This is a genomic window from Microbacterium faecale (assembly GCF_014640975.1).
GTDB lineage: Bacteria > Actinomycetota > Actinomycetes > Actinomycetales > Microbacteriaceae > Microbacterium > Microbacterium faecale.
Genome location: NZ_BMHO01000001.1, coordinates 196166 through 253836, shown reverse-complemented (window position 1 = coordinate 253836; position 57671 = coordinate 196166). Strand labels below are relative to the sequence as shown.

50 protein-coding genes and 1 pseudogene (1 of these 51 cut by a window edge) are annotated in these 57671 nt (G+C 68.5%); 38 read left to right on the top strand and 13 right to left on the bottom strand.

Features of this window, described 5'->3' with window-relative positions; translation table 11 throughout:
* From IEW87_RS01135 to IEW87_RS01105, 7 genes are all read left to right on the top strand, one after another.
* Positions 1–61: the end of a hypothetical protein gene (locus IEW87_RS01135; protein ID WP_188710489.1), read on the top strand. The gene continues 491 nt to the left of window position 1, outside the view; 61 of the gene's 552 nt are visible here — the last part of the coding sequence; its start codon lies off the left edge, out of view; the stop codon is at positions 59–61.
* Between the two features lie 51 nt (positions 62–112).
* Entirely contained in the window at positions 113–1369 is a 1257-nt protein-coding gene (locus IEW87_RS01130) for a PoNe immunity protein domain-containing protein (protein WP_188710488.1), read from the top strand.
* 63 nt (positions 1370–1432) lie between these two features.
* The gene (locus tag IEW87_RS01125) at positions 1433–2353 is read left to right on the top strand and encodes a hypothetical protein (protein WP_188710487.1); all 921 of its coding nucleotides are present in this window, start codon (positions 1433–1435) and stop codon (positions 2351–2353) included.
* Between the two features lie 40 nt (positions 2354–2393).
* Positions 2394–3086, top strand: a complete 693-nt coding sequence (locus tag IEW87_RS01120) for a hypothetical protein (RefSeq protein ID WP_188710486.1) — start codon at positions 2394–2396, stop codon at positions 3084–3086.
* Between the two features lie 3 nt (positions 3087–3089).
* The gene (locus tag IEW87_RS01115) at positions 3090–4016 is read left to right on the top strand and encodes a hypothetical protein (protein WP_188710485.1); all 927 of its coding nucleotides are present in this window, start codon (positions 3090–3092) and stop codon (positions 4014–4016) included.
* 76 nt (positions 4017–4092) lie between these two features.
* Entirely contained in the window at positions 4093–4962 is an 870-nt protein-coding gene (locus IEW87_RS01110; RefSeq protein ID WP_188710484.1) for a hypothetical protein, read from the top strand.
* A 2-nt stretch (positions 4963–4964) separates the two neighbouring features.
* A complete protein-coding gene (locus tag IEW87_RS01105) occupies positions 4965–6719 on the top strand; it encodes an ABC transporter substrate-binding protein (RefSeq protein ID WP_188710483.1) in 1755 nt (584 codons plus the stop codon).
* Between the two features lie 19 nt (positions 6720–6738).
* Here the strand turns inward: IEW87_RS01105 and IEW87_RS01100 are convergent, their stop codons facing one another.
* From IEW87_RS01100 to IEW87_RS01075, 6 genes are all read right to left on the bottom strand, one after another.
* On the bottom strand, positions 6739–6963 hold the full coding sequence (locus IEW87_RS01100) for an SPOR domain-containing protein (protein ID WP_188710482.1): 225 nt from the start codon (positions 6961–6963) through the stop codon (positions 6739–6741).
* A gap of 98 nt (positions 6964–7061) precedes the next feature.
* Positions 7062–8744: a nuclear transport factor 2 family protein gene (locus IEW87_RS01095; RefSeq protein WP_188710481.1), complete on the bottom strand. Its 1683-nt coding sequence runs from the start codon at positions 8742–8744 to the stop codon at positions 7062–7064.
* Positions 8737–9162, bottom strand: a complete 426-nt coding sequence (locus tag IEW87_RS01090) for a nuclear transport factor 2 family protein (protein WP_188710480.1) — start codon at positions 9160–9162, stop codon at positions 8737–8739. The genes IEW87_RS01095 and IEW87_RS01090 overlap by 8 nt, the downstream gene beginning before the upstream one ends.
* A gap of 28 nt (positions 9163–9190) precedes the next feature.
* Entirely contained in the window at positions 9191–10300 is a 1110-nt protein-coding gene (locus IEW87_RS01085) for an ABC transporter ATP-binding protein (protein WP_188710479.1), read from the bottom strand.
* Positions 10297–12084, bottom strand: a complete 1788-nt coding sequence (locus tag IEW87_RS01080) for an ABC transporter permease (protein WP_188710478.1) — start codon at positions 12082–12084, stop codon at positions 10297–10299. The genes IEW87_RS01085 and IEW87_RS01080 overlap by 4 nt, the downstream gene beginning before the upstream one ends.
* A 45-nt stretch (positions 12085–12129) precedes the next feature.
* On the bottom strand, positions 12130–13287 hold the full coding sequence (locus tag IEW87_RS01075) for an ABC transporter substrate-binding protein (protein ID WP_188710477.1): 1158 nt from the start codon (positions 13285–13287) through the stop codon (positions 12130–12132).
* 178 nt (positions 13288–13465) lie between these two features.
* On the opposite strand from IEW87_RS01075, the gene IEW87_RS01070 reads away from it, so the two are divergent.
* Positions 13466–14221 (top strand): IclR family transcriptional regulator, encoded by a 756-nt coding sequence (locus tag IEW87_RS01070; protein ID WP_188710476.1) that lies wholly within the window; start codon positions 13466–13468, stop codon positions 14219–14221.
* Here the strand turns inward: IEW87_RS01070 and purB are convergent.
* Positions 14218–15618: an adenylosuccinate lyase gene (gene purB, locus IEW87_RS01065; RefSeq protein ID WP_229730811.1), complete on the bottom strand. Its 1401-nt coding sequence runs from the start codon at positions 15616–15618 to the stop codon at positions 14218–14220. The genes IEW87_RS01070 and purB overlap by 4 nt on opposite strands.
* A gap of 168 nt (positions 15619–15786) precedes the next feature.
* On the opposite strand from purB, the gene IEW87_RS01060 reads away from it, so the two are divergent.
* Both IEW87_RS01060 and IEW87_RS01055 read left to right on the top strand, forming a co-directional pair.
* Positions 15787–16044, top strand: coding sequence for a hypothetical protein (locus IEW87_RS01060; RefSeq protein WP_188710474.1), 258 nt, complete (start codon positions 15787–15789; stop codon positions 16042–16044).
* A complete protein-coding gene (locus tag IEW87_RS01055) occupies positions 16041–17414 on the top strand; it encodes a lipase family protein (RefSeq protein WP_188710473.1) in 1374 nt (457 codons plus the stop codon). Before IEW87_RS01060 ends, IEW87_RS01055 begins: the two co-directional genes overlap by 4 nt.
* Here IEW87_RS01055 and IEW87_RS01050 read toward each other — a convergent pair.
* Positions 17411–17812 (bottom strand): phage holin family protein, encoded by a 402-nt coding sequence (locus tag IEW87_RS01050; protein WP_188710472.1) that lies wholly within the window; start codon positions 17810–17812, stop codon positions 17411–17413. The two genes, IEW87_RS01055 and IEW87_RS01050, sit on opposite strands and share 4 nt — an antisense overlap.
* Before the next feature lie 102 nt (positions 17813–17914).
* Positions 17915–18721, bottom strand: a complete 807-nt coding sequence (locus IEW87_RS01045; RefSeq protein ID WP_188710471.1) for an SDR family oxidoreductase — start codon at positions 18719–18721, stop codon at positions 17915–17917.
* Positions 18722–18952: 231 nt separating this feature from the next.
* Between IEW87_RS01045 and IEW87_RS01040 the strand changes: the two genes are divergently transcribed.
* Positions 18953–20044 (top strand): LLM class flavin-dependent oxidoreductase, encoded by a 1092-nt coding sequence (locus tag IEW87_RS01040; protein ID WP_188710470.1) that lies wholly within the window; start codon positions 18953–18955, stop codon positions 20042–20044.
* Between the two features lie 111 nt (positions 20045–20155).
* On the opposite strand, the gene IEW87_RS01035 is transcribed toward IEW87_RS01040, so the two are convergent.
* Positions 20156–21085, bottom strand: a complete 930-nt coding sequence (locus IEW87_RS01035; protein ID WP_188710469.1) for a quinone oxidoreductase family protein — start codon at positions 21083–21085, stop codon at positions 20156–20158.
* Between the two features lie 155 nt (positions 21086–21240).
* Here IEW87_RS01035 and IEW87_RS01030 point away from each other — a divergent pair, with 155 nt between their 5' ends.
* From IEW87_RS01030 to IEW87_RS00990, 9 genes are all read left to right on the top strand, one after another.
* Entirely contained in the window at positions 21241–22338 is a 1098-nt protein-coding gene (locus tag IEW87_RS01030; protein ID WP_188710468.1) for an LLM class flavin-dependent oxidoreductase, read from the top strand.
* 21 nt (positions 22339–22359) lie between these two features.
* Positions 22360–24156, top strand: coding sequence for a CocE/NonD family hydrolase (locus IEW87_RS01025; RefSeq protein WP_188710467.1), 1797 nt, complete (start codon positions 22360–22362; stop codon positions 24154–24156).
* Positions 24153–25451: an ABC transporter substrate-binding protein gene (locus IEW87_RS01020; protein WP_188710466.1), complete on the top strand. Its 1299-nt coding sequence runs from the start codon at positions 24153–24155 to the stop codon at positions 25449–25451. Before IEW87_RS01025 ends, IEW87_RS01020 begins: the two co-directional genes overlap by 4 nt.
* 99 nt (positions 25452–25550) lie before the next feature.
* Positions 25551–26375, top strand: coding sequence for an ABC transporter ATP-binding protein (locus tag IEW87_RS01015; protein WP_229730809.1), 825 nt, complete (start codon positions 25551–25553; stop codon positions 26373–26375).
* A complete protein-coding gene (locus tag IEW87_RS01010) occupies positions 26372–27175 on the top strand; it encodes an ABC transporter ATP-binding protein (protein ID WP_188710465.1) in 804 nt (267 codons plus the stop codon). Before IEW87_RS01015 ends, IEW87_RS01010 begins: the two co-directional genes overlap by 4 nt.
* On the top strand, positions 27175–28080 hold the full coding sequence (locus tag IEW87_RS01005) for a branched-chain amino acid ABC transporter permease (protein ID WP_188710464.1): 906 nt from the start codon (positions 27175–27177) through the stop codon (positions 28078–28080). The genes IEW87_RS01010 and IEW87_RS01005 overlap by 1 nt, the downstream gene beginning before the upstream one ends.
* Position 28081: 1 nt before the next feature.
* Positions 28082–29245, top strand: coding sequence for a branched-chain amino acid ABC transporter permease (locus tag IEW87_RS01000; RefSeq protein ID WP_188710463.1), 1164 nt, complete (start codon positions 28082–28084; stop codon positions 29243–29245).
* Positions 29242–30156 carry an SDR family NAD(P)-dependent oxidoreductase gene (locus tag IEW87_RS00995; protein WP_188710462.1) on the top strand — a complete coding sequence of 305 codons (915 nt, stop codon included), beginning with the start codon at positions 29242–29244 and terminating at the stop codon, positions 30154–30156. Before IEW87_RS01000 ends, IEW87_RS00995 begins: the two co-directional genes overlap by 4 nt.
* A 58-nt stretch (positions 30157–30214) precedes the next feature.
* Positions 30215–31933 carry a sigma-54-dependent Fis family transcriptional regulator gene (locus IEW87_RS00990; protein WP_188710461.1) on the top strand — a complete coding sequence of 573 codons (1719 nt, stop codon included), beginning with the start codon at positions 30215–30217 and terminating at the stop codon, positions 31931–31933.
* A gap of 23 nt (positions 31934–31956) precedes the next feature.
* Here IEW87_RS00990 and IEW87_RS00985 read toward each other — a convergent pair whose 3' ends face one another.
* Positions 31957–33126 carry a flavin reductase gene (locus IEW87_RS00985; protein WP_188710460.1) on the bottom strand — a complete coding sequence of 390 codons (1170 nt, stop codon included), beginning with the start codon at positions 33124–33126 and terminating at the stop codon, positions 31957–31959.
* Positions 33127–33355: 229 nt separating this feature from the next.
* Here IEW87_RS00985 and IEW87_RS00980 point away from each other — a divergent pair, with 229 nt between their 5' ends.
* The 5 genes from IEW87_RS00980 (at position 33356) to IEW87_RS00960 (ending at position 38864) form a co-directional block, all read left to right on the top strand.
* Positions 33356–34279 (top strand): SDR family NAD(P)-dependent oxidoreductase, encoded by a 924-nt coding sequence (locus IEW87_RS00980; protein WP_188710459.1) that lies wholly within the window; start codon positions 33356–33358, stop codon positions 34277–34279.
* 9 nt (positions 34280–34288) lie between these two features.
* On the top strand, positions 34289–35356 hold the full coding sequence (locus IEW87_RS00975) for a histidinol-phosphate transaminase (protein ID WP_188710458.1): 1068 nt from the start codon (positions 34289–34291) through the stop codon (positions 35354–35356).
* 79 nt (positions 35357–35435) lie between these two features.
* Positions 35436–36563 carry a thiamine pyrophosphate-dependent dehydrogenase E1 component subunit alpha gene (locus IEW87_RS00970; RefSeq protein WP_229730808.1) on the top strand — a complete coding sequence of 376 codons (1128 nt, stop codon included), beginning with the start codon at positions 35436–35438 and terminating at the stop codon, positions 36561–36563.
* Entirely contained in the window at positions 36560–37540 is a 981-nt protein-coding gene (locus tag IEW87_RS00965) for an alpha-ketoacid dehydrogenase subunit beta (RefSeq protein WP_188710457.1), read from the top strand. The genes IEW87_RS00970 and IEW87_RS00965 overlap by 4 nt, the downstream gene beginning before the upstream one ends.
* A 16-nt stretch (positions 37541–37556) precedes the next feature.
* Complete coding sequence (locus IEW87_RS00960) at positions 37557–38864, top strand: dihydrolipoamide acetyltransferase family protein (protein ID WP_188710456.1); 1308 nt, start codon at positions 37557–37559, stop codon at positions 38862–38864.
* On the opposite strand, the gene IEW87_RS00955 is transcribed toward IEW87_RS00960, so the two are convergent.
* Both IEW87_RS00955 and IEW87_RS00950 read right to left on the bottom strand, forming a co-directional pair.
* Positions 38865–42083, bottom strand: a complete 3219-nt coding sequence (locus IEW87_RS00955; protein WP_188710455.1) for a DEAD/DEAH box helicase — start codon at positions 42081–42083, stop codon at positions 38865–38867.
* A gap of 168 nt (positions 42084–42251) precedes the next feature.
* On the bottom strand, positions 42252–44486 hold the full coding sequence (locus IEW87_RS00950; protein WP_188710454.1) for an MMPL family transporter: 2235 nt from the start codon (positions 44484–44486) through the stop codon (positions 42252–42254).
* 141 nt (positions 44487–44627) lie between these two features.
* On the opposite strand from IEW87_RS00950, the gene IEW87_RS00945 reads away from it, so the two are divergent.
* From IEW87_RS00945 to IEW87_RS15125, 13 genes and pseudogenes are all read left to right on the top strand, one after another.
* Entirely contained in the window at positions 44628–45647 is a 1020-nt protein-coding gene (locus tag IEW87_RS00945; protein WP_188710453.1) for a metal ABC transporter solute-binding protein, Zn/Mn family, read from the top strand.
* 59 nt (positions 45648–45706) lie between these two features.
* On the top strand, positions 45707–46534 hold the full coding sequence (locus tag IEW87_RS00940; RefSeq protein WP_188710452.1) for a metal ABC transporter ATP-binding protein: 828 nt from the start codon (positions 45707–45709) through the stop codon (positions 46532–46534).
* Between the two features lie 3 nt (positions 46535–46537).
* Positions 46538–47413: a metal ABC transporter permease gene (locus tag IEW87_RS00935; protein ID WP_188710451.1), complete on the top strand. Its 876-nt coding sequence runs from the start codon at positions 46538–46540 to the stop codon at positions 47411–47413.
* 10 nt (positions 47414–47423) lie between these two features.
* Complete coding sequence (locus IEW87_RS00930) at positions 47424–47816, top strand: Fur family transcriptional regulator (protein WP_188710450.1); 393 nt, start codon at positions 47424–47426, stop codon at positions 47814–47816.
* Positions 47817–47823: 7 nt separating this feature from the next.
* Positions 47824–48885, top strand: coding sequence for a permease (locus tag IEW87_RS00925; protein WP_188710449.1), 1062 nt, complete (start codon positions 47824–47826; stop codon positions 48883–48885).
* Positions 48875–49591, top strand: a complete 717-nt coding sequence (locus tag IEW87_RS00920) for a TIGR03943 family putative permease subunit (RefSeq protein WP_188710448.1) — start codon at positions 48875–48877, stop codon at positions 49589–49591. Before IEW87_RS00925 ends, IEW87_RS00920 begins: the two co-directional genes overlap by 11 nt.
* On the top strand, positions 49581–50984 hold the full coding sequence (locus IEW87_RS00915) for a hypothetical protein (RefSeq protein WP_188710447.1): 1404 nt from the start codon (positions 49581–49583) through the stop codon (positions 50982–50984). Before IEW87_RS00920 ends, IEW87_RS00915 begins: the two co-directional genes overlap by 11 nt.
* 176 nt (positions 50985–51160) lie before the next feature.
* A complete protein-coding gene (rpmB, locus tag IEW87_RS00910) occupies positions 51161–51397 on the top strand; it encodes a 50S ribosomal protein L28 (protein WP_188710446.1) in 237 nt (78 codons plus the stop codon).
* Complete coding sequence (gene rpmG, locus IEW87_RS00905) at positions 51397–51567, top strand: 50S ribosomal protein L33 (protein WP_188710445.1); 171 nt, start codon at positions 51397–51399, stop codon at positions 51565–51567. The genes rpmB and rpmG overlap by 1 nt, the downstream gene beginning before the upstream one ends.
* Positions 51568–51569: 2 nt before the next feature.
* Complete coding sequence (gene rpsN, locus IEW87_RS00900; protein ID WP_188710444.1) at positions 51570–51875, top strand: 30S ribosomal protein S14; 306 nt, start codon at positions 51570–51572, stop codon at positions 51873–51875.
* A 245-nt stretch (positions 51876–52120) separates the two neighbouring features.
* On the top strand, positions 52121–52408 hold the full coding sequence (locus IEW87_RS00895) for an HU family DNA-binding protein (RefSeq protein ID WP_188710443.1): 288 nt from the start codon (positions 52121–52123) through the stop codon (positions 52406–52408).
* A gap of 313 nt (positions 52409–52721) precedes the next feature.
* Positions 52722–54695: a bifunctional copper resistance protein CopD/cytochrome c oxidase assembly protein gene (locus tag IEW87_RS00890; RefSeq protein ID WP_229730806.1), complete on the top strand. Its 1974-nt coding sequence runs from the start codon at positions 52722–52724 to the stop codon at positions 54693–54695.
* Between the two features lie 252 nt (positions 54696–54947).
* Positions 54948–57671, top strand: a pseudogene (locus tag IEW87_RS15125) (hypothetical protein); the annotation flags it as partial.

The following is a 57671-nucleotide window of genomic DNA, read 5'->3' as shown; positions in this document are numbered from 1 at the left end:
GACCGTCCCGCGATTCAACCCAGACGGCTCGATCGCAGACGCTCCTGTGTTTGACTTCTAACTCGAGAACGCTGCTCGCGCCCGGCCGGTGACGCGATCTTAAGGTGGGAACATGGCGCACACGATTCGCGACGACCGTATCGATTCGGAAGAGCTGGAGGGCTATCTCGACGACGTCAGGGCGTCGATCGATCAGACTCGCCCGCGTGTGCGTGATCGGGAACTCGAACTCGAAGCCGAGACGCTGTGCCGCGACAACACCACGCTCTTCACACTCCGGTATGCGGCGGGCGAAGCAGTTCAGGAGCTCGCCGACACCCTCGACGAGTGGGGCGGAGACCTCCTCGCCTCCCTGCAGGTGCGGCAGAAGGCGGCAGGGGGTGCCGCAGGCTTCCTCGCGCGGTCCGAGGAACGGTCCGTGCTGCTCTCGACAATCAACCTCGTGTTCGTCGCGACGAGTCTCGGCCGGGCCGACATAGCCACGGCGGTGCTGTCCCACCCTGCTGTTGCCGCTGTGCCGAGTCGCCTGTTCGACGCTCTCGCGACGGCCCACGGGCTCGCTCGTCCAGTGAGCGAGTCAGAAGTTCTCGTGGGGGCGTACGACCCCTGGCTGGCGGTGGCGAGTGCACCGGCCGAGCGTCGACAGGAGACATTCGACGCATACGTGCGCGGATGGCGCGCCCACAACGAGAACGAACGTTTCATCGATCCGGTCAGCGAGTACTTCACGGGTGCATGGGCGTTTGAAGCGGTCATTCTCGTGCAGCTGTGGGGTCTCGACGACGGTCTGGCGCGCGACGTGCCGGAGTATCCGGTGGATCTCGCCGATTTCGCGCAGGATGCGGGGGTGCCGCGTCTCAGCGCGGACACCACGTTGCCCGGCCCGTGGGACGAGCCGGCGCCGCCGAAGGTGATCGAGCCGCAGACCGCCCGTGAGCCGGCGGCGGGAGAGCCGACGCTGGTGACTCTTTCGGCGCTGTTGGCGCCCGTCGGCGGCGAGCGGTTGGAAGCGACGGATGTCGATGCTCTGTTGGACGCGGCCGTCGTGGTCGGCACGGTGGTCACGGTGGACGCGCGTGCGCTGGATCCCGCCGACACGGCTGCGCTCCTGCAGCTCGCGTGCCGCGATCTGGGGCTACCAGCGCCGGGGCGCGGTCCGTCGCGGTTGCCGAAGGATCCGGCGAAGGCTCTGCCGAAGTTCGACGCGTGGCTGGCGAAGGTCGGCGTGCGCCTGCTGAGCCCGGCGATGGACGCGGACGATCTCGCTTTCTTCCCCGTTCTCGCGGAGGACTACGAGACGTTCGGCGGTCACACAGTTGCCGGGCTGCGGCTCCGTACGATGGAACAGGTCGCCGACGACGAATCGTGACAGTGGCGTCGAGCTCGCCACTGTCACAGAAAGTCCCGTCGACCGGACTCACCTGGAGGAATGATGACCGATCCGCAACTGCCTGAGACGCTCGCGGAGGCCGCGCCGCGCCTTGGACTGCGCGTGTACGGTGCGTCGACCCTGGGTGTCCGGCGCTCGGCGCTGGAGGCGGCGGGAGTGCCGCAGGCGATGCCCGCCGTGCGCCACGTCGCGGGTGAGGTTTCGGTCGGCGCCGAGTACGAGCTCGAAGACGGCCGCGTCGTGCCGCTGTCCGACCAGAACCTCGGGACGTGGGGCGTCGGCCTCGACGAGGTTCTCGACGCCGCCCGCGAGCGCCTGTCCGACGGCGAGATCACCGGCATCAGCGCACTCGGCGAAGGCGTCTACCTCATTGAGAACGAACTTCTCGTCGCCGCGGCACTGCTCGCGCCGGAGCTGGTCTCGGGACTCCCCGTGACGGGAGATCTGACGCTGCTGCCCGCCGCCGGTCCGGTGGCCGTCTGCACCGGATCCGAGCACGCCGCCGGTCTCGGGGCCGCGCTCAACATCGTCGATCAGCTCGCGGAAGCCGAGGTCAGGACGGAGACGGCCGTCCCCCTCGTGCTGCGCGACGACGCGTGGCAGCCGTTCGACGTCGCCGCGGCGCACCCGGAACTCGCGCGCGCCGTCGCTCTCGCGGAGCGACTGGCCGCCGTCGACGCGTATGGCGCACAGTCGGGCGTCCTCACGGACGACGCTTTCATCGCGAAGGCCAAGCTCTTCACGAAGCCCGACGGCGACGCCGTGATGGTTGCGACGTGGACCGACGGCGTCGAGACACTGCTCCCGCAGACCGACGAGGTGCTCGTCGTACGCGGTGAGAACGACGTCACGCCGTACCCGTTCGCCGAGTTCCTCGAGCGTGCCGGCAGCTCCGCGGTGCAGGTCGACACGGTTCCCGTGCGCTACCGGGTGTCCGGCGACGCCCTCTCAGCGCTCCGATGAGGGAGAGGGTCGACGCCTGATGGCGAGCAAACTGGGTCCCGTGATCCGTGAGATTCGCGAGGCCGTGATGAACGCCGCGCGCCGCGCGGACGACCGACTTCCCGACCTGCCGCTGCAGCACAAGTCGCAGCTCGCGAAGATGATTCGCCGCATCCGCGGTCGCGACTACTTCGACGGCAACCCCACCGACGTGAGCAGTGGGTCGCGACCGCGCGGATGGGGCGACCGCAACACGCGCCCGTCGGACGTGCTGGACACCGATAAGGGCAAGCGGCCCGATCCCGACTCGTACCTGACCGACGGCTACATCCAGCAGCACCGACGGCAGTTTGACGACGGTGCCTCGCGGTTCCAGGACCTCGGCGGCTACCAGAACTACGGACCGTACCGCACGGACGGGGACGGCAAGGGGTTCGTGCTCCCCAGTTCGGAGGTCGATCGGATCCTGGCACGCGCCGACGGGGACCTTCGCGTCATCGAGCGTGAACTCGGACTGCCCGACGGCATGTTCGGCGACGGGCCGGTCACGGTCGTCGACTTCCCGGACGCGACGCCGGATGACATCCGCATCCCCTCCGGAAACGAGACGGGCGCGAGCAACCTCTGGGAGCCCGGTGGAAAGACGTCCGGCGGTGTGCCCGAGGGCGTGCTCGACGGCGATTCGCCGGGCGGCGGCAACCACGGAGCGCGTACCGGTGACGATGGGCTCCCGTTCGTCATCGGCGGAGCGTGACGCGTGATTCGGATCCGGCGGAGACCCGCGCCCGCGAGTCTGCCGTGGCCGCTGCCGCGGTGGAACACGCTCCACCTGCGGCTCTACGGGGCGGCCGACCTCGGAATGCGTGCGAGCAGCGGCGACGCGGACGATCTGCCGCGGACGAAGCACGTCGGCGGTGAGTTGTTCGTCGGCGTCGATGTGCTCGGCGACCGCCGCACGACCGTCACGCAAGCGCAGGATCGCGCCTGGTACGAGCAGTCGGATGTGCGCTTCCCCGCCCTCACGCGTGACGCGGCATGGCGCGCGCCGTATGGCGCGGAGGAGCGACACGGGGGTCATTGCGAGATCTCCGACGAGGAGCAGGCGGCCGCCTTCCTCGTGAACCGCGACCACACGGCACGGGTGATCGCGCGCCTCGACAAGCGAGGCGACACCGTCGTGATCGCGCTCACCGCGACCTGCGTGATCGCGACCGGCAGTGACGACGAAGATGGCATGCGTTTCATCCTCGATCGCGCGCGGCAGCTCGTCGACGCGGGCGCGGACATCCTGAGCGTCCATCCGCTGGTCTGGCGCAATGGCCAATGGCTGCCATTCGATTGGCGTGGCGGCTTTCCGCGGCTCGCCGCGCGGATCGACGCCGTCGTGCGGCGGGCGGGCGCGCTGCACTACGCCGCGCAGGGGCCGGCGCTCGCACGCCGCGGTATCGTCGTCGCCGAGGTGGAGCTCGTCGAGCATGCCGATGGTGCCGTCACGACCCGCGCGGTGTGGCGACGGGGCACCCGCGCGCTTCTGCCGGTCGTCGACGAGATCGTCGTCGAGGACACGAGGGGATCCGCCGCGGTCATGCCAATGGCGGAGTTCCTCGAGCGTGCCGGCTCGGAAGCGACACGGACGGACGCGGCACCGACGCGGTACGCCGTGGCGAGAAGCGCGTCGGTGTGACGACCGCGACAGGCAGGCTACGGATCCTGTGACGGATAGTGTGGCAGGCAGACTCCCTGAGAAAGGTGATCCACGGATGACGACCGTTGACGCGAACGCGACAGCGCCGCGCACCCCCCGCCTGTATGGCGCGAGCGAACTCGGTGTGCTCTCGCTCGTCGCCCCCGGCGACGCCCACCCCCGCGTGCGGCACCTCGGCGGCGAACTCTTCGCGGGGATCGACGAGCAGGGCGTCGCGGTGACCGAAGGGCAGACGGCCCCGTGGATCCCGTCGTTTCCTCAGGTCCTCGAAGAGCTCGTCGCCGGCGGCGGGGACCTTCCCGCCGCGGCGGACGGCATCGTTCAGATCGATGACGAGGCGCTCGCTGTCACGGCGCTCATCGACCCGGCGCGGATCCCCATCGCGGGTCTCGCCGGCGCCCCCGTCGTGTTCGCGCTCGCGCGAAACTGCGTGCTGATCACCGGCGCCGACGACGAGGCCGCCGTCGAGCGGATCCTCGACCTCGCTGAAGCGCTGTACGACGACGGAGCGCCGCTGGTGAGCGCGCATCCGATTGTGCTCGTCGACGGCGGCTGGGACCGCTTCGATGCGTCCGCCGCGTTCCCCGCGCACGATCCTCGCCTCCAGCGCGTGCTGCGGCTCTGGGGGGTGCGCGCGTACGAGCGGCAGGGCGACGCGCTACGCGACGAGAAGGACGTGCACGTCGCCGCCCCCAAGCTGCACGTGCGCGAGGACGGTGTCACGGTCACGTTCGCGGCGTGGCCGCAGGGCACCGCGACGTTGCTGCCCGTCGTCGACAACGTGATGATCGCCACGCCAGAGGGCAAGATCAGTACGACTACGATGAACGAGTTCCTCGACGCGGCCGGCGACCGCATCACGCGCACTGGACTGTCGCCCGCACGCTACTACGTGCCCGGCGATCGGCCGCGCGCCGCGGAGTGATCGTGAGGCGCCTGCGTCGCGCTGCTGCGCTGATCCTCGTGACGGGCGTCGCGCTGGCCACGTCGGCGTGCGGGGGGACGCCTCTTCCCGCATCCGTCATGCCTGGCAGCCTCGTCGACGTGGCGTGGCCCGGCGCGCTGACGACGCTGAATACCGCCACAGCGACCGGCGTGACGCCAGGCGACCGCGATGTGTCGGCGATGACTCGCTCGCAGTTCTCCCGTCCGGTGCTCGGTCTTCCCGCGGAAGACGCGTCATTCGGGACCGCGGAGATCGTCGCCGAATCAGATGACGCGATGACGGTGGTCTACGACCTCGCCGAACCTACGTGGTCAGACGGCATCGCCCTCGACGCGGCCGACCTCCTGCTCGCGTGGGCGGCGGGTGCCGCGCATGGTGATGCGACGGAGGAGACGGCCTTCGACGCGGCCCCTTCGGGACTCGTCCACAGCTCGGGCGTCCCGTCCTATGACGAGTTCGAGCGGCGCATCGAGGTCACGTTCGATCGCCCCGTGATCGATTGGCAGACGGCGCTCGACGTTGCCGTGCCCGCACACGTCGCGGGACGGATCGCGTTCGGTCTCGAGGACCCCATGGTCGCCAAGCAGGCCGTCATCGACGCGATCGCTGGCGACGATCGCGAGGCTCTGGCCAATCTCGCCACGGTCTGGAACGGGGCGTTCGACATCTCTGCCGGGACGCCGCCGTCCGACATGGCGCTGCTCTCGAGCGGCCCGTACCGCATCGATGCGGTCGACGGGTCCGCCGACGACGGTGACCAGCGCGTCTCGCTGAGCGCGAACCGCGAGTACACGGGCGGGATTCCGGTCTCGTACGAGCAGATCGTGCTGCACCAGGCACGCGGCGTCGACGCGATCGATGCCGTCGGATCCGACTACGACGTCGTGCAGCTGCCGGCCGAAGCCGCGGACTTCGAGCAGGTGCGCGACTACGAGCGCGACGACTTCGGCATGACGACCGCCGACGCCGGAAAGATGTGGGCGCTCTTCGCGCGCGTCGACTCGTGGCCGCTCGACAGTCGCGCGGCACGGACCGCGTTCCTCAGCACGGTTCCCCGTGACGCCGTCGCCGAGGCGAGCGGCGAATGGAAGTCTGCGTACACGTCGACGTCGGCCGCGGTGTTCTCGCCCGACAGCGATGGGTACGACATCGCCGTCGAAGACGCGGGGTTCGAGGAGGCCTTCGCCCCCGCGGACGATCCCGCCGCTGCGCGGAAGAAGGCCGGCGTGCCCGAGCACACCACGGTCTGCATCCTCTACGACGCCGACTCGGAGTTCGCGCGCGACGCGTTCGACGCGATCCGGAAGGGCGTCGCGGAGGAAGGGTGGATCGCGCGCGACTGCGGACACCCGGAGCCCGACGAGGTCGTCGAGGTCGGCGGCGCGTACGACGCCATCTTGACGACCGTCGACGTTCCGCGCACGCCCGCGGACATCGCGCGCCAGTGGGGCGACACCGCGGCCAACCTCACCGGCGCCACGAGCTCGGACCGGGACGAGCTCATCGAGCAGCTCTCGCGCGCGACCGACCGCTACGACGCGCGCGACCTGCGCGTCGAGATCGAGCGGACGATCGTGGACCAGCGCGTCGTGTTGCCCTTGGCGATGGATCCGTCCGTGATCGTCGCGAGTCGCGATATCGCCCCTCCGAGCCCGGCCTCGGGGCGCGCGGGTGCGCTCCTGACGGATCCGCTCACCTGGGCGCCCGTCGGCGCAGAGCCTTCCGTCGCTCCCTAAGGCAGGGCGAGGATCCCGATCAGGACTCGGGGTCTTCCTCCGCGGCACTGCGTGCCTCGTCCATGTACGGCTGCGCCGCGTCGCTGTCGAGCCAGGCGCGTGCGTGTGCCAGGAGCGTCTCGGGGGCCTCCGCCGCCTCTTCGGCTGTCGCGAACGGTCCCAGTGACGCCCCCTCGGGGCGCTCTTCCGCACGCTCGACCGCGCCGCTCGCGACGTCGTACCAGTACGCTTCCGTGCGCTTCATCTCGGCTCCTCCATGTCGATTCGCGGGTCCACCGGGCTGACGCCTCAGCGGCCATCAACGCTACCCGCGGTTCGAGGATCCCGCCACGCGCGACGGCCTCACTGCCGCGGTGGTTGCTGCGGGTCGCGGTACGGGTAGGCCGGCGGCTGGGCACCGGGGTACATCACGAACCGATCGGACGGGCCCTCGTCGGGTGGAAGCTTCGGGTTGATCCCGGGAGCGTCACGCGGAGGGAGGTCTTTCCAACCGGTGGCGTAGGGAGCGAAGTAGGTGTTGATCATCCGATCCGCAGCGACTCGCCACCCGTCGGGCGTGGCGACGTAGACGTTGTCATAGATGCCGCCGGCCCAGCGCGAGGATTCTCCGAACTGGCCCATCATGCTGAACGACCGGGCGCGCAGCGTGGCGCGTCGCGCGTCGTCGTCGACATGGATCACTGGCTGCAGCTGCATATGATTGTGCAGCACGCCGCGCTCGGCATGGGTTCCGTACAGGTCGAGACTCCGGCGGACGGAGCGTCGGCCACGATAGATCCCGCGCAGCGCCACCTCGATCACCCCGTCCTCCGTGAACAGGTCGGCAAGGCGGTCCCACTCGAACGTCGCGAGGTAGTAGCCGTAGATGTTCTGCGTGCGTTCGATCTCCGCCGACGCCTCGAGACGTCGCAGGCGCAGGTCGAGATCGTCGCGCGACTCCGGATCCACGGCCTGCGCGGTCCCGCCGTCGTACGCCGCCCCGGATCCCTCGCCCGTGAAGACCGTGCTGGTCGGCGACTGGATACGCGACCAGCCCTCGTCATAGGGCGTGAACACCGCGAACGGGACGTCGACCTGCGCGATCCGCCACCCGACCACCGTGCGCACGAGCTCGGCCGTCAGCGTCGCGAGCCCCCACTCGTGCCCCTCGCCGTGCCGAGCCCACTGCGCGAAGGCGCGCCACCGGGCATGCGCGCGGTTCCCCGAGACCGTGGCGCTGATCTGCGCGAACATCGTGTCGCGCAGCACACCCTCCCTCGGCCCATCGACGGTGTTCGCTGGCCACAGGGGGAGTCCGGCGATCGTGCCGGAGACGAAGAGGCCTCCGGCCCGCGTCCACTGCTCCTTGTCGAGGTAGAAGCCGAGCATGCCGATGGCGTTCTCGATCGCACGTTGGTCCTCGAGTACCTGGACGCGCTCGGCGAGATCCGCCTCGGCGGCATCGGCGTTCGCGGAGGTGGCCGCGGGCGGATCAGGCTCGAGGAAGTGGAATGGCGGATGGAAGACCTCGGGCCATTGCGCCGGCGTGCCGGCGGATGACGCTGCGGCGTGTTCCTCCCAGCCGCCGTCGAAAGGCACGTGCACGTAAGGCAGCCAGTGGAGTCGGGCGATGCGCCACCCGAGCTCCGTGCGGGTATAGGTCACTTCCAACGGGCCCTCGGCCCAGTACGCCGGTACGGGACCGCCGCCGGTGTCCAGGTCACGCCACGTCGCCTGCGCGCGGACGTCGTCGGGCGCAACCGTGATGACCGGCATGATCTGCAGGTGCGCGCGCACCATCGGCAGTCGCGCGGCAACATCGTCGGATCCGCCCGGGGCGACGAGAGCCGTGAGCCGGGCCGTGATGGGGGCCGGCCCCCGCACGCCGCCGTCTCCGCTCACCTCGACGATCCCGTCAGGACTGAAGAGCTCCGCCGCGCCCGCGGCATCTCCAGCAGCGAGGCGGTAACCGAATTCGTACTGGAGCTCACGAATCTCGGCGATCGACTCGAGGCGCCGAACGCGGATCGCGTGTGGTTCAGTCATCGTCGCCCGCAGGCTGCCCGGCGCGCTCCCATCGCCGCTGGAACGTCGCCGAGCGGCCGCGCCAGATCAGCCCGTCGCGCAGCTCGTAGTGCACGAAAGTGTGGACGAAGAGCTTGTCGCCGGCCCGCACGGGGCCAGAGGGGAAGTTCTCGTCATCGGCGAGGAAGGCGAACTCGGAGACGAATTCGGCGGCCAATTGGTTGCCGCTGGAGAACGCACGGTCGATCGTCATCGTGCGCTGCGACATCGACCGCACGCCCGTGTAATGGTCGACGACCGACTGCTTGCCGCGAAGCTCGGTGCCGCGCGACACGTTCAAGTAGAGGTCGTCGTGATAGAAGTCGACGAGGGTCTCGAAGTCCCCGGCGTTGAACGCCTCAACGTACTTCTCCAGCATCGATACCGGATCTTGGCTCATGCGGTGTCTCCTTCGTGGGCGGATCGGATTACGCGGCGTCTTCGGCGAGAGTCAGCACCGCGGACCTCGCCACGATGGCTGTGCGGGTTTCGCCGAGGTAGCGCTCCTGCGGCGGGTTGTGCGACGCGTCGGGGATGAACCCCGCGATCAGCGCGCCGTCGGCGAGTTCCAGCGTGACGGAGTACCCCTCGCCCGCGTAGGACGACTGCGAGATGCGCCCGCGCAAGGCCAGCGCATCGCGTTGCGGGTCGAACTCTCGGTCGAACTCGACGTCACCTGCGCGGAACGCGATCGACGCCCCCGGTGCGACTTCGGCGGGCGGTGATGGCATCTCGATGCCGTGCCCGAACTGCGCCACCCGGGAGCCGGCTCGGTCGACGACGCCCGCACACTCGAGCACGTTCTCCATGCCGATGAACCGCGCGACGAAGGGCGTACGCGGGCGGCGGAAGATATCTCCCGGTGTTCCCTGCTGCTCGATGCGGCCGTCGCGCATGACGACGACGCGGTCGGACATCGCGAGCGCCTCGCTCTGGTCGTGGGTGACGTAGATGGAGGTGTGCTCGAACTCGTCGTGGAGCCGGCGGATCTCGCTGCGCATCGAGACGCGCAGAGTCGCGTCGAGATTCGACAGCGGTTCGTCGAAGAGCATCAGTCGGGTGGCCGACACGAGTCCGCGCGCGAGGGCGACGCGTTGCTGCTGGCCGCCCGAGAGCTCGTGCGGGTAGCGTTTCGCCAGGTGTTCGAGGCCGACGGCCGCGATCACCTCGGCGGCCATCTTCGCCGCCTCCCGGCGACCGACGCCCCGCAGCCGCAACGGATAGGTGACGTTGCCGCGCACCGACCGGTTGGGCCACAGCGCGTAACTCTGGAAGACCATTCCGATGCGACGGCGATGCGGCGGAACGAAGACGCCCTGATCGGCGTCGACGAAAGTCTCGTCACCCACGGTGATCGCACCGGAGGTGGGCGTTTCCAGCCCCGCGAGGCACCGAAGCGTGGTCGTCTTGCCGCAACCGCTGGGGCCGAGCAGTGACACGAATTCACCCGGCTCGACGTCGAGGTCGACTCCGCCGAGTGCGACGGCGTCTCCAAACGTCTTCGTCAAACCGTCAATGGCGACGCGTTGCTTGGTCATGCGTGGACTCCTTGGCTTTCAGCGCTGCGGTCTCGGTCGGTCGGCGCGTTCGGGTTCGTGTGTGCGGACGCGCGTGCCGAGGCGACGCGGGCGGCCGTGCGGGCGGAGGATCGGGTCAGCAGCCACTGCGCGAGACCGACCAGTGCGGCGACGGCACCGATCTGCACGATCAGGAGGACGAAGATGGCGGCTGCGATCTCGGGTTGGCCCGAGCTGTAGTAGCTGAAGACGTTCACCGACAGCAGCGAGTCGGACTTGGTCGAGAGCAGCAGCGGAACCGCGAGGGTGCCGGACAGGACGACGAAGCAGAGGAACCAGCCGTTGAGCAGACTGGGCAGGATCAGCCGACCGACGACCGAGATCATCGCACGCCATTTCGGCGCGCCGGATACCCACGCAGCCTCCTCGAGGTCGCGCGGGACCTGCACGATCGCGCCGCCCACAGCGCGCCCGACGAGTGGAAGCACCGTGATGACCAGGGCGTAGATCAGGACGACAGGCGTGCTGTAGAGCTGGCCCATACCGGGGACGGCGAGGATCAGCCAGAGCACACCGAGCGCCAGGATCAGTCCCGGAACCGCGGCGGGCATCCACTGACTCAGCTCGATCAGGCGCGCTGCCAGCCCCCGTCGCTGTCGGGCGATCCAGAGAATCAGGCCCGAGATGATGGCGGCGAGCAGTGCGCCGCCGGACGCGACGCCGGCCGTCAAGACGAAGGACGACACGATCGTCTCGTTCCCGAGCACGAATTCGAAGTTCGCCCAGCTGTATCGGCCGACGGAGCCGACGTACGGCGACAGCGAGACGAGCACGAGCTGTACGAGCGGGAGCAGTACCCCGACGACGCCGTAGATGACGGTGAAGGCGCCGGCGACGTACCGCCACCGGCCGAGGTCCCATCGCGCACGGTTGGCGCCCTTCCCGCTCACGGTCGTGAAGGAGCGTCGCCCCATGAGGCGCTGCTGCACGATGAGCAGCAACACGAGCACCACCATCAGTCCGACCGCGAGCGCGCTCGCGTGGCCGTACTTCGGCATCGTTCCGGCGTCGTTCAGATACGCGTAGATCTCCGTCGGAAGCACGTAGATGCCCGCCGGAACGCCCAGGATCTGGGGGAGTTCGAACGACTCGAGGAACACGATGATCGAGAGGATCCCGACCCCCGCGATTGCCGGGAAGAGCACGGGCAGCTGCGTTCCGAAGAACGTGCGCAGCGGCGTCGCCCCGGAGACGCGCGCGGCCTCTTCGAGGTTCCGGTCCATCGCGATGAACGCACCGATGAGCAGGTAGAACTGGAACCCGACCGCACGGATCACCGAGACGAACACGAGCCCCCACCATGACTCGATGTTCACGGCCAGGTCCGTCCCGGCGATGCCGAGCGTGGTGTTGATCAATCCGACGTTGCGGTTGCCGAGAAGCCCCCACGAGATCGCGGTGAACAGCGGCGGAGTCGCGACGAGGACCGCCATGATCACGTAGATCAGCCAGCGCAGCGGAGCGTTGGTGCGGGTGGCGAGAGTGGCGAACAGGATCGAGATCATCAGTGAGATCAGCACCACGGCGATCGTCACTCCGGCCGTATTCCAGAGCGCGTCGTACGTCGCCGGTTCGGTGAAGACCTCGACGAACGGCTCGAGGGTCCATTCCCGCTCCCCGAAGGGGTTCTGCTGGATCGCGCCCAGCAGAACCATCAGCACCGGTGCGCCGAGCAGCGCGAGGCACAGGAGGGCCGCGACGATCTGGACGTTTCTGTCGCGATAGAACGAACTGAGTTGTTTCACGGCATGACCTCACATCACGTCGACGGGGAGCGGGAGGGGCGAGGGTCAGCGGTTCTGGAAGACCTCGCCGAACTTCTCGCTGATCATCTCCGCTTCCGAATCGAGCGCCTCCTGCGAGGGGATCTCCGCGAGGTTCGCGTCCGAGAACGCCGGCAGACCGTGCGGGGACGGCACGTCAACGACGGGAGTGTTTCCGGCCTCGGCGATCACGGCCTGCGCCTCCTCGCTGAAGATCCAGTTCAGCCACAGACGCGCCGTGTTCGGGTGCGGGGCGTCCTTCATCACGAAGGACTGCTGCGGCATCGCGATGTTCTCCTCGTCCATGAACACGATCTCGACGGGGACGCCGCGGGCCTTGTTGAGCGACACGTACGGCGCGTCGACGCCGATCATCATTGGATACTCGCCCTGGCTCAGCGACTGGATCGTCTGCGCGAACTCGCCCTTGAGCGCGACGTTGTCGGCGATGCCCTCGAGCGTCGCGTCATCGATGGCACCCGAGAGGTAGAGGCGCGACAGGAATCCCTGGCCGCCGCCCGGCACGCTCGGGTCGTGCATCACGATCTTGTCCTTCCACTGGGGGTCCGCGAGCTCGGCCCAGTCGGTCGGAACGTCGGCGGGATCCATCTTGTCGGTGTTGACCCCGACGCCGAACAGTGACCACTGCGCGGTCACGTACCCGTCTTCCGCGCCCTTCATGTGACTCTCCATGTTCTCGGAGAGGCCCTCCGGCATGACAAAGGCGGGAGGAAGATACTGCTCGGAGAAACCGAGGGAGGCGTACCGCGCGCCGCCCGCGTTTTCCATCTGGTCGCCGATGTTCTGGCCGGTGCTGCGTTCGGTCTCCAGCGTTGACTGCAGCTGCGGGCCGACCAGCTCGGTCGTCTCGAGCTCCGTTCCGGGGAAGCGCTCCATGAACAGCTCACGCAGCGGCTCGCGCAGCGTGTGGTTGGAGCCGTACATCATCATCGACTCCTCGCCGCTGTCGTGCGCCTCCTGGTAGAGGTCGCGCACGGCCTCTTCGGCGTCGTCGTCGAAGCCGAGTCCCGACAGGTCGAGGTCGGCGGCGTCGACCCAGCCGTCGCGGGCCTCGCCGTCGGCGGGAGCTGCTGCATCCTGCCCGCCGCCGCATGCCGCGAGCGCGGCGACGGTTCCGGCGGCGACGAGGATACTCATCGTGCGAAAAGCGATCGGTCGCTTCATGTCGGACTCCTTTGTCTCATGGTGAAGGGAGGCGGAACGGGGGGCTCCGCCGGGGTAGCTGTTGGGTATCCCCATGTCATCCCGGCCCCGTGAGAGCGACAAGCCATTCCGGTTCCTTTCCACCATGTGAAAAGATCGACCGAGTGTCCGCGCCGGTGCGGCCCTGTCGGAGGTGGCGATGACGAACTCTGCGCAGACCACGCTGCGCGCGCTGACGCTGCTGGCTGAGCGTGGTCAGCTGACGGTTACGGAGCTCTCGCGCGGTCTCGACCTGCCGGTGGCCACGGCGCACCGGGTGCTGCAGAACTGCTGCGCGGCCGGGTACGCGGTTCAGCACGAGCGCGGTGGGGCGTATCGCGTGGGAGGGGCGTTCATCGAGGCGACACTCCTCCTCAGCCGAGCGACCGACGTGCGGGACGCCGCTGATGACATCCTCGCCGAGCTGGCGGAGCGGACGGGGGAGATGGTGTCGCTCGCGCTGCTCGAGGGACGCACGGTCCGATACGTGCAATCGATGCCGGGCACCCGCGAATGGGCGCTGGCGCCGCGCAACGGTCACCGGCTCCCAGCGCACTGCACGGCGGCTGGCAAGGCGGTCCTGTCGCGGCAGAGCGTTCCCGAGCTCGAGGAGAGGTTCCGCAGCGGATTCCTCCCGTCGCGTACCGACCGTACGATCGTCGACTGGTCGCGGTTCCTGCAGCAGCTCGCAACCGTGCAGCGGGCGGGATGGGCCTACAGTCTTGGGGAGACGCACGACTCCGTTTCTGCAATCGCCGCTCCCGTCGTGCTCGGCACGGGCGCGGCGACGTCAGCGGTGACGATCGTGACGCCGAAGTGGCGGATGGAGACCAAGGCCGATCTCAACGTGCACGTCCGCCCGCTGCTCGTTGCCGCGGACCGCATCCAGAGGCGCTTGCGCGGCGGGACGCGCTAAAGACGCGCCTCACCCAGGCGAGCGCGGACGGCGCTCTCGGCGAGCCCGGTGTAGTCGGCCGGCGTCAGCGCGGACAGTCGCTGCTTCGCGTCGTCGGAGATGTCCAGCCCGGCGACGAACTCGACCAGCTCGGCGGATCCGATGCGGTGGCCGCGCGTGAGATCTTTGAGCAGCGCGTACGGGTCGCGGATCTGCGACCGCCCCGCGACGACCTCCGCGCGGATGACGGTCTGAATCGCCTCCGCGAGCACCTCCCAGTTGCCGTCGAGATCGGCGAGCAGCACGTCGCGGGCAAGCGAGATCTGGCCGAGCCCGCCGGAGATGTTCGTGAGCGCGAGCAGCGAGTGACCGAAGGCGACGCCGATGTTGCGCTGCGTTGTCGAGTCGGTCAGGTCGCGCTGCAGACGCGAGGTCACGAGCGTCTGTCCGAGCGTGCCGAACAGGCCACCGGCGATCTCGAGATTGGCCTCGGCGTTCTCGAACTTGATGGGGTTGATCTTGTGCGGCATCGTCGACGACCCGGTGGCACCGGCGACCGGCGTCTGGGTGAAGTAGCCGAGCGAGATGTAGGTCCAGATGTCCTGCGCGAGGTTGTGCAGGATCGCGCCGGCATGCCTCACGCGGTCGTACAGTTCGACCTGCCAGTCGTGGGGCTCGATCTGCGTCGTGAGCGGGTTGAACGTCAGGCCGAGCGGGCCCTCGATGAACTCCCGCGTGACGTTCGGCCACGCCACGTGGGGCGCGGCGGCGATGTGCGCGGACCACGTGCCGGTCGCACCCGAGAACTTCGCCATGAACTCGGTCTGCTCGATGCCGGCGAGCGCGCGCTGCAGGCGCCAGACGAACACGCCGAGCTCTTTGCCCATCGTCGTCGGCGTCGCGGGCTGTCCGTGCGTGCGGGACAGCATCGGCGCGTCGGCGAGGTCCAGTGCCATCGCCCGCAGCTTCTCGATGACGCCACGGAATGCGGGAAGCCACGCGTCTTCGACGGCCCGCTTGACCGTCAGCGCGTATGAGGCCGAGTTCACGTCCTCGCTGGTGAGAGCGAAGTGCGTCAGCTCCGACAGGTCATCGAGCTCGAGCTGCGCGAGGCGGTCGCGCACGAAGTACTCCACGGCCTTCACGTCGTGCCGGGTCGTGCGCTCGGTCTCGGCCAGCTGGTCGATCTGCGCTTGGCCGAAGTCACGGTACGCCAGCCGCAGCTTCTCCTTGACGCCCGCCGCAAGGGGCGACGTGCCGAACAGGCGGTTGTTTGTGAGGTGGATGATCCACTCCACTTCGACCTCGACGCGAGCGCGGTTCAGCCCGGCCTCGGACAGGAACTCGGTGAGGGGGGCGACGGCGGAGCGGTACCGTCCGTCGAGCGGGCTCAGCGGCTGAGGGGGGAAATCGTTCACGACACCTCCGGTTCGAGGCGGGCAATGGCCGTATAAGCCTATTGGGTGTCGCATGTTTCGCGTGCCGCCCGACCGCGGCTCGTCCACAGGAGCCGAGCGCCCCCGGTTATCTGAGGATCCGCACTGCCCGCCGAGCACCCGCCGCGTGCGGCGGGCCAGGCTTGCGGCATGACCACGAGCGACATCGAGACCGCACAGATCCTGTGGCGGGCGCGCGACGAGATGATCCGCGCCTCCGACGAGTTTCGGGCGGCCTCGCAAGTGTTGTCGGCCGTCGCCGACGACATGTCCTGGAGGTCGTTCGCGGCGCGAGGCTTCCAGGATTCGGTGGGCCAGCTCGTGACCATCGCGGAGCGGGGCGTTGTGGAGTGCGTGAACGAGGCCGATGCGCTTCTCACGCAGGGTAACCGGCTGGTGCTGCGGTGACGCTCGACGTGACGCAGGGGTCGGTCGTCGCCGTCGATCCCGAGGAGCTGCGGGCGCTCGCCGTGCGCGTCGAACTCGCCGCGGAGGCGGTGCGACGTGGTGTCGACCATGTCGATCAGTCGACCCGGTTGCAGGAGTCCGTGCCGACGGACGTGCCGCTGATCATCGTGCGCCCGACCCTGATGTCGCTGTGCAGCGGATGGTGGCATGACCGGGCGCTCGAGCTCGCAGCCAGCCTGCGTCTTGCTGCAGACGCGTACATCGCGCTCGAACTGCGCACGCTCCTCGCGATCGAGGGTGCGCGGGCGCGCACCTCCGACGGATCCCTCGTGCGCGACGAACTCGCGGACCTCGCCGAGCGCAATCCCGCCGCGGTGGACGAGGCCGAGCACCTCTGGCAGGCGTGGCGTGCCTCTACGGGTGACGCGCTCGTCGATGCCTGGCGCGGCGCTGGTCCTGCGGGGGCCGCGGCCATGACGGGGCTGCTGCTCGCGATGCGCGCTCTGCGCGGTCGGTTCAGAATGGGGCCGGGGTCGCTCGGTGAGACGCGCCGGGCACGCGCGCGCAACGCGAGCGGACCGAACAGAGTCGAGCGCATCGTCCCCATGGTCGGCATGGCGATCATGGGCGCGGGGTCGTCGCCGCGCGGCCTCGCCGACTCGATCGCACGGATCCCGAACGGCGAGAATCCGGAGTGGGGAGACGACGCGCGAGTACGGGTGGACAGGTATCGCATGCCGAACGGCGAGGAGCGGTTCGCGGCGTACATCAGCGGATCGCGCGGTGCGCCGTGGAACACCAGCGACCCGTTCAGCTGGGACGGCAACGCGGGCCTCTTCGTCGGGCTTCCCGAGTCCGATGGCTATGACTTCGTACGGGAGTCGCTCGAGCGGGCGGGCGCCGGGCCGGGATCCGTCGTCGACGTCACGGGGTTCTCGCAAGGAGGGATGGTGGCGCAGCGCCTCGCTACCGACAGCGACTTCGACGTGCAGCACGTGACGACGATCGGGTCGCCGCTGCGCATTCCGCTCGGCGACGACGTCACGTCGCTCACGCTCGCGCACCACGACGATCCTGTTGCCGCGCTCGCCGACGGCGGATCCCCGATGCGCCTTGGCGATGAGGAGAGCCTGCTCATCCGGCGCACGTCGGACCCGGCCGACACCGGCCCGTTCGAGTGGGACGTCTCCGCGCATCGCGTCGGCGCATACGCCGAGACGGCACGCATCTTCGAGGAATCCGGAGACGCACGCGCCGAGAGCGTGCGCGCGTACTTCGACCGGCTCTCCGAAGCCGCGTCCGTGGAGAGCTTCGTGTTTCGCGCGGCGGGACCGGCGCCGGGCGCCGACCTCGGCGACGGCGGCAGTTAGTCGCGTCGCTTCTTACGCTGCGGGCGCAGGATGATCCCGAAGATCCAGTTGATGATGCTGAGCAGGATGCCGGCGAGCACGCCCGGCCAGAACGCCTCGACGTCGAGACCCCAGCTCCAGAACCCCGTGATCCAGGCCGTGACGATGAGCAACACACCGTTGAGCAGGAGCGAGACGAGCCCGAGGGTGAGGACGAACAGGGGGAACGCCACGATCTTGATGATCGTGCCGATGATGCTGTTCACGAGGCCGAACAGCCCCCCGAGCGCCAGCAACGTGAGAAGCAGCTGCAGGTCGCGACCCGGAGCGAACGGGGTCACCGAGATCTGCAGGAACGGGATGAGCGACAGCACCCAGATGGCGAACCCGTTGACGATCGAGCGGATGATGAATCCCATGCTTCGAGGGTAAACGCTGTCATTTCGGGAAGCTCGTGATCTCAGCGTGCGCCCGCCCGCCGTCGGCCACCGACGACATACGGCGCGGCGGAGGGAAGGGTCTCAGGTGTACTTATCCATTCCCTCCAGTACCGCGTCGAACGCCGATCGCACATCGCTGCGCATGCCGGGATGGGTGAATGCGTACCGGTCGCCATTGCGAACGGCGCGAACGACGATCGCTCCGGCTTCCTCCGGCCCGATCCACATGTCATCGTCGACGATCTTTTGAGCGATGTCGAAATCGACGAGGCCACCGGCACTCCCGGCGGGGCGGTTCCGCAGGCTCGCCTTGATGTTGGTGCGGACGGCGCCGGGGTGGAGCACGGTAACGCCGACCTGTGCGTCGTCGGCTGCGAGCTCGGCGGCCAGCGTGAGACTCAAGCCCTCGACGGCGGCTTTGCTGGCGACGTACGGGGCGTAGCCCGGAGGCGTGAAGAAGCGTGACATCGACGCGGTGTTGACGATCCACGCGCCGTGCGGGTTCGCCGTCAGGTGCGGCAGGAACGCCTGGATTCCGTGGACCACTCCCATGAGGTTGACGTCGAGCACCCAGCGCCAGTCCTCCAGGGTGAGATCGGCGGCGGCCCCCTTCGGGCCGACGCCTGCGTTGTTGACGACGACGTCCACGCGGCCATGGTCGCCGACGACGCGCTCGGCGAGCGCGGCGACGCTGTCCGCCGCGGTGACATCAGTTTCGACCGTCGCGTAGCCCTCCTGCTGGACCTGCGCGAGAGCAGTGGCGTCCCGGTCCGCGATGACGACCGTCGCGCCCTCCCCGCGGAACGCGCCGGCGATGCCCTTGCCGATGCCGCTCGCGCCGCCCGTGACGACGGCGACTCTGCCGGTCCAGTTCGTGATGCCTTCCATGGGAGCCTCCTCGGTGCTCTGTCGTCCGATCATTCTGCGGAGTCGCGCGGAGCCACGCACGTCTCATCTTGCGCCGCCGAGAAACCTCGCCCGCGATGGCGTCCCATCGCGAGCGTCTCAAGGTGATAGCTCCGGCGCCGCGCAGAGCTTCTAGCGTGAGGACGATCCAGACGGACGTGCCGATGACGGACGTACCGTCGCACCACCTTGCGACAGGCTAAGGAGCCACATATGCATATCGGTCTGAACTTCGGATTCGGCAAGGGCGACCCGTCGGTGTCCGACCACGAGGTCTACAAGGGTGAGACCGAGCTGGCGGTCCTCGGCGAGAAGCTCGGCTACGACAGCGTCTGGGCCGTTGAGCATCATTTCAGCGACTACGCGTTCATGCCGGACAACCTCCTGTGGCTCTCGCACATCGCCGCTCGGACGAACACGATCAAGCTCGGCACCGGGGCTGTGATCCTGCCGTGGAACACTCAGCCGGTGCGGGTAGCGGAGAAGCTGTTGATGCTCGACCACCTGTCGGAAGGGCGCGCGATCTTCGGCATGGGTCGCGGCCTGTCGCGCAAGGAGTTCGGACCGTTCGGCATCCCGCTCGAGGAGTCGCGGGCGCGTTTCGATGAGTCGGCGAAGATGATCATCGAGGGCATCGAGACGGGGCGCATAGAAGGGGAGGGCCCCTTCTATGCGATGCCGCGCACGCAGCTCAAGCCCGGGCCGTTCGCCTCCTGGAAGGACCGCCTGTACACGGTGGCGGGTTCTCATGACTCGATGGTTTCGGGGGTGCACAACAAGTGCCGCCTGATGTCGTTCATCCTGCGACCCGTCGACAAGATGCTGCCGACGTTCCAGGCGTACCGCGACTACTACGCGGAGGTCTGGAACGAGCAGGCTCCACCGGTCGCGCTCAACGTCGCGATGTACTGCCATCGCGATGAGAACGTCGCGATCGACGGGATGTACGAGTACGTCGGGAACTTCTTCGAAGCGAACGTCGACCACTACGAGATGGACGGCGTCCACTTCGCCAACACGAAGGGGTACGAGCGTTACGCTGACAACGCTGCGGTGATCCGTGAGAAGGGCGTGAGCCAGGCCGGTAAGGACTATGCGGATGCTGCGCTCTACGGCACGCCGCAGATGATCATCGACAAGCTGATCTGGATCCAGGAGCAGATGGGCGAGTTCGAGCTCGTCCTTCAGCCGTCCTTCGGTGGGATGAGTCACGACACCGCGCGGGCGAGCATCGAGCTGTTCGCGGCCGAGATCATGCCGAAGGTCCGTCAGCACTATGACGCGGCGGTCGTCCAGTCCGCCTGAGTCATCGTCCGCGTGGTTCGCCTTCCGCAGGTGCTGAGGGCACCCGCGGGAGGCGAACCACCGAGGTTCACCGCGCAGATGACGCGACGACTGAGGGGCGCCGTCCGGCAACTACGAGAAATCGATGACGACGCTCTCACGTACACCGCGAGACGCGATGAGACGGTGCGCCTCGGCGGCGTGCTCCGGCGCGAAAGCGCGAAGCGGGCGAGAGAGGTATCGCGTGTCCGCGAGCTCCTCGAGCTGTGCCCCGCGATGCCACTCCTCCGGAACCATCACAGGGAGGACTCGGACTGTCGTTCCCTCCGGACCAGTCCAGCCTCGCAGCGTTGCGATCACGCCGCCCGGACGAACGGCGAGGAGGACCTCGTCGTCCAGGACGGCAAGGTCTACCAGGCCCGCCACCGCATCGCCGGCGGCGGCGACGATGCGGTCAGCGAGGTTGTCGCCGCTCGCGACGAACGCGTTGGCGCCAAGCGAACGAACGCGCTGCCGATCGGTCTCCCGTGCGACCGCGACGACCCGAAGACCGCGTTGAGCGGCGAGCGGGACGACGATCGCACCGAGCGCCCCGGCGGCCCCGGTGACCGCCACGGTCTCACCCGGCTGTGCACCCAGTGAACGGAGGGCCTGCGCGGCCGTGTGGCCGTTCATCGGCAGCACCGCGGCGTGAGCGAGGTCCACGTGCGCGGGAACTGCGGCCAGCGTGTCGTCCGGCGCGACGATGACCGACCGGTATGCGCCGCCTCGCCGACCGGACGGAAGTGCCATCCCCATCACGCGGTCGCCGGCGCGCCACACGCTGCCGTCGCCGGCCATGTCGACCACTCCGGAGAACGCCATGCCCGGCACGTGCGGTGCGGGACCGGCGATCGGCCGGAGCCCTGCCCGCAACGCGACGTCGGCGGGGTGGACACCGGCTGCGGCGACGCGCACGCGAGCCTCACTCGCGCCGGGCACAGAGAGCGGCGCGGTGCGCACTGCGAGGACGTTCGGGTCTCCGGGGCGGTCGAAGCCAACAATGGAAGCGGTACCGGACATGGGTTCTCCTCGCGACGTGTGATGCGATCGTATGCGGCGCCGGAGGCACTCCGACGGCTCTCTCATCGGGTCGTCTCACGATGAGACGTAATAGTGGGCAGGGCGGTCGTTAACGTGATCAGACCTTGACGGTGAGCGCAAAGGAGCGTGCGAGGATGCACATCGGAGTGAATTTCGGGTTCGGACGTTTCGACACCAGCGTCTCGGAATATGAGGTGGTCACGGGGGAGACCAAGCTCGCTCTGCTCGCCGAACCGCTCGGCTACGACAGCGTGTGGGCGGTCGAGCACCATTTCACCGACTACTCATTCATGCCCGACAATGTCCAATGGTTGTCGTACATCGCCGCGCGCACCGAGCGCATCGGTCTCGGCACCGGGGCCGTCATCATTCCGTGGAACGATCCGCTCCGCGTGGCCTCGAAGCTCCTGTTGCTCGACAACCTGTCGGACGGACGCGTGATCTTCGGCATGGGCCGCGGCGTCGCCCGCGTGGAGTTCGAAGGGATGCGCATCCCCGTCGGCGAGTCGCGCGAGCGGGTCGATGAGGCTGTCCCGATGATCCTCGAAGCACTGGAGACGGGTTTCATCGAGGGCGATGGGCCGTACTACGTTCAGCCCCGTCGCCAGCTCAAGCCCGGTCCGATCCGCACCTTCACGGATCGCGTGTACACGGTGGCGGGGTCGGAGGACTCCATCATCGCCGCGGTCAAGAATCGCGTCAGCGTGATGTCGTTCATCTTGCGTCCGGTCGACAAACTCGTAGAGACGTTCGACATCTACAACAAGCTGTGGCGCGAGACGTGGGATGACGAGCCGAACCCCATCTGCATCAACGCGAACATGTACTGTCACGAGGATCCCACGCTCGCGAAGGATCGCATGTATGAGTACATCGGCAACTTCTGGCAGCAGAACGTCGATCATTACGAGTTCCTCGGCGACCACTTCGCCAAGCAGAAGGGGTACGAACGTTATGCCGAGAAGGCCGAGGCGCTGCGTTCGAAGGGCGTCGAGCAGGCCGGTAAGGATTACGCAGACGCGGCGCTGTACGGCACCCCGCAGCAGCTCATCGACAAGCTGTCATGGATGCAGGACGTCATGGGACAGTTCGAGCTGGTTGTCGCTCCCTGTTTCGGCGGCATGCCGCAGAGCATGGCCGAGGAGAGTCTGCGCCTGTTCGCGGACAAGGTGATGCCTCACGCTCGTGAGAACTACGACGGTCGTACGGCGGCCGGCGAGAAGGCGCGCTGAGCGCGCTGGGGATGTGACGGCATGTCTGATGTGGTCAATGGCATATCGCGTCGAATCGTCGACGCCGGGGTCCCGATGGAGACACGTGACGGGGTGGTGCTGCGCGCCGTCGTTCACCGGATGGCCGATCGCGAGAGCCAGCCGATCGTGCTCGTGCGCAATCCCTACGGCGAGCCGCTGACGCGCAACATCCCCGTCTGGGCGCTCCTCGCTGCCGGGTTTGCCGTGGTGATCCAGGACTGCCGCGGCACGGCCAGTTCCGACGGCGTCTTCGTCCCCTTCGAGGGGGAGGCACCCGACACGATCGACGCAATTCGCTGGTGCTCGCAGTTGCCCTTCTCGAACGGGCGCGTCGTGATGTACGGAGCGTCGTATTCGGGAATGGTGCAGCTGGCGGCCGCGGTCGAACAGCCTGACGGGCTGGCCGGGATCGTCCCCATCGTGACCCCCGACGACTACCAGACCCGCCTCGCGTATCGCGGTGGCGCGTTCCAGATGGGGCAGCTCACCGGCTGGTACACGATGAAGACGCTCCAGAGCCTTCTTTATGACGCGCAACGAGGGAGAGCTGTCGGTGACCGCATGGTGCGTTTCGCGCGCCATGCGGCAGACCCCTGGGCTTCGATCGGAAGCGGCGCGCTCATCGACGCGCCGGTCATCAGCGAGGAGCTCCCCACGTGGCGACGCTGGGCCGAGAACGACGTGACCGGTGACTACTGGCCCTCGATCAGCTATTGCGACCGTCGCTCGGAGATCGCCGTACCGGGGCTGCACGTCGGCGGCTGGTTCGACCTGTTCGTCGGTGGGACCATTGCCAACTTCGTCCACCTGCGCGAGAACGCGGCGACGCCGGGCGCGAGGGCCGGACAGCGTCTGGTCATCGGCCCGTGGCAGCACATCGACCAGAGCGGAACCGTGGGCGACTTCAGCTTCGGTGCACCCGCATCAGCGGCGGGCGCCGGGCTGGAGGATATCGTTGCGCAGTTCGCCGCGGCGGCCGCGGCGGGGGAGGACATCCCCGGACCCCCTGTGCGGATCTACGTCATGCAGTCGGGTCAGTGGCGGGACGAGCGGGAATGGCCGCTCGCACGCACCGCTTGGACTCCGTGGTACTTGCAGCCGGAGGGTGGACTCGCTCCCGAGCTGCCCGACCGCGATGGGGGCTCGAGCACCTATGTGCACGACCCCGCCGACCCCATCCCGATGCGGGGCGGACAGTCCGGCGTTTTCGCTGGCGGTCTTGACGGCGGCAACGAGTGGACCGCCGGTCCGCGCGACCAGCGTGCCCTAGATGCGCGCAATGACATGTTGCGCTTCACCAGCGCGACGCTGGACGCCGACGTCGAGGTGACCGGACCGGTGACGGTGACGCTCTACGCGAGTACCGACGCGGATGACACCGACTTCGTCGCACGACTCATCGACGTCTTTCCCGACGGACGATCCGTGGGGGTCGTTGACGGCATCGTCCGGGCCCGGTTCCGCGACGGGCAGGACGAGAGCCGCCCGATCGAGCCCGGATCCGTCGTGGCGTACGAGATCGACCTCTGGGCAACCAGCTGGCTCTTCCGGGCAGGGCACCGGCTGCGGATCGATATCGCCAGCTCGTCGTACCCGAACTGGGACGTCAACGGCGGCAGCGCAACCAACAACGCCCTCGTGGATCCCGACGACCGTCGCACCGCCGAGCAGCGCATTCTGCATGATCAGGAACGGCCGTCGCACGTGGTCCTCCCGATCATCCCTTCCTTCACCACCCCTTCCACCCAGAGCCGGTCAGTCACCGACTCCTCACACCAGCAAGGAGACCCTCGATGAAGAGGACGAGAATCACAGGAGGACTCGCACTCGCGGCCGCCGCCGGAGTGCTGCTCGCCGGATGCGCCGGCACGCCTACCGGGGGCGGAGGTGGCGACGCGGGCGGCTCGTCAGGCGAGTTGGTCGGCGGACCCGGTGTCGATGTCGACGCGCAGACGATCCGCATCGGCGCGCTCGTGCCGGTGTCCGGCGTGTTCGCGGGCGCGATCACGAACATCGAGGGCCTCGATGCCGCGTTCCACCGGGCCACCGAACCCGGCGGCGTGCTCGAGGGCTGGACCGTCGAGGTCGACAACCAGGACACGAAGTACGACGCCGCGACCGCGATCCCGCTCTATGAGGGCTTCAAGGGGGACATCGCGATGATCTCGGTCGTACTGGGGTCGACCATCATCGACGCCATGCTGCCGTCGATCGAGGCCGACAACATGACCCTCATCCCGGGTGGGACGACACCGAACCTCCAGTTCGAGGATCACCTCATCCCGAGCTTCCCGATGACGAGCGCGCACGCCTCGAGCCTGATCCCGTACGCGATCGACGAGTACGACGTCGGCGACGAGACGTTCTGCACCCTCGCGGTGGAGGATACCCTCGGCAGCTACGTGGTCGAGAACTTTGACTTCACGGTCGAAGCGCTGGATCTCACGAAGGGCGTCGACACGACCTTCGAGCCCACCGCCGAGCAGCTGACCGCACAGATCGCCGCGCTGAAGGACGCGGACTGCGGCGTCGTGATGACGGGCGGCACCGGTGGCTTCCTGCAGACGCTCGCGGTCCAGGCGGCGCAGCAGGACTACGCACCGCTCGTGCTCGCGGGCAACTCCTCGTACAACATCACCCTCGCGACGGGCCCCGGATCGGAGTGGCTGGCCGAGAACGCGATCATCTCCGTGCCGGGCGACGAATGGCTGGGAACAGATGCGCCCGGCCAGGCGATGCTGATCGCGGATCTCGAGGCCATCAACCCGGACTTCACTCCGTCGGCCAACGCCCACCTGACCGGGTACGTGAACGGTCTCCTCACGGCGGAGATCCTGGCACGCGCCATCGATGCCGGTGACCTCAGCCGCGACGGCATCGCGGACGCGGCACGCAACTTCGGCACCTGGGAGGACGAGCTCGGCCTCGTCGGAGGGGACGTCGTCGTCGGCGCGACGGCCGCGGAGAATGTACCGCCGAGCGGGCTCTCGATGTTCCGCATCGACGAGTCAGTTCCGACCGGGCTCAAGCTTGAGTCCTACAACTACGACTCGGACGTGTCGCGCGACTACATCGAGTCCGTCAAGCCGTAACACCAGGCCGGACAGCCGGATCCGTCGTGGGTAGCCCAGCGCGCACCAGCTGCCCACGGCGGGTCGCCCCATGAACTCACCGAACAAGGAGGGGTGCCCGTGTCACCCGAAACCCGACCACGGACGCAGAACGAACCGATGCTCGAACTCACCGGCCTTTCGGTGAGCTACTCCGGGGGCGCTGTCCGCGCCCTGCAGGACGTCAGCCTCACCGTCCACCGGGGACAGATCGTGGTGCTGCTGGGCGTCAACGGCGCGGGCAAGACGACGACGCTGTCCACCGTCTGCGGCCTGCTGCCGTTCACCGGGGGAACCGTCGACGCCGGCACCGTCCTGTTCGACGGGGAAGACCTCAAGGGGAAGAACCCGTCCTCGCGCGTCCACCGCGGAATCTCGATGGTGATGGAAGGACGCCGTGTGTTTCCCGACCTCACCGTCGAAGAGAACCTCGTCGCCGGCGGATTCACGCGCACCGCCGCGGAGTCGCGCGAGGCGCGCGACCGGGTTCTCACGATGTTCCCCATCCTTGCGGGCCGTCGCAAGCAGATGGCTGGCCTGATGTCCGGCGGAGAGCAGCAGATGCTCGCCATCGGTCGCGCGCTCATGCAGCGCCCGACGCTTCTCATGCTCGATGAGCCGTCGCTGGGGCTCGCGCCGCTCATCGTCCAGCAGATCAAACAGCACATCGTCGACATCAACGCCGAAGGCACCAGCGTGCTGCTGATCGAACAGAACGCCGCGATGGCACTGTCGATCGCCGACTACGCCTATGTCCTCGATGGCAAGACGGTGGCCCACCACGGAACCGGAGCGGAGCTGCTCGCCGACTCCTCCGTGCAGGAGCTCTACCTCGGCATAGCCGGCGAAGGGCGCCGATCCTTCCGTGGCGCGCGCGAAGAGCGAAGAGAAGGAGGTCCGCTGTGAGCGGCCCACTGCTGAAAGCTAACGACATCACCGTCCGGTTCGGCGGTGTCACCGCCGTCGACAGTGTGACCTTCGATGTCGAGCGAGGCGAGCTCTTCGCCATCATCGGACCGAACGGGGCGGGCAAGACGACCTTATTCAACTGCCTCAGCGGGCTCGTGAAGTATTCAGGACAGATCGAGTTCGACGGTGCGTCGATTACCGGCCGCCGAGCCGATCAGGTGGCGCAGGTGGGGATCGCGCGCACCTTCCAGAACCTCGGACTGTTCTCCAGCATGACGGTGTTGGAGAACGTGCTGGTCGGGCGTGCCAGCAAGATCACGGCCGGTGTTCCGTCGGGCTTGATCTGGTACGGGAAGGCCCGTCGCCAGGACATCGACGCGCGTGAGCACGCCTATGAGGTCCTCAACGTCATGGGGCTGACCGACCTGGCTCACACCCCGATCAAGAGCCTTCCGTACGGCACTCGCAAGCGCGTGGAACTGGCCAAGGCCGCCGTCGTCGCCCCCCAGCTCCTGCTCCTCGACGAACCCGTCGCGGGCCTGAACGATGCAGAGACGGAAGAGGTCATCGAGGCGGTGCTGAAGCTGAAGGAAGCGATGAACCTGACCATCGTCCTCATCGAACACGACACGTTCCTCGTGATGGACGTGGCCGATCGCATCCTCGCCCTCAACTTCGGGCAGAAGATCGGCCTCGGTACCGCGGCTGACATCCAGGCCAACGACCGTGTCGTCGAAGCGTATCTGGGAACGACCGACACCGGCCCCTCCGCACCGATCAGGGGAGAGAACCGCTGATGACCACCTTCGTGCAGATCCTCCTTTCCGGTGTCGCACTGGGATTCCTCTACGCCCTGGTGTCGCTGAGCTTCGTCGTCCTACTCAAAGCCACCGGTCACTTCAACCTGCTGCCCGGATCCTTCGTGCTTCTCGGTGCCTACTCGCTGTTTCAACTGCACCAAAACATGGGAGTGAACTTCTGGCTCGCGCTGGCCCTCGCGATCATCATCATCGCGGCGCTTGGCCTGGTCATCCACTACCTGATCTTCCAGCGCATCGATCGGGCGGCCGAAGGCCACGCGGCGGGCTTGGCGATCCTCCTGGTCACCATCGGATTGCTCAGCCTGAGCCAAGCGACGGCGGTGTCGAGCTGGGGCGCCGAGGTGATGCTGTTGGGCGACCCGTGGCGACTGCGCACGGCGCTGATCGCCGGCGTCAGCATCTCGCAGCGCGATATCTGGGTGATCGTGCTCAGCCTGATCGTGCTGGCCATCTTCTACATGGTGATGCAGCACACCCGGGTCGGAATAGGTATGCGTGCGCTCGCCAGCGATCCGCAGGCCGCATTCGTGCAGGGGATCAACCCGCGTCGCGTCGCGCCGTATGCATGGTTGATGAGCGCCGGTGCCGCCGTCATCGCCGGCGTCTTGATGGCCACGGAAGCGGGCGGTGGCCTGCGGCCGACTCTCGACGTGGTCGCGTTCACGGCGCTGCCCGCCCTGATCCTCGGCGGCATCCGCTCTCTGCCCGGCTGTGCCGTCGGCGGACTCGTGCTCGGCATCCTCCAGCAGCTCGCCGCGGGGTACGCGCCATCGGGCCTGGGCCAGGGGTTCGCCACCGTGCTGCCGTGGCTCATCATGATCGTCGTCCTGCTTGTCCGCCCCAGTGGTCTGTTCGCCACGCGTGAATTCCGGAGGGCTTGAAATGGCCACTATCGCCAGCACAGGAGCGCTGCGTACGCAGGGCGCCTACAGGGACCTGATCCGCAAGGACAGTCGCGTCTTCCGCAGCGCGATCACGCGGTACGGAGCGCTTCTGCTCGTCGCGCTCGCCGTCGTCCTTCCACTGAGCACTGCAGACTCGTTCCTGCTTTCGCTCGGGATCACCGTCGGGTTCTTCTCGATCGGGGCGATCGGACTGAACGTCCTGAACGGCTACGCCGGCCAGATCAACCTCGGCCAGCCCTTTTTCTTGGCCGTCGGCGCGTTCACCGCGGTCGGCTTCGGGTCGAACCTCGACCTGCCGTTCCCGGTCTGGCTGCTCGCCGTCGTCGTCATCGGTGCGCTCTCCGGAGTGCTCGTCGCGCCCTTGGCGCTGCGGCTCAAGGGCGTGTACCAGATCGTACTCAGTCTCGGTCTGATCTTCATCGGCCACTACATCTTCGTGAACTGGAGCGACCTCAGCGGCGGGGTGAGCGGTCGCCGTGCCCCTCTGGACCTGTCGATCGGGCCGCTCGACTTCGCCGCGCTGGAGCTGGGTGGGATGACCTACGGCTACCAGCAGGGCTTGTTCATGTTGGTGTGGCTGTTCGTCGCGCTGTGCATGTTCCTCGTGCACCTGCTCATGAAGTCGCCGGCAGGTCGGCACATCGTCGCTCTGCGCGACGCCGAGCTCGCCGCACGGGTGACCGGCATCAATCCGACGCGCAGCATGTGCGGCGTGTTCGCGATCTGCAGTGCGATGGGCGCATTGAGCGGGGCGTTCTACGTGGCACAGCTGCGTTTCGTGAGTCCCGAGCAGTTCAGCCTCGAGATGGGGCTGCAATTCATCATCATCGTCACCGTCGGCGGACTGTCCACGGCGTGGGGCCCCGTGCTCGGCAGCCTCGTGATCTGCTCGCTTCCGGTCCTGGCGAGCCGGTACTCCGAGCACATCCCCTTCCTCAAGGCGAACTCCTCACTGCCGGACGGGACCTGGGGCATTCCGGTCGGACAGTTCCCCGTGGTGATCTACGGCCTGCTGCTGGTCGTGATCCTGATGTTCGAGCCCCGCGGTCTCACCCACCTGATCAAGGTCCTCTCGCAGTGGCTCGCCCGACCTCTGCTCCGCGTGCTCCGACGTCGGTCGGCCACGGAAGAGGCGTCGTGACGAGCTACTCCGGCCGGGTCGCCTTCATCACCGGCGGCGCTTCGGGCGCGGGTTTCGGACAGGCAGGTGTATTCGGGCGTGCCGGGGCGCGGATCGCAATCGCCGACATTCGCCGTGACGCGCTCGATCGCGCGGTCGACGAACTCCGCGAGCAGGGGATCGATGCGCTCGGCATTCCGCTCGACGTTACCGATCGTCGGGCGTACGCCGCCGCCGCGGACAGCGTGGAAGATCACTTCGGTGAGCCCGTGACGCTCCTGTTCAACACCGCCGGAGTGAATGGCTTCGGCTCGGTCGAGGCCATGACCGTCGAGGACTACGACTGGCTGCTTGGCGTGAACCTCGGCGGCGTCGTGAACGGCTTGTGCACCTTCGTCCCGCGCATGATCGCGGCACGGCGGGGTGGTCACGTCGTCTCGGTGGCGTCCATCGGCGGCTTCGAGGGCGGGCGGATGACGGCGCCGTATTCAGCGGCGAAGGCCGCCGTTATCAGCTTGATGGAAAGCTACGCGACGGTCCTCCCTGACCACGGGATCGGAGTGACGGTGCTGTGCCCGGCGAACATCCGTTCGGGTATCGCCGACGCGCACGCGACGCGGCCCGAGCCCGCCGAAGGCACCGGCGTGGTCACGGACGATGATTTCGTCGACGCACTGCGCGAGGTGTATTCGCACGGCATGGACCCGGAGCACCTCGCCATCCACCTGGAGCGCGCCATGGCCGCCGGCGAGCTCTATGCGATCCCGTACCCTGAGGTGCGCGACGACCTCGAGCGGAAGTTCGGTGCGGTCCTGGATGTGATCCCCGAGGTGGACGAACTCGTTCCCGACGGCGCCGAACGGAGACTTCGCGCGCTGGCCCGCTTTCGTGCCGCTGCCCGCGACCGCGCGCAGGAGGCTCCGCGTGCGTAGACTTGCCGACACCGCGCACGCGAACGCCTGCGCGCCTCATGTCAACGAAGGAGCTGGCATGGAACCGACCACGATCGTCGCTCCGCGGCCGAGTTTCGCCGCGCGTTTCGACGAGGACTGCAGGGGACGCGTCGCGAGCGCCCACGAGCGGTTCCTCGCGGGCGCCGAGGGCGTCGGCGATGTCTCCCCAGAGATCCTGAACTCGTGGGTGCGCTCGCGGGACCTCGGCGTTGATCCGACTGGACGGGATCTTCCTACCCACGGGCACGCTGATCAGCGCGTGCGCAAGTTGGTCGACGCCGCGACACCGGTCATGGAGGCGCTCGGTGACCAGTGCCGAGACTCGGATGCCTGGGCGATGCTGCTCGACCGCGAGTGCGTTCAGGTCGCTCCGATCATGGGGGACGAGCGCATCGTGCGCGAGAGCACGCAGCGCGGCGCGGGCATCGGGGCCACGTTCCACGAGGCGCGCGTGGGGACGAACGGCGCGGGACTCTCGGCCGAGCGCCTGGAGTCGTTTCTCGTCGTCGGCGAGGAGCACTTCCGGTTCTCCGAGCAGAACCTCGCGACGGTTGGTGTGCCCCTTCGCGACCCGCTCGGCCGCATGGCCGGCGTCCTCGTCATGTGTCAGCGTATTCGCTCGGCGAACCACATGATCGTGCCGTACACCCAGAGCATCGCGCGTGCGATCGATGAGCAGCTCGCGCTCGCCACTGACGGCGACGAGCAACTGCTGTTCGAGGCGTTCTCACGGCATTCGCGTCGCCCATCGCTTGCGGTCGTCGGCATGAATGACGAGGTCTTCGTCGCCAACAGCGCCGCCCAGCAGCTCCTGCGCGTCGACGCCGCGACGGACGTGCTTCGCGAGGCCGTTCTGGACGTCGCCGGGCGAGGCCGTTCTCGGCTGATCCGGTTGGCTCTCGGAGACGACATGTTCCGCGTGCACTGCCGCGTCGTCGAACTGTCGCAAGGGCGTCACGGCGCCGTAGCATCGCTCACGCGCGTCGACAAGCCGCGCGCGATCGCGGTCGGGAAGACGATCGACCCGGTCGCCCGGGCCGTCGAACTCGGCATCTCCGTCCTGGTCACCGGCGAGGCAGGATCCGGTCGCGCCCACCGCGTGCGGACCGCTGCGGACGTGAGCGAGATTGATGGCGCATCCGCGGCCGCCGCGCCTGATGAGTGGCGAACTCGGTTTGACGCTCTCGCCGACGCGGGGCCGACGCTGATCCGCAATATCGATGTGCTGGACGAGTCGCTTCGAGCCCGCGTGGTCGAAAAGGCGCGGACTGCCACGCGCTGGTTCTCTGCGACCGCGCGCTCCGTCGATCCGGAACTGGACGGCGCCTTCCCCGTCACCGTGTCCGTTGCTCCGCTGCGCGAACGGACGGGGGAGTTGCCGGCTCTGGTGGCGTCCATCCTGTCCGACCTGGGCGGTCAGGGCGTGCGCTGTGCTCCCGAGGCGCTGAGTGTGCTGACGAGACACACCTGGTCGGGCAACGTGGCGCAGCTGCGACGGGTCCTCGCCTCCGCGCTGGTCAAGCTCGACGGGGGCGGCGTGATCACGGTGTCACACCTGCCACGCGAGATGGCCGAGAGTGGCCGAAGCAACTCGCGCGAAGGTCTGCTCGCGCGCACCGAGCGAGAGCTCGTGTTCGAGGCACTGCGCGATGCCAACTGGAATCGTGACGACGCGGCTCACGCGCTCGGCATCTCACGAGCGACCATGTACCGGCGCATTCGGCAGTTCGGGTTCCGGGTGCCGAGCAGCCGGTGACGGCTGGCGACGGACAGTCGACGTCAGACTTGCCCGCCGTGCGCCGCGATGACGGTCTTCGCGCCCTGCGTGACGAACGCGACCTGCTCGCACACGACCGCCCGAGCCGCCTCGACGTCACGTTTCTCGAGCGCCTCGACGAGACGGGGAACGAATGAGGGGCCGAGCTGGCTGCGCCAGTCCTCGGGTTCGTAGGTCTCGCGCCAGACTGTGGCGACGTTCAGTGCGCGATAACTGGCTGTGAGCTGACGCGATCCGGAGAAGTCGACGATCGCGGCGTGCAGGTCCTGGTTCAGCTCCAAGAACTGCTCGAGCTCGTCGGCGGTCGTCGGCATGATCTCGAGGAGCTGATCCGCCAGTCGTCGAACGCCCTGCAGCTGCTCGTCGTCCACGTCGGCGAGGTAGCGCTCGAGCACACCCGTTTCGATTGTCTCGCGCGAGCCATAGAGTTTGTCGACGAGTTCGGCCGTCATCGGCGTGGGCTCATACGCACCACCGTCGACGGCGTGGACGAGCGATTCGGTAGCGAGGCGGATCAGGGCGTTGTTCACCAGCGCGGGTTCGAGTCGGAGCTCGGCGGCGACGACTTCGACATCGATGGTTTCGTGGAGGGGCGTCCGGCGACGCAGCACCCAGTCGCGCGTGCCCTCGTAGGCGGCGCTCTCGAGCGCGCGCTCCAGGTTGCCGAACGTGCCGCGGTAGTAGGCGAGAGGCTCGCCGTCGCGTGCCTCGGCCGCGACCACGCGCCCAAGGAAGATCGTGTGGGTCCCGCCGACCGCGGTTTCATTGACGACGCACTCGATGGACGCGAGCGTATTGCTCAGCAGCGGCAGGCCGTGCTCGCTGATCGTGTGCTCGACGCCGGCGAACTTGTCGTCGCCCTTGCGTGCGAAGGCGCGGGCGATCTCCCCTTGCGAGGACGCGAGGATGTTGATCGCATAGCGTCCGGAACGGCTCACCGCGTCATGCGTGACGCTGGACCTGTTCAAACAGATGAGCATCATCGGAGGCTCGGCCGACAGCGAAGAGACGGCGGAGACGGTCGTGCCATACAGGTGATCGCCATCGGCCGTGGTGATCACCGTGACGCCGGAAGCGAAGTGACCGACGACGTTTCGGAACACGTTCTCGTCGACGATGGGCAGTCCGAGCTCGATGCCGTAGCGCACCGCACTTCCGTTCTGACTGGTCATGGAGTTCCTCCTCGAAGCACCTTCGCAAGAAGGCTAATCGCGGCCCTCGCCTGGCCGGGTCTCACGGTGAGACGGCCGGAACGCCCCCGCGCGAGCGAGGCCATGAACCCTGTGCATCGGGCACGTGCTGCCACATCGGTGAGCGTCTCACGCTGAGACGCTCACCTCGTTGCGGGCAAGGCATGCTGGGAGGAGCGCCTGCGCTACGACGGGCGGACGGACACGGATCATGGAGGATCACGTGCAGGACTTCGAAGACCGGGTCGCACTCATCACGGGAGGCGCTTCGGGCGTCGGGCTCGGCCAGGCGTATGCGCTGGGAGAGCGCGGCTGCCGCGTCGCGATCGTCGACGTGCGACAGGACGCGTTGGAGACCGCCGCCACAGCGCTCGCCGAGAGCGGCGTGGACGTTCTCCCGCTACAGTTCGACATCCGTGAGCGTGACGCGTGGGAATCTGCTGCGGACCGAATCGAGCGTCACTTCGATGCGCCGATCACGCTGCTGTTCAACACAGCCGGAGTCAATGGCTTCGGCCCGCTGGAGAAAGCGACGTACGCCGACTTCGATTGGGTCTTCGGCGTGAACTTCGGCGGAGTCGTCAACGGCATCCAGACCGTGCTGCCCCGGATGCTCGCCGCGGGCCAGGGCGGACACATCATGTCCGTCGCCTCGATGGCTGGTTTTCAGGGGAGCCCGGCCGCGGCCATCTACGCCGCGTCGAAGGCGGCCGTCATTAATCTGATGGAGAGTTACGCGCTGACCCTCGCCCCGCTGGGGGTCGGGGTGTCGGTCCTCTGCCCGGCGAGCGTGCGCAGCGACATCGCGAACACGCTCAACCGTCGTCCGGCGGAACTCGCCGAGGGTTCCAGCTTCAATGACGACCCGGAGTTCGTCGCATTGCAGCACCGTCTCTATGCCGGCGGCATGGAGCCTCGGGAACTCGCGCAGCACGTCTGCGACGCGATCGAGAACGAACGTTTCTGGGTGCTTCCCTTCACCGAGACCCGAGAGGGGCTGCGCGACTACTTCGACACGATCATCGCCGCCTACGACGACTACGACACCGACGAAACTGCTGCCGCCGGGCGGGCGGCCGCGTTCGAGCGTTATCGTCGGGACTCCGAGGCGCTGCGCAGCGCGGGATCTGCATAGGATCGACGCGTGAGCTCCGAACCCGTTCTGCCCCGTATCCGTCCCGAGATCGCTGCACTGCCGCCGTACAAGCAGGGGCGTCCGGCTGGCGATGACGGATTCAAGCTGTCGAGCAACGAGAACCCGTTCGGTCCGCTTCCCGGCGTCCTCGACGCGTTGCAGGGGGCCGCGCAGCTCAACCGCTATCCCGATGCGACGGCGGGGCGTCTGCGCGCCGCCCTCGGAGACCGGTACGGCGTCGCCTCCGACGAGGTCATCGTCGGCGCGGGCAGCGTCGCTCTCATCGCCGCCTTCATCCAGGCCGCCGCGGGCCCCGGCGACGAGGTCGTCTATCCGTGGCGGTCGTTCGAGGCCTACCCCGGCCTCGTCCTGGTCGCGGGAGCGACCAGCGTGGAGATCGACAACCTTCCCGACGGCCGGCACGACCTCGACGCGCTCGCCGCCGCCGTCACGGACCGCACGCGCTGCATCGTGGTATGCACGCCCAACAATCCGACCGGGCCGATCGTCACGTCCGCCGAGTTCGCGGCCTTCCTCGCGAAGGTCCCCGCGAACGTGCTCGTGCTCCTCGACGAGGCGTACGCGGAGTTCGTCACCGACGCCGATGCCGTCGACGGCCTCGCGGAGCGCGTGTACGAACGACACCCGAACGTCGTCGTCCTCCGCACCTTCTCCAAGGCATACGGCCTCGCAGCGCTGCGCGTCGGATACGCCATCGGAAACGCCCGGGTTCTCGACGCGGCGCGCGCCACCCAGATCCCGCTGTCGGTGACAGCGCAGGCTGAGGCCGCCGCCCTCGCGAGTCTCGAGAGCGACGGCGAGATCCTCGAGCGCGTCAGCGAGCTCGTGCGCCGCCGCGAGCGGCTCATGGCCGGACTGCGCGACGCCGGATGGAGCGTGCCGCAGAGCGAGTCGAACTTCGTCTGGCTGCCGACGACGGATCCGCGTGTCGCCGCCGCCTTCGATGCGGCCGGTCTCGTCGTGCGCCCCTTCCCGGACGGCGTGCGCATCACGGTGGCTGAGCAGGATTCGCTCGATCGCGTGATCGCGGCCGCTCGCGAGGCTGCTGCGCTGTAGATGTTCACCACACAATCGGCCTGTCCGTTGTCGAGCGCGTCATCGAGCGCACACGCGTGAACGGGCATAGCGTGGAGTGGTGACTTCGGCAGAAACTCCGCTCGTGCGCTTCCTGGAGCCCGACGGCTCCTTCGCACCCACCCCCGAGGCCGAGCCGATGCGTGCCATCGTCGACGGGCTCGACGACGCGACGCTCGAGCAGCTGTACCGCGACATGGCGGTGATCAGGGCCTTCGACCAGCAGGCGACGATGCTGCAGCGCCAGGGGCAGCTCGCGCTCTGGCCGCCCTCGCTCGGCCAGGAGGCCGCACAGGTCGGGTCCGCGCGAGCGGCGAGAGCGCAGGACACGATCTTCCCGTCCTACCGCGAGCACGTCGTCGCGAAGATCCGCGGCGTCGACCTCGTCAACATTCTCGGACTGATGCGCGGGACGACGCACGGCGGCTGGGACCCCACCGACCCGGTGAACGGCAACACCCGTCTCTACACGCTCGTACTGGGCACGCAGACGCTGCACGCGACGGGCTACGCGATGGGAATCGCGTTCGATGGCCGCTGCGCGACCGGCGATCCCGAGCGCGACGAGGCCGTCGTCGTGTACTACGGCGACGGTGCGGCGAGCGAGGGCGACGTCCACGAGGCGATGGTGTTCGCCTCGAGCTATCACGTGCCGCAGGTGTTCTTCCTGCAGAACAACCAATGGGCGATCTCGGTTCCGGTTGCGACGCAGTCCCCGGGTCCGCTCGCCGACCGGTCCGCAGGGTACGGGATCCCGACGCTGCGCGTCGACGGCAATGACGTCCTCGCGTCGTATGCCGCCAGTCGCATGTACCTCGAAGAGGCCCGTGCGGGCGGCGGCCCGCGCGCCATCGAGGCGGTCACCTACCGTCTCGGCGCGCACACGACGAGTGACGACCCCACGAAGTACCGCACGAAGGACGAGGAGGAGTCGTGGCGCCGCCGCGACCCGATCGCACGGATGCGCGCGTATCTCGAGTCCCGCGGCGCCGGATCCGCGTTCTTCGACGACGTCGAGGCGGAGGGCGAGGCGCTCGCCGCGGACGTGCGCGAGCGGGTCGCGCAGCTTCCTGACCCCGAGCCGGAGAGCATGTTCCAGCACGTGTATTCCGAGCCGAATGCGCTCATGGAGCGGCAGGCCGCCTGGGTCGCCGAATACGAAGCCTCGTTCGACGGGGGTGCGGAATGACATTCGAGACGATGCCGTTCGGCAAGGCCCTGAACGCCGGCATGCGTCGCGCGCTCGAGGACGATGACCGGGTCCTCCTGATGGGCGAGGACATCGGCAAGCTCGGCGGCGTGTTCCGCGTCACCGAGCACCTGCAGCGCGATTTCGGCGAGAAGCGCGTGCTCGACACTCCGCTCGCCGAGTCGGGCCTCGTCGGCACGGGGATCGGACTGGCGATGGCCGGTTTCCGCCCCGTCATCGAAATCCAGTTCGATGGGTTCGTGTTCCCGGCATTCGACCAGATCACGACGCAGCTCGCGAAGCTCACGAACCGTCACGAGGGTGCGATCTCGATGCCTCTGGTCATCCGGATTCCCTACGGCGGACGCATCGGCGCCATCGAGCACCATCAGGAGAGTCCGGAGGCGTATTTCGCGCACACACCGGGCCTGCGCGTGGTCAGCCCATCGACGCCGAACGACGCGTACTGGATGATCCAGGACGCGATCGCCTCGTCGGATCCCGTCATCTTTCTCGAGCCGAAGAGCCGCTACTGGCAGAAGGGCGAGGTCGACCTCGACCGACGCGCGGCACCGCTGCATGCGACGCGTGTGGTTCGACCGGGCACCGACGTGACTCTTGCCGGTCACGGCGCGATGGTCGCCGTGCTGCTGCAGGCGGCCGCAATCGCCGAGGGGGAGGGCACGAGCTGCGAGGTCGTCGACGTGCGCTCGCTCTCGCCGATCGACTACGACCCGCTCATCGAGTCGGTGCGCTCGACCGGTCGCCTCGTCTGGGCGCAGGAGGCCCCCGGCCACGCGAGCATCGGCGGCGAGATCGCGGCGACCGTCGCCGAGCGAGCGTTCTACTCGCTCGAGGCGCCGGTGATGCGCGTGGCCGGCTTCGACGTCCCGTTCCCCCCGGCGAAGCTCGAGGGCATCTACGTGCCCGACGCCGATCGCGTGCTCGACGCCGTCGACCGCGCGCTGTCGTACTGATACGAGAGGACCAGCCATGGAGACCTTCCACCTTCCCGATGTGGGCGAAGGCCTGACGGAGGCCGAGCTCGTCGAGTGGCGCGTGAAGCCGGGTGACGAGGTCGCGGTGAACGACACGATCGCCGACATCGAGACGGCAAAGAGCATCGTCGAGCTGCCCTCCCCGTACGCGGGGACCGTCCGCGACCTGCTCGCGGCCGAGGGCGACACGGTCGACGTCGGCGCGCCGATCGTGACGATCGACGCGCCGGGCTCGGCGGGCGACGAGCAGACGTCCGGTGAGGGCGGCGCACGTCCGGAGCCGCCAGCCGACACATCTGACTCGGCCGTGCTGGTTGGCTACGGCACCGGAGGCGAGGCGCAGACCCGCCGCCGTCCGAAGTCGCACGAGAAGACCGTCACGTCGTCGGTCGGTGTCGTGGCGAAGCCGCCGGTTCGAAAGCTGGCGCGCGACCTCGATGTCGTGCTGTCGGAGGTGTCGGGATCGGGCCCGGCCGGCGAGGTCACGCGCGACGACGTGGTGAAGCACGCCGAGCAGGCCTCCGTATTCCGCAACCTCTCCACGCCGGAGTGGCCGGCCGAGCGCGAACGGATCATCCCCGCACCGAAGGCCGCGACCGACCCGCGCTACGAGGCCGTCCCCGTCAAGGGCGTCCGCAAGGCGACTGCGAACGCGATGGTCGGATCCGCGACGACCGCGCCGCACGTGTCCGTCTGGACGGACGTCGACGCGACGCGCACCATGGAGTTCGTCGCCCGGCTGAAGCAGCAGCCGCAGTTCGCGGACATCCGTGTCTCGCCGTTGCTCGTCTACGCGCGCGCCGTGCTCTGGGCGGTGCAGCGCACCCCCGAGATCAACTCGACGTGGATCGAGACCGAGTCGGGCGCCGAGATCCAGGTGCGCAACTACGTCAACCTCGGTATCGCGGCCGCGACGCCGCGCGGCCTCATCGTGCCGAACATCAAGGATGCGCACGACCTGTCGATTCGCGAGCTCGCGAGCGCGCTGCAGGATCTGACGCTGACGGCGCGTGATGGCAAAACGCAGCCCGGCGAGATGCAGGGCGGCACCATCACGATCACGAACATCGGCGTCTTCGGCATGGACGCGGGCACCCCGATCCTGAACCCCGGAGAGGCGGGCATCGTGGCGATGGGCGCGATCCGTCAGAAGCCGTGGGTCATCGACGGCGAGGTGCGTCCCGCGTGGGTGACGACGGTGTCGGGGTCGTTCGACCACCGGATCGTCGACGGCGACAAGATCAGCCGTTTCGTCGCCGACGTCGCCGCTGTGCTCGAGGAGCCGGCCCTTCTGCTCGACTGATCACGCGATCAGTGAGCGGTAGTCGTCGACGTCGAACGACGGCGCGCCCGCGCCATCGAGCACGTCGTGGAAGAGGCGACGCTTCTTCAGCTGCAAGTCGCGCACCTTCTCTTCGATCGTGCCCGCGGCGATGATCCGGTACACCATGATCGGCTTGTCCTGGCCGATGCGGTGCGTGCGGTCGATCGCCTGCTCCTCGGCCGCGGGGTTCCACCACGGGTCGAGCAGGATGCAGTAGTCGGCGCCCGTGAGCGTCAGCCCGGTGCCGCCAGCCTTGAGCGAGATGAAGAACGCCGGATCCTCGCCGGTCTGGAATCGCTCGACCATGCGGGTGCGCTGCGCGGCGCCCGTGCGCCCGTCGAGGTAGGAGTACCGGACGCCACGGCGGTCGGCGACTCCGGCCGCGAGGCCGAGGAAGTCGGTGAACTGGCTGAACACGAGCGCGCGGTGACCGTCGGCGACGATCTCGTCGAGGAGATCACCGAGCGCCTCGAGTTTCGCCGAGCGCACGTTCGGTGCTTCGGCGGCGTCGCCGAACGAGGGGTCGAGGGCCTCGCGCCGCAGCCGCGTGAGTGAGGCGAGGATCTGGATCTGATTCTTCTTGACGTCGTCGAGGAGCCCGAGAAGCTTCTGCTGCTCGCGGCGGAAGCGGCGCTCATAGGCGCGTTGGTGCGCGCCGTGAAGCGGCACTTCCAGCACCTGCTCGGTCTTCGCGGGCAGTTCCGGGGCGACCTCCTCCTTCCGGCGGCGCAAGAGGAAGGGCCGGATGCGTGCCCGCAGCCGTTCGAGACGGCCGGCGTCACCGTACTTCTCGATCGCCCGCGAGAAGTGCTCGCGGAAGTGGGTCCGGGTGCCGAACAGGCCTGGCGCCGCGAGCGTGGTCAGCGCGAACAGTTCCATGAGGTTGTTCTCGAGCGGCGTGCCCGTGACGACGAACGTCGACGGAGCGCCGAGCATGCGCGCTGCCGCGTGACCGCGAGAAGACGGATTCTTCACGTTCTGGGCCTCGTCGAGCACGAGAACGCGGAACCCCATGTTGCGGAATTCGTCGGCGTCGAGGCGCAGGATCGCGTAGCTCGTCACGACGAGCGTCGCGTCGCCGATCGCGTCTTCGACGGCGACGCCGCGTTTGCGACTGGTCTCGCGGATCGCGTAGGTGGCGAGGTCGGGCACGAAGCGGGCGGCTTCTGCGGCCCAGTGGCCGACGACGCTCGTCGGGGCGACGACGAGGAAGCGCGCCGCTGGCTCATCGAGCCGCGCCTGTTCGAGCGCCGCGAGGAGCTGCACCGTCTTTCCGAGTCCCATATCGTCGGCGAGGACGCCGCCGAGGCGGTTCCGGCGCAGGAAGTCGAGCCAGCTGAAGCCGTCGCGCTGATATTCGCGCAGCGTCGCGGAAACGCTCGCGGGCGGATCGCGACGCTCGATCCCCGTGCCGTCGAGTGCCGACATCGCTTCAACCCACGCGGCGTGCTGCGCCTCGAGCACGCCGATCTCCGCGAGCTCCTGCCAGAGGTCGAGCTGGAAGCGCGGCAGCGCGAAGCTGCCCGAGGGATCGTCTCGCAACGACTTGGCTTCCGCGAGCACGTCGCGCAAGCGCGTGAAGCGCGGATCCGTCAAGGGAAAGACAGTGCCGCTGAGCAGGCGGAAGTACGTGCGGCCGTGCGAGAGCGCGGTGAGCAGCGCGGCGCTCGAGACGGGCTCACCCTGGATCGTCACGACGACGTTCAACTCGAACCAGTCCTCGCCGGACGGCTCCGCGCCGATCTCGATGACGGGATCCTCCGTCGCGAAGGTGAGCTCCGGAACGTCGTTGTGCGTCTCGATCCGCACTCCCTCGACCCCGCGGAGGGCAGGCAGCGCGTGAGCGAGAAACTCGACGGTCTCGTCGGGGTCGAGGTCTCGCGTCGGGAAGACGCCGTCGGCCGCGCGGCGGCCGAGCAGATGCCGGAATCGGCCGACCGTCGTCTCGACGTCGGACAGCAGGACGCGCTCCGCCGCGCGGTCGCGACGCTCTCCCGGCGGATACTCCCACTCCCAGTGCACGCGCACGGTCTTCGCGGTGTGCCGGATCGCGAGCACCAGGTCGCCGCGCGCGGCCGGCGGCACCTCGAACGACTCGTCGGTCGAGACGAGCGGACCCACGTCGCGCAGCCGCGGCAGGTAGCCGTCGCGGAAGTCGTCGACGCTCCCGGCGGGAATCGACAGCCGTCCTGTGGCGAACAGCGCGTCCCATTCGCGGGTCGCGGGGCGCGCGAGCGGGACGAGCGCACGGACGCGCGGTGGGGAACCGTGCGTGCGGGCGACGGCGGACGTCGGCGCACCGATCGGGCGAATCCCCTCGCCGGGCGGGCCCGCGACCGTCGCCTCGACGCGGAGCCGGCCGCTGACATCGCGCAGGTCGACGATGGCTTCGGCGGAGGCGTCGCCGACTTCGACCGTGGGCTGTCCGGTGTCGTCTGCGACGAACTCGACCCCGGCATCGTGCGCGGCGACCAGCGCGCTCCACAGTCCGCGCGAGGGCACGGCGTCGAGCCGGATCCACTCCGGCGAGCCCCAGTCGCCCGCACCGAAGGTCGCCGACCGCGAGCCGCGGCGGATCCGCTCGCCGACGTCGGCGAACGCGTGCCGTCCGTCGTGCAGTGCCGCGATGTCGGCGAGCGCGCGTCGACAAGGATCCGCGTCGTCGGCGTCGGCCAGTGCGCGCCAACTGACGCCCGTGCGCACCCAGCCGCCGCCGGATCCGCGTACGGCGGGACGGATCGCGACGCCGCTGCCCGGGGGATCGCCCGCGCCCGACTCGCGGATGCTGAACAGAAGCGCCAGCTCGCGTGTCGTGGCAGGGGATTCGTCGTCGGGAAGCAGACGCCGAAGCGTGCGCTCCCACGGCTCGCTCGTGGGACGGGCAGCGGGGACGTCGCTGCGTCCGACCGCCCCGATGCCGAACGGCTGCTCATCGTCGGCGAGGGCGATGATCGCCGCCGCCCCGTGCGCGCAGCGCGCCTGGCCGTCGTGCGAGCACCACGTCTCGATGTCGCGCGCCGTCATCTCCACCTCGATCGTGAGGGCCCCGACGCTCACGAGTGCCCCCGAGAAATCTCGGCCCGTTTCGGCGCGCAGCACCCGCACGGGCACGCGCGAGATGAGCGCGCGCCCATCATCGGCGCCCTCGCGCGTGAACAGCGCGTCGACGTGATCCTCGGTGAGGTGGATGTTCCTCATCCCCCGAGCGTATGGCGAAGATCCGACATGCGGCGGCCCCTCAGCGCACGCCGCCGCATGCGCGGCCGCCGGCCTGATCCGCTGATCCCCGTTCGTGTGACGCCCACGACCCTTCCGGTGTGGTGCGAAGGGTCGTATGCGTCACACGAACTGCCGGCCGGCGCCCTCTCACCGCTCGGCGCGGGAGAGCTTCGACGGCCACCAGATCGCGCGGCCGATGTCGTATCCCAGGGCGGGGACGAGCAGCGAGCGCACGATGAACGTGTCGAGCAGCACGCCGAACGCGACGATGAACGCGAGCTGCGCGAGGAACAGGATCGGGATCACCCCGAGCGCCGCGAAGGTCGCGGCGAGCACGACGCCGGCGGACGTGATGACGCCGCCGGTGTTCGCGAGGCCGCGCAGGATCCCCTCGTGCGTGCCGTGCGCGAGAGCCTCCTCCCGCACGCGCGTCATGAGGAAGATGTTGTAGTCGATGCCGAGAGCCACGAGGAACACGAACCCGTAGAGCGGCACCGCGGGGTCGGCCCCGGGGAACTCGAAGATGTGGTTGAACACGAGCGCCGAGACGCCCATCGCGGTGCCGAACGACAGCACCGTGGTCGCGATCAGCAGGATCGGCGCCAGGATCGACCGCAGCAGCAGCATCAGGATCACGAGGATGACCGCGAGCACGATCGGGATGATGAGGTTGCGATCGTGCACGGACGCGTCGTTCGTGTCGATCGCCGTGGCGGTGACGCCTCCGACGAGCGCGTCGAGGGCGTCGAGTTCGCCCCTCAGATCACGCACGGTCTCCGCGGCGGCCGCCGAGTCGGCGGCGTCCGTCAACGTCGCCTGCAGCATCACGTCGCCGTCGGAGACGGTCGGCTCCGGCGGCTCGGATCCGGGGATCATCGAACCGACGCCGTCCTCCGTGACAGGGGCGGATCCGCTCGGTGAGTCAGTCGATCGGACGGTCACGTCGGTCACGCCGTCGTGCGCGAGGAGGACGTCGGCCGCGTCCTGGAGCGCGTCCTCGGAGACGACGATGTCGGCGGGGCTGCCGGATCCCGCAGGGAAGTGCTCGCCGAGTGCGTCCTGGCCGTCGCGTGCCTCCGAGGCGCCGAGAACGAGCTCGGACTGTGGGACGCCGTCCGCCTTCAGCTGCGGCACGAGGGCGACGCCCGCGAGCAGCACGAGCGTCGTGAGGATCCAGACCGCGCGCGGGCGGCGCGCCACGAGGCGGCCGACCCGAGCCCAGCCTCCCTTCGGCTCGTCGACGGCGACGCGGCGGTGCTCGGCCACAACGGCCGCACGGCCGGTCTGGAGTGCGGCGTCGGACACGTCATCCGGGTCGATGTCGCCGCCCTCGTAGCGCGGACGGCGCGGCCAGAACGCTGCGCGCCCGAACACGAAGAGGAGCGCCGGAAGCAGCGTCAGCGCGGACAGCATCGCGAACACGATTCCGATCGACGCGACCGGTCCGAGCGTGCTGTTGGATTTGAGATCGCTGAGCAGCAGGCAGAGCAGACCGGCGATCACGGTGCCGCCGGATGCCGCGATCGGCTCGACCGATCCCTTCCAGGCGGCCGCGATGGCGGCGCCGCGATCCCGAGTCGTGCGCAGTTCTTCGCGGAAGCGCGCCACGAACAGGAGGGCGTAGTCGGTCGCGGCGCCGATCACGAGGATGAAGAGGATTCCCTGGGTCTGGCCGCTGAGCAGCAGCACCTCCGCCTTCGCCAACCACCACACCGTCAGCAGGGCGACGCACAGCGCGAACACGCTCGTCGACAGCACCACGATCGGCAACAGGAAGGAGCGGTACACGAGCACCAGGATGATGAGCACGGCCAGGAGAGCGACGCCGAGCAGGAGGCCGTCGATTCCCGCGAAGCCCGCGACGAGATCGGCGGAGAAACCCGCGGGCCCGGTGATCGACACGGTCACGCCATCGGGGGCCGCCTCGCGCAACTCGTCTCCGAGCGCGCCGACCGCCTCACCGAGATCGGCATCGGAATCGATGGGGATGAACGCCTGCACGGCACGTCCGTCGTCGGACGTGATGGCGGGCGAGATGTCGTCGCTGACGCCCTCGATGTCGGGGGAGGCCTCGACGGCCTCTGTGATGGTCTCGAGCTGCGATTCGGTCAGCTCTTCGTCGCCCACGAAGACGGCGATCGCGGGAACCGCGTCGGACTCTGTGAAGTCACCGAGACGATCCTGTACCTGGGTCGCATCGGCCGATTCGGGCAGATAGGCGGTCTGATCGTTCGACGAGACCTCCTCCACCTGGCCGAACAGCGGCCCACCGAAGGCCGCGCCCACGAGCCACGCGATAATGAGGACCGCGGGCAGCAGGACGCGTAGCCACGAGTGCCCCCGCGTGCGCTCGCGCAGCTGCTGATTAGCCGGGCGGGACATGGCAACCTTTCGATAGGTGAAATACTTCTCTGCTCAGTGAACCGTGCTCGAAGAGCGAAATCCTGAATGAGGGCTGTGCGCTCTCGTCATTGTCCTCCCCTTGTGTTGATAATGATTCTCATTGATGTGTAGCATCGCCGTATGCCACGCCATCGCGCCGTCCTCTCCGTGACCCTCGCCGGGCTCACCGCTTTCGTCCTCGCCGGCTGCACGTCGGCGCAGGGGGTGCCGAGCGGATCCGATGACGACGGACTGCGCATTGTCAGCTCGACGACGGTGTACGCCGATCTCGCACAGCGGATCGTGGGCGAGACGGCCACGGTCGAAGCGGTCATCGACTCGGCGGCCGTCGACCCGCACGACTACGAGGCAACCGCCCGCGACGGCCTCGCCGTGCGCGATGCTGACGTCGTCATCATGAACGGCGGCGGCTACGACGCCTTCATGCACGGCCTGATCGAGAGCGCCGGTGTCGAGCACGTCATCGCGGCCGTCGACTTCCACCACGGATCCGGCGACCGCGCTCACGACGACGACCACGAGGAAGGCGCTGAGGCCGGCGACCACGATCACGACCATGGCCACGGCGGCGACCACGATCACGACCATGGCCACGGCGGCGACCACGATCACGACCACTCGTTCAACGAGCACGTCTGGTACGACCCGCACACCATGATCCATCTCGTCGAGGGCGTGGCCGCCGAGCTCGCCGACCTGGCCCCCGAGGCCGCGGAGGTGGCAGAAGAGGGATCGGCCGCACTGATCAGCGAGCTCGAGGACCTCGAGACGCGCCTCAGCGACATCGCGGACGAACACGCGGGCGACACGGCCTTCTTCACCGAGCCGGTCGGCGGCTACTTCGCCGCCGCGGCCGGCCTCGAGGACGTCACCGTGGACGGCTTCGCCGAGGCCGTCGAGAACGGTGAGGGCGTCGCCCCGGCCGTGCTCAACGACGCGCTCAAGGCGATCGAAAGCGGCGAGGTGACTGTCCTCATCGCGAACGCGCACACCGGCGGATCCGAGACCGATCGGGTCATCGCCGCCGCCGAGGACAGCGACGTGCCCGTCGTCGAGTTCACCGAGACCATCCCGGATGGATCCGATTACGTCACCTGGATGACCGGCAACGCCGACGCGCTCTCCGACGCCCTGTCGTGACGGATGCCGCCGGCGACCAGCCGGCGTGCCGCATAATCGACAACCATGAGGAAGAGCGCGTGACCGACCCCGTCCTGCAGATCTCGGGCGCCGCTGTCGACGTCGGCGGACGCGAGCTGTGGCGCGACCTCGACCTCGCGCTCGCCGCGGGCGAGTTCATCGCGGTCCTCGGCCCGTCGGGATCCGGCAAGACGACCCTGCTGCGCGCCATCCTCGGACTGCAGCGGCTGACGCGCGGATCGATCCGCGTTTCGCGGGAACCCGTGCGTCGCGGCAGCCGTCGCGTCGGCTACATCCCCCAGCAGCGCCCGTACGCGCCCGGTGCCGGGCTGCGGGCGCGCGACCTCGTGGCGCTCGGCGTGAGCGGCACCAGGTTCGGCGCTCCGATTCCCCGTCGCGGTGATCGGGAACGGGTCGACGCCCTGCTCGAGGCCGTCGGCGCGACCGGGTATGCGGACGACCCCGTCGGATCTCTCTCCGGGGGCGAGCAGCAGCGACTCCGCGTCGGGCAGGCACTTGCCGATCGCCCCGAGCTGCTGCTGTGTGACGAGCCGTTGTCGAGCCTGGATCTGCGGAACCAGCGCGCCGTCACGGGGATCATCGACGAGCATCGCCGCTCCGCGGGCGCGGGCGTCGTCTTCGTCACGCACGACGTGAACCCCGTGCTGGGGAGCGTCGACCGCATCCTTTACCTCGCCGGTGGCCGCTTCCGGCTCGGCACCGTCGACGAGGTGCTCCGCGGCGACGTGCTGAGCGACCTGTACGGCGCGCCGGTCGATGTCGTACGTGCTGCGGGACGCCTGCTCGTCGCGGGGGTGCCGGGCGGCGAGGAGCACCACCCGCACCACGACCACGACCATGACGACGACCACGACGGGGGGTTCTGAGCCATGACGTGGTCGGATGTGTTCTCGTTCGAGGACTACGGCGAGCTGTTGCAGCTCATGATCAACCCCCTCATCGCCGCGATCGCGTTGGGCGTGGTCGGCGGCCTGGTCGGCGTGTTCGTCATGCAGCGAGACATGGCCTTCGCCGTGCACGGCATCAGCGAGCTGTCGTTCGCGGGCGCCGCGCTCGCGCTGCTGCTGGGCGGATCCGTCGTCGCCGGTTCGCTCGTCGGCGCGGTCGCGGCCGCGCTCGTCATCGGACTGCTCGGCGCCCGCGCGCGCGATCGCAACTCGATCGTCGGCGTGCTCATGCCGTTCGGCCTCGGCCTGGGGATCCTCTTCCTGTCGCTGTATCAGGGCAGGTCCGCGAATCGCTTCAGCCTGCTGACCGGTCAGATCGTGGCCGTGACGGCACCCGACCTGACGTGGCTCATCGTGATCAGCGCCGTCGTCCTCGTCGGGCTCGTCCTCGTGTGGAACCCGTTGCGCTTCGACTCGCTCGACGCCGCGTCCGCCGAGGCACGTGGCCTGCCCGTGCGCGGTCTGAGCATTGTGTTCATGCTGTTGCTCGGTGCGATCGTGGCGGCCGCGGTGCACATCATCGGTGCCCTGCTCGTGATGGCGCTCCTCGTCACCCCGGCGGCCGCGGCGATGCGGGTCAGTCACGGACCGGTCGGCGTCCCCGTGCTGGCGGCCATCTTCGGTCTGGTGTCGGCGGCCGGCGGGATCCTGCTCGCCATCGCCGGCACGCTTCCGGTGAGCCCCTACATCACGACCATCTCGTTCCTCATCTACCTCGTGTGCCGCCTCGTCGCCTGGCGTCGCGACCGGGTCGGCCGCCGCCCGGCCAGGCAGGCCGAGCGGGTCCTGGCGACGTAGACTCGCAGGCATGGCACAGCGCAATACGTGGCAGCGGGAGGCGGTGCGTGATGCACTCGCGTCGACCGACGGTTTCGTCAGCGCGCAGGACCTCCACGCGGCGATCCGAGACAAGACCGGGATCGGCCTGGCGACCGTCTATCGCACGCTCGCGAGCTTCGCGAAGAACGGGGAGGCCGACAGCCTGCAGAGCCCGGAGGGGGAGAACCTTTTCCGCGCCTGCGAGATGACGGAGCATCACCATCACCTCATCTGCCGGCGTTGCGGCCGTACCGTCGAGATCGAGGCGGGAGCCGTCGAGCGCTGGGCGCGTGAGACCGCATCGAAACATGGCTTCACCGAAGCGCAGCACGTAATCGACGTCTTCGGCGTCTGCGCCGAATGCGCCGCGCGGGCCGCCTGAGACGCGCATGACCGAGACCCTCCGCCGCGCTCGCCGACACGACGACGCCGATTCCGACCGCGCCGAGCCGCCCCGCCGATCTCTCTCCCGCGCCGGAATCCTGACGTCGTTGGGCGTCGGGGTCGTGGCCGTGGCCGCGGTATTCCTCGCCGACGCGTTCTTGCCGCAGCTGTTCGCGGATCCGCTGCCGACCCGCGCTCAGGACGGGCTGACCCTCGCGCTCAGCGTGCTCATCGAGTCGCTGCCGTTCGTCGCGCTCGGTGTGGTTCTGTCGATCGCGATCCAGGTGTGGGTCCCCGCCGATGTCGTGCACCGAGTGCTGCCGAAGCAGGCCTGGGCACGGCGGGCCGTGCTCGCGGCGCTCGGCATGCTCATCCCGGTCTGCGAATGCGGCAACGTGCCCTTCGCTCGCGGCCTCATGATGCGTGGCCTCGCGCCCGCCGATACCCTGGCGTTCCTCGTCGCCGCGCCGATCGTGAACCCCATCGTGATCATCACGACCCACCAGGCGTTCGGATTCGACGACGGGATCCTCGTCGTGCGCATCCTCGGCGGCTACGGCATCGCGCTGCTGATCGGCTGGCTCTACAGCCGTCACCCGGATCCGCAGACTCTGCTCACCGACCGCTTCCAGCTCGCCTGCGAGGAGGCCGAGCAGGCACAGGGATCGCGAGTCCGACGGAGCGTCGCGCAGTTCGTCGTCGAGCTGCGCGCGGTCATGCCGGCCCTCGTCCTCGGATCCACGATCGCCGGCGCCGTGCAGGTCATCATCCCTCGTAGCGCGCTCATCGCGATCGGGTCGAACCCGGTGCTGTCGATCGTCGCGATGATCCTGCTGGCCATCACGGTCGCGATCTGCTCGAACGTCGACAGCTTCTTCGCGCTCAGCTTCGCGTCGACGTTCACGTCCGGATCCCTCATCGCCTTCCTGCTCGTCGGCCCGATCGTCGACGTGAAGATGATCGCGCTGCTGCGCACGACGTTCACGGGTCGGGCCATCGCCGGAATCGTGGTCGTCGTGATCCTCGCCGCGTTCGCCGTCGGGACGGTGATGAATCTTGTGGGCTAGGTGGCTGGGCGTCGGGCTGGCCGCGATCCTCGCCGTGGTCACCCTGAGCCTGACGTTCACGGGGCGGCTGCAGCTGTATATCAACCCGGCGCAGGCCTGGTTCGCGTGCGGGATGGCCATACTGATCCTCGTCGGCACGGTCGCCTCCTTCGCGCTGCGGCCGGGCGAGGAGCATCAGGACCACGGGCACGACCACGGATCCGAGTCTCGCGCCGGCCTCGTCGCCGCGGTCGCCGGCGGAGGCATCGCCACCGTCGTCGCGCTCGCCGCGCTCGTGCTGCCCCCGGCGGCGCTGTCGGCCGAGCTCGCGATGGAGCGTGACACGGGCACGCCGCCGCTGTTCGCTGGCGCGGACGACGTCGAGCTCGGCATCGTCGACACGTCCGGTTTCGGCGTCGGCGACTGGTCGGCGACGTTCGCCACCGCGACGAGTCCGGAGCGCTACGAGGGGGAGACGGTCGCGCTGACGGGCTTCATCACGGCAGATGAGAGCGGATCCCCAAGCCTCACGCGGCTCGTCATTACGCACTGCGTCATCGACGCGCAGTCGGCGAGCCTGCCGGTCGGCCCCGGGCTCCCGGATGGCCTCGAGACGGGGCAGTGGGTCGAGCTCACCGGCGAGATCGTCGTCGCGGAGGACGGGCTGGCGATCGAGGCGACGGGCGCGGAGACCATCGCGGAGCCCACGGATCCGTATGAGTACTAGAACGCGTCGCTCCGCGCGGCACCGTCGTCGTTTCGTCCTGGCCTTCGTGGTCACCGTCGGGGTGCTCGCGGCGATCTCGGTCGGGGCGGCCGCGGTGAGCCTCACGCAGGGGCCGCGCGTCACCGAGGTGCAGGTGGATCCGGAAGCCGCGACGCGCGAGTCCGGCAGCCGCGTCATCTTCACGGCCGACCAGGCGCTCGCGCCGATCGACGCGTCGCAGGTGACGGTCGAGCCCGAGACGGAGTTCACCGTCGACGCGGCGGGCCGCACGGTCGGCGTGCGGTTCCCCACGGCGTTGGATGCCGACGTCGACTACACGGTGCGTGTCGCGGGGGTGACGGGCCTCGGATCCGGACCGTCCTCCGACCTCGAGACCCGCTTCACGACGCCCGCGGCGAGCCTGCTGACCCTGGTGCGGGATCCGGACGGGCCCGACCAGATCGTGCGGCACGAGATCGGGACCGACGATGCCACAGCCATCTTCGCCGCGGACGCGATCGACGACTTCCGCGCGACGAGCGCGTACCTCGCGGTGACGACGGGGGAGGCTGAGCAGATGAGCCTCACCGTCGTCGATCGTGCGTCGGGGGAGGCCGCCGACGTCGCGATTCCCGGCGACGGGACCCTGACGGGACTCCAGGTCTCCGCGCGCGGACAGCTCTACGGCTACACGTTCTCGGATGCTGAGCTCACCGCCGAATCCGGCCGTGCGAACGTGCTGTTCACCGGATCCCTGCGCGACGCGTTCGCCTCGGGTGAGGCAGCCGAACCCGTCACGGTCGGGGGCGAGGAGCGGAGCATCGACCGGTGGCGGTTCGTGCCGGAGACATCATCGCTGCTCCTCAATGACTTTTCGGGTGACCTCACGCTCCTGGATACGGACGACGAATCCGCGACCGCGTTCGGGCAGGCCGGCGGGATCCAAGGCGTCGCTCGATCGACGTATACCGCGCTCGTCTGGCGGGTCGAGGAGGGCTTCACCGAGCTGGACCTCTCCTCCGGCGAGGAAGTGCCGGTCGACGACGTCGACCTCGGCGGCGAGACGATCCTCGGACACATGATCCCGCTCGCGACGGGCGGCACCCTGCGCGGCTATGCCGAGATGGTCGAGGGCACGCCCGCCGACTCGCGGGTCGTCGCGGCAGCAGGCGGATCCGTGACCGACGTCGCGACCGTCGCGGCTGGTGACGCGCTGCAGCAGGTGTGCGCATCGCCGAGTGCGCAGTACGCCGCCGTCACCGTTGCGCCCGACATCGTGCGCAACGCGTTCGACCGTGGCGTCCAGCCATTGCCGCGCGACCTCGAGACGCGCGTGCAAGACATCCGCTCGGGCGAACTCGTGGCCACGGCACCCGGGTTCGCTGCGAGCTGGTGCGAAGTCGGGCCGTGGTGAAGCTGGGAGCCGCCGAGCCGGGACTCTGGTAGTCTTGATCGTTGGCTGTACGCACTCCTGCGTGCAGTTCGTACGATCGCTGGTCGAACACAGCCCGTTCGCGGGCGGGTGGCGGTCGTGCAGGCAAGAGATCTTGGGTGGCCTGTCTGGGCCACGGTACTGAAGGAGAGTGAACTATGGCTGCTGTGTGCCAGGTGACGGGAGCCGTACCCGGCTTCGGTCACAACATCTCGCACTCGAACCGGCGCACCAAGCGTCGCTTCGACCCGAACGTGCAGAAGAAGACCTATTTCGTCCCCTCGCTGGGTCGTAAGATCACGCTGAACGTGTCGGTTCGCGGAATGAAGGTCATCGATGCACGTGGAATCGAGTCGGTCGTCAAGGACCTTCTCGCGAAGGGGGTGAAGCTCTGATGGCGAAGAAGCAGCAGGACGTTCGTCCGATCATCAAGCTTCGTTCGACGGCGGGAACCGGCTTCACTTACGTGACGAAGAAGAACCGCCGCAACAACCCTGACCGCCTCGTGCTGAAGAAGTACGACCCGGTCGTCCGCAAGCACGTCGACTTCCGTGAGGAGCGCTGAGCATGGCTAAGAAGAGCAAGATTGCGCGCAATGAACAGCGCAAGGAGATCGTGGCCCGTTACGCCGAGAAGCGTCACGAGCTGAAGAAGACCCTCGTCAACCCGAACGCTTCGGACGAGGAGCGCGAGGCCGCGCGCGTTGGGCTGCAGAAGCTGCCCCGCAACGCCTCGCCCGTCCGCGTGCGCTCGCGTGACGTCATCGACGGCCGCCCCCGTGGTGTGCTCTCGAAGTACGGCCTGTCCCGTGTGCGGTTCCGCGCGATGGCGCACCGCGGCGAGCTGCCGGGCATCACCAAGTCGAGCTGGTAAGCACGACGCACGACAAGGGGCGGGGTCTTCGGGCCTCGCCCCTTTTCGCTGTCCCGTTCGTCACATCCTTCACATCCGTCACAGTTTCGAGGCGACACGCCCGTCGGAATCGGTCAGAACCCGCGGAAATACGCGGAAAGTCGGGCATTCGCGCTAGTTTTGTGCTCGGTCGCACGACCGAGCCGAGGGTCCAGACTCTCGGTCAAACGATTCGTCACGGCGCGCAGCGCCGATGGAGGAAGACAATGGCCGACAAGAACATCACGAAGACCGAGCTCGTCGCGAGCATCGCGAGCTCCACCGGTCAGAGCCAGGCCACCGTCTCGGGTGTGCTCGACGCGCTCTTCAAGACCGTGTCGGAGTCCGTGGCCAAGGGATCGAAGGTCTCGATCCCCGGCTGGATCGCGTTCGAGCAGGTCGACACCGCCGCGCGCACGGGCCGTAACCCGCAGACCGGCGCCGAGATCAAGATCCCGGCCGGCAAGCGCGTCAAGGTGACCGCTGGCTCGAAGCTCAAGGCCGCCGTCAAGTAAGACGACGACGTCTCAAGCGGGCGCTCTCCCCACGGGGAGGGCGCCCGCTGACGTGTGTGCCCCGGTGTGGGGCGCACCCTCACCCTCACCCTCGCCCTCGCCCTGGCCCTGGCCCTCGCCGCTCGCCCTCGCCCGTTGCCCCTCGCGCCTCGCCGCTTCCTCACGCCGCCGTCGTGTCATGCCTCGTGACGTCGGTACCTCACGGTGGGTCGCCAGAGTTTGCAGCTCTGCGGGAGCAGAAGCTGCAAACTCTGGCGACCCACTCGGTGTGAGGTGGGGTGATCAGTCAGGCGGCGCGAACTAGGATTTGGGCGTGGATTCGCGTGTGCTCCGCGGGCTCGGGCCCGTCATCCTCCTGCTGTCAGCAGGGGTGGCGCTCGTGGGTTCCCTCGTCATCGCGGGGGGCGCGAATCCGCTTCCGCTGCAGGATCCCGGTGCCTTCGTCCGTTGGACGTTGCCCATCGCGAAGCTGCTGGTCAATATCTCGGGTGCAGTCGCGCTCGGGTCCCTCGTGCTCGCGCTCTTCGCGCTGAAGCCCGCCGAACGCGCGTTCGGTGTCGCGATGGACACCGCCTCGATCGGCGCCGCCGTCTTCACGGTCGCGAGCGGCGCGACGACCTTCCTCAACTTCTTACTGTCCCTCAACCCGCAGGTGTCGCTCAGCCCGCAGTTCGGCGAGCAGCTCGGTCGCTTCCTCACCGAGCGCGAGATCGGGCAGGCGTGGTTGATGCAGACGGTCGCGGGAGGTGTCGTCACCGTGCTGGCGTTCGCCGCGCGCAGCTGGGTGTCGACGCTCATCACCACCGTGCTCGCGGCGGCGAGCCTCGTGCCGATGGCGACGCAGAGCCACGAGGGGAGTCTCGCCGACCACAACCTCGTCGTCACCGCGGTCACGCTGCACATCCTGGGCGCCGCGGTCTGGCTCGGCGGGCTCGTCGTTCTCGTCGCGATCCGGCCCGTGGTCGACCGGGCACGGATGCGGGCGGTGCTCGAGCGCTACTCGTCGCTCGCGCTCGTCATGTTCGTCGTCGTCGCGAGCTCCGGCTTCCTGCGATCGCTCGCGTCCATCTCCTCGATCGCGGAGCTCGTGACGCACCCGTACGGGCTCGTGCTGCTCGCGAAGATCGTCATGCTCATCGCGATGGGCGTGCTCGGCGCGGCGTACCGCCGGAAGCTCATCGCCCGCAGCGCCGAGAAGAACGCGATGTTCTGGGCGGTGATCGCGCTCGAGTTCGTGTTCATGGGCATCGCTTCGGGGGCGGCTGCGGCGCTGGCACGCTCGGCTCCTCCGGGTGGCGAGAACGAGCTCACGCAGCGCACGCCCGCCGAGATCCTCAACGAAAGGGACCTGCCGCCCGAACTGACGGTGAGCGCATGGTTTACCGAGTGGGAGATCGACCCCCTCTGGCTCACGGTCGGGCTCTTCGCGGCCTTCTTCTACGCGGCCGGCGTCTGGCGCCTCAAGCGCCGGGGCGATTCCTGGCCGGTGTTCCGCACCGTGCTGTGGATGCTCGGCATCGCCCAGCTGATCTGGGTGACGTGCGGTCCGCTGAACGCCTACGGTCACTACCTCTTCAGCATGCACATGTTGCTGCACATGCTGCTGTCGATGGACATCCCGCTGATGCTCGTCGCGGCCGCGCCGGTCACGCTCGCCTCCCGCGCCATCCATCGCCGCACGGACGGCACGCGCGGCGGGCGCGAGTGGATCCTCTGGATCGTGCAGACCCCGATCGCGAAGGTTCTCACGCACCCGCTCGTCGCGGCCGTGATCTTCATCGGATCCCTCTGGCTGTTCTACTTCAGCGACATGTTCCGTTGGAGTCTGTACGACCATCTCGGGCACCAGTGGATGATCGCGCATTTCCTCATCTCGGGCTATCTCTTCTCGATGACGCTCATCGGCATCGATCCCGTGCCGTATCGCTTGCCGTACGCCGGGCGCCTCGTGCTGCTCATCGTCGTCATGGCGATGCATGCGTTCTTCGGCATCGCGATCATGACCAGTGAGGGGCTCATCGTCGCCGAGTGGTTCGGATCCATGGGGCGAGAATGGGGGCCGACACCGCTTGAGGATCAATACATCGGCGGCGGCATCGCCTGGTCGATCGGTGAGATCCCGACCGTGATCACGGCGATGACGGTGGCGATCCAGTGGAGCCGCAGTGATGAGCGCACGCAGAAGCGACGCGACAGACACGCGGATCGGACCGGCGACGCCGAGCTCGAGGAATACAACCAGCGCCTGCAGCGGATCGCCGACCGCGACCGCGCCCGCGGCCTGTAGCGCGGCCTGGCTCGCGCTCCCCGCGGCATCCGTCCCATTCCGGTCGCGCAAAGGCACCTTCCTGCCCGGATAAAGGTGCGTTTGCGCGACCGGAGTCTGCGCGGACGCGCCCCGCGGGCGGCGGGCGACACCTGGGGATACATTCGGTTGCCGGTATTCCGAAATCTGCCCGAATGCGCTACTGTCGGCCTGATCTTGCCCGCGATCGTCGCGCTCTGCGGAGTGCTCCGATGCCCCCTGAAGGAGTCTCCCGTGTCGACGCTCGCGCGCGCTAACGGATCCCGCTCAATCGGATGGCGCGCCGTCGCCGTCGTGTCTGCCGTCGCCATCGGGATCCTCGGCCTCGCCGCGCCCGCCCAGGCAGCAGACGACGTGTACGTCGACGCCGACGGGACGGAGCAGCCGCTACCCGCAGGTATCGACGTTTTGAGCTCCGACCAGGCGGCGTTGACCGCGGGGTGGTACCTCTGCGACAGCGCGTTGAGCTTCCCGAACGGAATCACGACATCGGGTGACGTACACCTTGTGTTGGGTGCGGGGTGCCTCCTGTCAGCGGGAACGGACCCGAGCGACATCAACGCGGCAGCGATCGCCGTCGATGGCGATGCGGCCCTCACCGTCTACAACCAGTCCGTGGTGGAGCACGCGGAGGGCACCCTGTACGCCAGTGCTGTCGTCGACGGAGCGGGTATCGGCAGTCCGGGGACTGGCCGTGGTGGAACGGTCACGATCAATGGCGGCACGGTGAACGCGAGCAGCTGGTTTGGAGCTGGGATCGGCGGCGGCGTGTCCGCTGACATGCGCGTCGTCATCAACCGCGGCGTTGTCAACGCCGAGAGCTCATCAGGCGCGGGCATCGGTAGCGGCCGTCACGGGAGCGCCGTGGTCGCCATCAACGGCGGTTCGGTCACAGCCTCGAGCAGTGAAGGGGCCGGGATCGGGGGAAGCCCTACGGCGGCGGGGTACCACGTGTCGATCACGAACGGCAGTGTGACAGCGACAAGCGAGAGCGGCGCGGGCATCGGGGGTGGGAACGAGGGCGCCGGTAGCGGCAGCGTCGTGATATCGGGCGGCGCCGTTTCCGCGACATCGACGACCGGCGCGGGGATCGGGGGCGGTGACAGCGTCGTCGGACCTTCCGTCACGATCACGGACGGCAGTGTGACCGCGACGAGCGAGTCCGGCGCTGGCATCGGCGGCGGCAATCTCGGCGCCGGCGGTGACGTGGCCGTGCACGGCGGCAGCGTCACGTCCATAAGCACGAGCGGTGCGGGGATCGGCGGTGGTGACGGCGCTGCGGGCGACTCCTTCTGGATCAGCGGCGGCGCTGTCGAGGCGACGAGTGTGAACGGCGCGGGCGTCGGGGGCGGTTCCGGGGGCGCGGGCGGATCGGTGACCGTCGACGGCGGCACGGTCACGGCGACGAGCTCGGGTGCCGGCGCGGGCATCGGTGGTGGTAACCAAGGCGCGGGCGGCACGGTGACGGTCACGGGTGGCAGCGTCACGGCCACCGGCGTCGAGGGTGGTGCCGGCATCGGCGGCGGGGCTGAGGGGGCCGGCGCCGAGGCGCACGTCCGGGGCGGCACCGTCGTGGCTTTCGGCGGCGCGCGCGCGGCTGGCATCGGCGGCGGGTTCGAAGCCGACGGCGCCGTCGTGGAGATCACCGGCGGCAGCGTCACGGCCGCCGGTGGGAACGACGGAGCGGGCATCGGCGGCGGAGCTTTCGGTCTCGGTGGCCCCGTCACCGTCGTCGGCGATGCTGCGGTGACGGCCAAAGGCGGCAACCGCGGTGCAGGTATCGGAACGGGACCTTTCCCGGGCGGCGTCCCTGGTCAGGTGACGATCGCGACCACAGGCGAGGTGGATGTCGTGCCCGGCGAAAATGCCGCGGCGATCGGCACCGGTGTGGGCGCCGGCCTCGGTATCGCGACTGCTTGGTTAGTACGCACCTCGGTCGATGCGGGCGTGGGCTCCGTGCTGCCGGTCGACATGTCGGGGCTCCCTGGCGGTGCGCTTCCCGAGGGGATGACGCAGGGAACGTTCTCTGTGCCAGCGCACGGATCGCAGCTGTTCGAGGCCGTGCCAGCCGACGGATCCACCCTGGGGACGCTCGTCCTCGACGGCGAGCCGCTCGACTCGCTCACCCACACGTTCGAAGACCCCACTGCCGACCACGAGCTCATCGCCGTCTCGGGGCGGATCGTCTCTGCGGTTGACGTCGCGCTCGGTGCACCGACGTTCGGTGACGCGCTGGATACTGACGCGATGCCAGCGGATTCCGAGGCGTACGTGGTCGACGCGGTCTCCTGGTCGCCAGACGCAGAGGTCGCGGATCCCGTAACGGAGTACACGGCGACCATTACCGCGTCGGTAGCCTCGGCCGATGCGTTCGCCACGGACGTTGTGGGGACGGTGAATGGCTCTCCGGCAGAGACGGTCCTCGAGGAGGATGGCACGCTGACGCTGACGTACACGTTCCCGGCGACGGCGAAGGCCCTGCCGCAACTCACGCTCGGCGTCACGCCGGAAGGTGGGCAGTCGACCGCGGGCGAGGACGTCGTGCTCACAGCGACCCTCATCGACGCGTATCCCGGCGACGCCGACCAGCCGATCACCTTCTCCGTCACGCGAACCGGCGCGGAGACTCTCGCGGCGATGGCAGACACGGAGGCGACGATCTCGACTGACGCCGACGGCGTCGCGCGTCACACCCTCGAGGGCCTGGCCGCCGGCGAGTATGAGTTCGAGGCACGATTCGCGGGGGACGGCGACAACGCCGCGGTGGTTGCCGAGGCTGTCGTCGGGTACACCGTGAATGCGCCTGAGCCCGAGCCTGAGCCCGATCCTGAGCCTGAGCCGTCGCCGGGTCCCGAGCCGTCCCCGGATCCTGAGCCGTCGCCGGGTCCTGAGCCGAGCCCGGAGCCTGAGCCGAGCCCGGACCCTGAGCCGAGCCCGGACCCTGAGCCGTCGCCGGGT

What these genes read in the sequence shown, in the direction of transcription:
- IEW87_RS01130 (WP_188710488.1), top strand. Translation starts at nt 113, where the DNA reads ATGGCGCACACGATTCGCGACGACCGTATCGATTCGGAAGAGCTGGAG.
- IEW87_RS01125 (WP_188710487.1), top strand. Translation starts at nt 1,433, where the DNA reads ATGACCGATCCGCAACTGCCTGAGACGCTCGCGGAGGCCGCGCCGCGC.
- IEW87_RS01110 (WP_188710484.1), top strand. Translation starts at nt 4,093, where the DNA reads ATGACGACCGTTGACGCGAACGCGACAGCGCCGCGCACCCCCCGCCTG.
- IEW87_RS01100 (WP_188710482.1), bottom strand. Translation starts at nt 6,963, where the DNA reads ATGAAGCGCACGGAAGCGTACTGGTACGACGTCGCGAGCGGCGCGGTC.
- IEW87_RS01095 (WP_188710481.1), bottom strand. Translation starts at nt 8,744, where the DNA reads ATGACTGAACCACACGCGATCCGCGTTCGGCGCCTCGAGTCGATCGCC.
- IEW87_RS01090 (WP_188710480.1), bottom strand. Translation starts at nt 9,162, where the DNA reads ATGAGCCAAGATCCGGTATCGATGCTGGAGAAGTACGTTGAGGCGTTC.
- IEW87_RS01085 (WP_188710479.1), bottom strand. Translation starts at nt 10,300, where the DNA reads ATGACCAAGCAACGCGTCGCCATTGACGGTTTGACGAAGACGTTTGGA.
- IEW87_RS01075 (WP_188710477.1), bottom strand. Translation starts at nt 13,287, where the DNA reads ATGAAGCGACCGATCGCTTTTCGCACGATGAGTATCCTCGTCGCCGCC.
- IEW87_RS01070 (WP_188710476.1), top strand. Translation starts at nt 13,466, where the DNA reads ATGACGAACTCTGCGCAGACCACGCTGCGCGCGCTGACGCTGCTGGCT.
- IEW87_RS01060 (WP_188710474.1), top strand. Translation starts at nt 15,787, where the DNA reads ATGACCACGAGCGACATCGAGACCGCACAGATCCTGTGGCGGGCGCGC.
- IEW87_RS01050 (WP_188710472.1), bottom strand. Translation starts at nt 17,812, where the DNA reads ATGGGATTCATCATCCGCTCGATCGTCAACGGGTTCGCCATCTGGGTG.
- IEW87_RS01045 (WP_188710471.1), bottom strand. Translation starts at nt 18,721, where the DNA reads ATGGAAGGCATCACGAACTGGACCGGCAGAGTCGCCGTCGTCACGGGC.
- IEW87_RS01040 (WP_188710470.1), top strand. Translation starts at nt 18,953, where the DNA reads ATGCATATCGGTCTGAACTTCGGATTCGGCAAGGGCGACCCGTCGGTG.
- IEW87_RS01035 (WP_188710469.1), bottom strand. Translation starts at nt 21,085, where the DNA reads ATGTCCGGTACCGCTTCCATTGTTGGCTTCGACCGCCCCGGAGACCCG.
- IEW87_RS01030 (WP_188710468.1), top strand. Translation starts at nt 21,241, where the DNA reads ATGCACATCGGAGTGAATTTCGGGTTCGGACGTTTCGACACCAGCGTC.
- IEW87_RS01025 (WP_188710467.1), top strand. Translation starts at nt 22,360, where the DNA reads ATGTCTGATGTGGTCAATGGCATATCGCGTCGAATCGTCGACGCCGGG.
- IEW87_RS01020 (WP_188710466.1), top strand. Translation starts at nt 24,153, where the DNA reads ATGAAGAGGACGAGAATCACAGGAGGACTCGCACTCGCGGCCGCCGCC.
- IEW87_RS01005 (WP_188710464.1), top strand. Translation starts at nt 27,175, where the DNA reads ATGACCACCTTCGTGCAGATCCTCCTTTCCGGTGTCGCACTGGGATTC.
- IEW87_RS01000 (WP_188710463.1), top strand. Translation starts at nt 28,082, where the DNA reads ATGGCCACTATCGCCAGCACAGGAGCGCTGCGTACGCAGGGCGCCTAC.
- IEW87_RS00990 (WP_188710461.1), top strand. Translation starts at nt 30,215, where the DNA reads ATGGAACCGACCACGATCGTCGCTCCGCGGCCGAGTTTCGCCGCGCGT.
- IEW87_RS00985 (WP_188710460.1), bottom strand. Translation starts at nt 33,126, where the DNA reads ATGACCAGTCAGAACGGAAGTGCGGTGCGCTACGGCATCGAGCTCGGA.
- IEW87_RS00980 (WP_188710459.1), top strand. Translation starts at nt 33,356, where the DNA reads ATGGAGGATCACGTGCAGGACTTCGAAGACCGGGTCGCACTCATCACG.
- IEW87_RS00965 (WP_188710457.1), top strand. Translation starts at nt 36,560, where the DNA reads ATGACATTCGAGACGATGCCGTTCGGCAAGGCCCTGAACGCCGGCATG.
- IEW87_RS00960 (WP_188710456.1), top strand. Translation starts at nt 37,557, where the DNA reads ATGGAGACCTTCCACCTTCCCGATGTGGGCGAAGGCCTGACGGAGGCC.
- IEW87_RS00955 (WP_188710455.1), bottom strand. Translation starts at nt 42,083, where the DNA reads ATGAGGAACATCCACCTCACCGAGGATCACGTCGACGCGCTGTTCACG.
- IEW87_RS00950 (WP_188710454.1), bottom strand. Translation starts at nt 44,486, where the DNA reads ATGTCCCGCCCGGCTAATCAGCAGCTGCGCGAGCGCACGCGGGGGCAC.
- IEW87_RS00945 (WP_188710453.1), top strand. Translation starts at nt 44,628, where the DNA reads ATGCCACGCCATCGCGCCGTCCTCTCCGTGACCCTCGCCGGGCTCACC.
- IEW87_RS00935 (WP_188710451.1), top strand. Translation starts at nt 46,538, where the DNA reads ATGACGTGGTCGGATGTGTTCTCGTTCGAGGACTACGGCGAGCTGTTG.
- IEW87_RS00930 (WP_188710450.1), top strand. Translation starts at nt 47,424, where the DNA reads ATGGCACAGCGCAATACGTGGCAGCGGGAGGCGGTGCGTGATGCACTC.
- IEW87_RS00925 (WP_188710449.1), top strand. Translation starts at nt 47,824, where the DNA reads ATGACCGAGACCCTCCGCCGCGCTCGCCGACACGACGACGCCGATTCC.
- IEW87_RS00915 (WP_188710447.1), top strand. Translation starts at nt 49,581, where the DNA reads ATGAGTACTAGAACGCGTCGCTCCGCGCGGCACCGTCGTCGTTTCGTC.
- rpmB (WP_188710446.1), top strand. Translation starts at nt 51,161, where the DNA reads ATGGCTGCTGTGTGCCAGGTGACGGGAGCCGTACCCGGCTTCGGTCAC.
- rpmG (WP_188710445.1), top strand. Translation starts at nt 51,397, where the DNA reads ATGGCGAAGAAGCAGCAGGACGTTCGTCCGATCATCAAGCTTCGTTCG.
- rpsN (WP_188710444.1), top strand. Translation starts at nt 51,570, where the DNA reads ATGGCTAAGAAGAGCAAGATTGCGCGCAATGAACAGCGCAAGGAGATC.
- IEW87_RS00895 (WP_188710443.1), top strand. Translation starts at nt 52,121, where the DNA reads ATGGCCGACAAGAACATCACGAAGACCGAGCTCGTCGCGAGCATCGCG.